53 protein-coding genes and 1 other RNA gene (1 of these 54 only partly in view) are annotated in these 54,297 nt (G+C 66.1%); 37 read left to right on the top strand and 17 right to left on the bottom strand.

Going from position 1 to position 54,297, the window contains the following annotated elements:
* Window positions 1–644, top strand: partial view of an aminoglycoside phosphotransferase family protein gene (locus ACOHX0_RS18275; RefSeq protein WP_420678593.1) — the 3' portion only. The gene continues 205 nt to the left of window position 1, outside the view; the window shows 644 of its 849 coding nt (coding positions 206–849); the start codon falls outside the window, past its left edge; it ends in the stop codon at window positions 642–644.
* A gap of 3 nt (window positions 645–647) precedes the next feature.
* A complete protein-coding gene (locus tag ACOHX0_RS18270) occupies window positions 648–1,271 on the top strand; it encodes a DNA-3-methyladenine glycosylase I (RefSeq protein WP_420678592.1) in 624 nt (207 codons plus the stop codon).
* Between the two features lie 113 nt (window positions 1,272–1,384).
* On the opposite strand, the gene ACOHX0_RS18265 is transcribed toward ACOHX0_RS18270, so the two are convergent.
* Window positions 1,385–2,077, bottom strand: coding sequence for a metal-dependent hydrolase (locus ACOHX0_RS18265; protein WP_420678591.1), 693 nt, complete (start codon window positions 2,075–2,077; stop codon window positions 1,385–1,387).
* A gap of 199 nt (window positions 2,078–2,276) precedes the next feature.
* Here ACOHX0_RS18265 and gatC point away from each other — a divergent pair, with 199 nt between their 5' ends.
* The 7 genes from gatC to ACOHX0_RS18230 all read left to right on the top strand — a co-directional run bounded on the left by gatC (window position 2,277) and on the right by ACOHX0_RS18230 (window position 7,284).
* The gene (gene gatC, locus ACOHX0_RS18260; protein ID WP_420678590.1) at window positions 2,277–2,564 is read left to right on the top strand and encodes an Asp-tRNA(Asn)/Glu-tRNA(Gln) amidotransferase subunit GatC; all 288 of its coding nucleotides are present in this window, start codon (window positions 2,277–2,279) and stop codon (window positions 2,562–2,564) included.
* Between the two features lie 84 nt (window positions 2,565–2,648).
* Window positions 2,649–4,136: an Asp-tRNA(Asn)/Glu-tRNA(Gln) amidotransferase subunit GatA gene (gatA, locus tag ACOHX0_RS18255; RefSeq protein WP_420678589.1), complete on the top strand. Its 1,488-nt coding sequence runs from the start codon at window positions 2,649–2,651 to the stop codon at window positions 4,134–4,136.
* Window positions 4,137–4,204: 68 nt separating this feature from the next.
* A complete protein-coding gene (locus ACOHX0_RS18250) occupies window positions 4,205–4,984 on the top strand; it encodes a hypothetical protein (protein WP_420678588.1) in 780 nt (259 codons plus the stop codon).
* A complete protein-coding gene (locus tag ACOHX0_RS18245) occupies window positions 4,977–5,654 on the top strand; it encodes an N-acetylmuramoyl-L-alanine amidase (RefSeq protein ID WP_420678586.1) in 678 nt (225 codons plus the stop codon). The genes ACOHX0_RS18250 and ACOHX0_RS18245 overlap by 8 nt, the downstream gene beginning before the upstream one ends.
* A gap of 181 nt (window positions 5,655–5,835) precedes the next feature.
* Window positions 5,836–6,266, top strand: an RNA gene (gene rnpB / locus ACOHX0_RS18240) — RNase P RNA component class A.
* A 185-nt stretch (window positions 6,267–6,451) separates the two neighbouring features.
* Window positions 6,452–6,619, top strand: a complete 168-nt coding sequence (rpmG, locus tag ACOHX0_RS18235) for a 50S ribosomal protein L33 (protein ID WP_008554190.1) — start codon at window positions 6,452–6,454, stop codon at window positions 6,617–6,619.
* 227 nt (window positions 6,620–6,846) lie between these two features.
* Window positions 6,847–7,284 (top strand): hypothetical protein, encoded by a 438-nt coding sequence (locus tag ACOHX0_RS18230; RefSeq protein WP_420678584.1) that lies wholly within the window; start codon window positions 6,847–6,849, stop codon window positions 7,282–7,284.
* A 103-nt stretch (window positions 7,285–7,387) separates the two neighbouring features.
* On the opposite strand, the gene ACOHX0_RS18225 is transcribed toward ACOHX0_RS18230, so the two are convergent.
* The 3 genes from ACOHX0_RS18225 to ACOHX0_RS18215 form a co-directional block, all read right to left on the bottom strand.
* A complete protein-coding gene (locus ACOHX0_RS18225; protein ID WP_420678583.1) occupies window positions 7,388–7,864 on the bottom strand; it encodes a GNAT family N-acetyltransferase in 477 nt (158 codons plus the stop codon).
* A gap of 99 nt (window positions 7,865–7,963) precedes the next feature.
* Entirely contained in the window at window positions 7,964–8,740 is a 777-nt protein-coding gene (locus ACOHX0_RS18220) for a Bax inhibitor-1/YccA family protein (protein WP_420678582.1), read from the bottom strand.
* Window positions 8,741–8,970: 230 nt separating this feature from the next.
* A complete protein-coding gene (locus ACOHX0_RS18215; protein WP_420678581.1) occupies window positions 8,971–9,195 on the bottom strand; it encodes a DUF1127 domain-containing protein in 225 nt (74 codons plus the stop codon).
* A 125-nt stretch (window positions 9,196–9,320) separates the two neighbouring features.
* Between ACOHX0_RS18215 and ACOHX0_RS18210 the strand changes: the two genes are divergently transcribed.
* Window positions 9,321–10,202 (top strand): LysR family transcriptional regulator, encoded by an 882-nt coding sequence (locus ACOHX0_RS18210; protein ID WP_420678580.1) that lies wholly within the window; start codon window positions 9,321–9,323, stop codon window positions 10,200–10,202.
* 168 nt (window positions 10,203–10,370) lie between these two features.
* Here the strand turns inward: ACOHX0_RS18210 and ACOHX0_RS18205 are convergent, their stop codons facing one another.
* Window positions 10,371–11,339 carry an NADPH:quinone oxidoreductase family protein gene (locus ACOHX0_RS18205; RefSeq protein WP_420678579.1) on the bottom strand — a complete coding sequence of 323 codons (969 nt, stop codon included), beginning with the start codon at window positions 11,337–11,339 and terminating at the stop codon, window positions 10,371–10,373.
* A gap of 354 nt (window positions 11,340–11,693) precedes the next feature.
* Here ACOHX0_RS18205 and ACOHX0_RS18200 point away from each other — a divergent pair, with 354 nt between their 5' ends.
* The 3 genes from ACOHX0_RS18200 to ACOHX0_RS18190 all read left to right on the top strand — a co-directional run bounded on the left by ACOHX0_RS18200 (window position 11,694) and on the right by ACOHX0_RS18190 (window position 14,567).
* A complete protein-coding gene (locus ACOHX0_RS18200) occupies window positions 11,694–12,065 on the top strand; it encodes a helix-turn-helix domain-containing protein (protein ID WP_420678578.1) in 372 nt (123 codons plus the stop codon).
* 253 nt (window positions 12,066–12,318) lie between these two features.
* The gene (gene hisN, locus ACOHX0_RS18195) at window positions 12,319–13,110 is read left to right on the top strand and encodes a histidinol-phosphatase (RefSeq protein ID WP_420678577.1); all 792 of its coding nucleotides are present in this window, start codon (window positions 12,319–12,321) and stop codon (window positions 13,108–13,110) included.
* A gap of 116 nt (window positions 13,111–13,226) precedes the next feature.
* A complete protein-coding gene (locus ACOHX0_RS18190) occupies window positions 13,227–14,567 on the top strand; it encodes an 8-oxoguanine deaminase (protein WP_420678576.1) in 1,341 nt (446 codons plus the stop codon).
* 40 nt (window positions 14,568–14,607) lie between these two features.
* Here the strand turns inward: ACOHX0_RS18190 and guaD are convergent, their stop codons facing one another.
* Entirely contained in the window at window positions 14,608–15,894 is a 1,287-nt protein-coding gene (gene guaD, locus ACOHX0_RS18185; protein WP_420678575.1) for a guanine deaminase, read from the bottom strand.
* Between the two features lie 141 nt (window positions 15,895–16,035).
* On the opposite strand from guaD, the gene mgtE reads away from it, so the two are divergent.
* Both mgtE and ACOHX0_RS18175 read left to right on the top strand, forming a co-directional pair.
* The gene (gene mgtE / locus ACOHX0_RS18180; protein WP_420678574.1) at window positions 16,036–17,427 is read left to right on the top strand and encodes a magnesium transporter; all 1,392 of its coding nucleotides are present in this window, start codon (window positions 16,036–16,038) and stop codon (window positions 17,425–17,427) included.
* Between the two features lie 50 nt (window positions 17,428–17,477).
* Complete coding sequence (locus ACOHX0_RS18175; RefSeq protein ID WP_420678572.1) at window positions 17,478–18,035, top strand: 5-formyltetrahydrofolate cyclo-ligase; 558 nt, start codon at window positions 17,478–17,480, stop codon at window positions 18,033–18,035.
* Between the two features lie 6 nt (window positions 18,036–18,041).
* On the opposite strand, the gene ACOHX0_RS18170 is transcribed toward ACOHX0_RS18175, so the two are convergent.
* The gene (locus ACOHX0_RS18170) at window positions 18,042–18,929 is read right to left on the bottom strand and encodes a LysR family transcriptional regulator (RefSeq protein ID WP_420678571.1); all 888 of its coding nucleotides are present in this window, start codon (window positions 18,927–18,929) and stop codon (window positions 18,042–18,044) included.
* Window positions 18,930–19,040: 111 nt separating this feature from the next.
* Here ACOHX0_RS18170 and ACOHX0_RS18165 point away from each other — a divergent pair, with 111 nt between their 5' ends.
* The 3 genes from ACOHX0_RS18165 (at window position 19,041) to ACOHX0_RS18155 (ending at window position 22,382) form a co-directional block, all read left to right on the top strand.
* Window positions 19,041–19,538 carry a lactoylglutathione lyase family protein gene (locus ACOHX0_RS18165; protein WP_420678570.1) on the top strand — a complete coding sequence of 166 codons (498 nt, stop codon included), beginning with the start codon at window positions 19,041–19,043 and terminating at the stop codon, window positions 19,536–19,538.
* Window positions 19,539–19,612: 74 nt separating this feature from the next.
* Window positions 19,613–20,425 (top strand): TIGR00282 family metallophosphoesterase, encoded by an 813-nt coding sequence (locus ACOHX0_RS18160; RefSeq protein ID WP_420678569.1) that lies wholly within the window; start codon window positions 19,613–19,615, stop codon window positions 20,423–20,425.
* 178 nt (window positions 20,426–20,603) lie between these two features.
* Window positions 20,604–22,382: an SLC13 family permease gene (locus ACOHX0_RS18155; protein WP_420678568.1), complete on the top strand. Its 1,779-nt coding sequence runs from the start codon at window positions 20,604–20,606 to the stop codon at window positions 22,380–22,382.
* Between the two features lie 386 nt (window positions 22,383–22,768).
* On the opposite strand, the gene ACOHX0_RS18150 is transcribed toward ACOHX0_RS18155, so the two are convergent.
* Window positions 22,769–24,544: an SLC13 family permease gene (locus ACOHX0_RS18150; RefSeq protein WP_420678567.1), complete on the bottom strand. Its 1,776-nt coding sequence runs from the start codon at window positions 24,542–24,544 to the stop codon at window positions 22,769–22,771.
* Window positions 24,545–24,666: 122 nt separating this feature from the next.
* On the opposite strand from ACOHX0_RS18150, the gene ACOHX0_RS18145 reads away from it, so the two are divergent.
* Complete coding sequence (locus tag ACOHX0_RS18145) at window positions 24,667–25,407, top strand: YebC/PmpR family DNA-binding transcriptional regulator (RefSeq protein WP_420678566.1); 741 nt, start codon at window positions 24,667–24,669, stop codon at window positions 25,405–25,407.
* A 58-nt stretch (window positions 25,408–25,465) separates the two neighbouring features.
* On the opposite strand, the gene ACOHX0_RS18140 is transcribed toward ACOHX0_RS18145, so the two are convergent.
* Genes ACOHX0_RS18140 through ACOHX0_RS18130 form a run of 3 tightly spaced genes read right to left on the bottom strand, consistent with a single transcriptional unit; the run spans window position 25,466 to window position 27,940 of the window.
* Window positions 25,466–26,305 (bottom strand): COG3904 family protein, encoded by an 840-nt coding sequence (locus ACOHX0_RS18140; RefSeq protein ID WP_420678565.1) that lies wholly within the window; start codon window positions 26,303–26,305, stop codon window positions 25,466–25,468.
* Between the two features lie 16 nt (window positions 26,306–26,321).
* Complete coding sequence (locus tag ACOHX0_RS18135; RefSeq protein ID WP_420678564.1) at window positions 26,322–27,014, bottom strand: nitroreductase family protein; 693 nt, start codon at window positions 27,012–27,014, stop codon at window positions 26,322–26,324.
* A gap of 41 nt (window positions 27,015–27,055) precedes the next feature.
* Entirely contained in the window at window positions 27,056–27,940 is an 885-nt protein-coding gene (locus ACOHX0_RS18130) for a LysR family transcriptional regulator ArgP (RefSeq protein ID WP_420678563.1), read from the bottom strand.
* A gap of 89 nt (window positions 27,941–28,029) precedes the next feature.
* Here ACOHX0_RS18130 and ACOHX0_RS18125 point away from each other — a divergent pair, with 89 nt between their 5' ends.
* The 3 genes from ACOHX0_RS18125 (at window position 28,030) to ACOHX0_RS18115 (ending at window position 30,670) form a co-directional block, all read left to right on the top strand.
* Window positions 28,030–28,632, top strand: coding sequence for a LysE/ArgO family amino acid transporter (locus ACOHX0_RS18125; protein WP_420678562.1), 603 nt, complete (start codon window positions 28,030–28,032; stop codon window positions 28,630–28,632).
* Between the two features lie 97 nt (window positions 28,633–28,729).
* On the top strand, window positions 28,730–29,662 hold the full coding sequence (locus tag ACOHX0_RS18120; RefSeq protein WP_420678560.1) for a pirin family protein: 933 nt from the start codon (window positions 28,730–28,732) through the stop codon (window positions 29,660–29,662).
* A gap of 87 nt (window positions 29,663–29,749) precedes the next feature.
* Entirely contained in the window at window positions 29,750–30,670 is a 921-nt protein-coding gene (locus ACOHX0_RS18115) for a DMT family transporter (protein WP_420678559.1), read from the top strand.
* A 115-nt stretch (window positions 30,671–30,785) separates the two neighbouring features.
* On the opposite strand, the gene betI is transcribed toward ACOHX0_RS18115, so the two are convergent.
* On the bottom strand, window positions 30,786–31,361 hold the full coding sequence (betI, locus tag ACOHX0_RS18110) for a choline-binding transcriptional repressor BetI (protein ID WP_420678558.1): 576 nt from the start codon (window positions 31,359–31,361) through the stop codon (window positions 30,786–30,788).
* A 159-nt stretch (window positions 31,362–31,520) separates the two neighbouring features.
* Between betI and ACOHX0_RS18105 the strand changes: the two genes are divergently transcribed.
* The 5 genes from ACOHX0_RS18105 (at window position 31,521) to ACOHX0_RS18085 (ending at window position 38,145) form a co-directional block, all read left to right on the top strand.
* Window positions 31,521–32,729, top strand: coding sequence for a BCCT family transporter (locus tag ACOHX0_RS18105; RefSeq protein WP_420678557.1), 1,209 nt, complete (start codon window positions 31,521–31,523; stop codon window positions 32,727–32,729).
* Window positions 32,730–32,849: 120 nt separating this feature from the next.
* On the top strand, window positions 32,850–34,358 hold the full coding sequence (gene betC / locus ACOHX0_RS18100) for a choline-sulfatase (RefSeq protein ID WP_420678556.1): 1,509 nt from the start codon (window positions 32,850–32,852) through the stop codon (window positions 34,356–34,358).
* A 60-nt stretch (window positions 34,359–34,418) separates the two neighbouring features.
* On the top strand, window positions 34,419–35,876 hold the full coding sequence (gene betB / locus ACOHX0_RS18095) for a betaine-aldehyde dehydrogenase (RefSeq protein ID WP_420678555.1): 1,458 nt from the start codon (window positions 34,419–34,421) through the stop codon (window positions 35,874–35,876).
* Between the two features lie 214 nt (window positions 35,877–36,090).
* The gene (gene betA, locus ACOHX0_RS18090) at window positions 36,091–37,746 is read left to right on the top strand and encodes a choline dehydrogenase (protein ID WP_420678554.1); all 1,656 of its coding nucleotides are present in this window, start codon (window positions 36,091–36,093) and stop codon (window positions 37,744–37,746) included.
* 147 nt (window positions 37,747–37,893) lie between these two features.
* Window positions 37,894–38,145, top strand: a complete 252-nt coding sequence (locus tag ACOHX0_RS18085; protein ID WP_420678553.1) for an HP1242/YdcH family protein — start codon at window positions 37,894–37,896, stop codon at window positions 38,143–38,145.
* On the opposite strand, the gene ACOHX0_RS18080 is transcribed toward ACOHX0_RS18085, so the two are convergent.
* The 3 genes from ACOHX0_RS18080 to ACOHX0_RS18070 all read right to left on the bottom strand — a co-directional run bounded on the left by ACOHX0_RS18080 (window position 38,142) and on the right by ACOHX0_RS18070 (window position 41,716).
* On the bottom strand, window positions 38,142–38,714 hold the full coding sequence (locus ACOHX0_RS18080) for a hypothetical protein (protein ID WP_420678552.1): 573 nt from the start codon (window positions 38,712–38,714) through the stop codon (window positions 38,142–38,144). The genes ACOHX0_RS18085 and ACOHX0_RS18080 overlap by 4 nt on opposite strands.
* A 337-nt stretch (window positions 38,715–39,051) precedes the next feature.
* Entirely contained in the window at window positions 39,052–40,440 is a 1,389-nt protein-coding gene (locus ACOHX0_RS18075) for a helix-turn-helix domain-containing protein (RefSeq protein ID WP_420678551.1), read from the bottom strand.
* A gap of 64 nt (window positions 40,441–40,504) precedes the next feature.
* Complete coding sequence (locus ACOHX0_RS18070) at window positions 40,505–41,716, bottom strand: multidrug effflux MFS transporter (protein WP_420678550.1); 1,212 nt, start codon at window positions 41,714–41,716, stop codon at window positions 40,505–40,507.
* 193 nt (window positions 41,717–41,909) lie between these two features.
* On the opposite strand from ACOHX0_RS18070, the gene ACOHX0_RS18065 reads away from it, so the two are divergent.
* The 5 genes from ACOHX0_RS18065 (at window position 41,910) to ACOHX0_RS18045 (ending at window position 45,202) form a co-directional block, all read left to right on the top strand.
* Window positions 41,910–43,442, top strand: coding sequence for an acyl-CoA carboxylase subunit beta (locus ACOHX0_RS18065; RefSeq protein ID WP_420678549.1), 1,533 nt, complete (start codon window positions 41,910–41,912; stop codon window positions 43,440–43,442).
* An 84-nt stretch (window positions 43,443–43,526) separates the two neighbouring features.
* Complete coding sequence (locus tag ACOHX0_RS18060; protein WP_420678548.1) at window positions 43,527–43,790, top strand: DUF7218 family protein; 264 nt, start codon at window positions 43,527–43,529, stop codon at window positions 43,788–43,790.
* Between the two features lie 286 nt (window positions 43,791–44,076).
* Window positions 44,077–44,418 carry a DUF6497 family protein gene (locus tag ACOHX0_RS18055; protein ID WP_420678547.1) on the top strand — a complete coding sequence of 114 codons (342 nt, stop codon included), beginning with the start codon at window positions 44,077–44,079 and terminating at the stop codon, window positions 44,416–44,418.
* Between the two features lie 229 nt (window positions 44,419–44,647).
* The gene (locus tag ACOHX0_RS18050) at window positions 44,648–44,788 is read left to right on the top strand and encodes a hypothetical protein (protein WP_420664528.1); all 141 of its coding nucleotides are present in this window, start codon (window positions 44,648–44,650) and stop codon (window positions 44,786–44,788) included.
* Window positions 44,789–44,857: 69 nt separating this feature from the next.
* The gene (locus ACOHX0_RS18045; protein WP_420678546.1) at window positions 44,858–45,202 is read left to right on the top strand and encodes a hypothetical protein; all 345 of its coding nucleotides are present in this window, start codon (window positions 44,858–44,860) and stop codon (window positions 45,200–45,202) included.
* A 95-nt stretch (window positions 45,203–45,297) separates the two neighbouring features.
* Here the strand turns inward: ACOHX0_RS18045 and ACOHX0_RS18040 are convergent, their stop codons facing one another.
* Window positions 45,298–46,455, bottom strand: a complete 1,158-nt coding sequence (locus ACOHX0_RS18040; protein ID WP_420678545.1) for a DcaP family trimeric outer membrane transporter — start codon at window positions 46,453–46,455, stop codon at window positions 45,298–45,300.
* A gap of 650 nt (window positions 46,456–47,105) precedes the next feature.
* Here ACOHX0_RS18040 and ACOHX0_RS18035 point away from each other — a divergent pair.
* The 3 genes from ACOHX0_RS18035 to ACOHX0_RS18025 all read left to right on the top strand — a co-directional run bounded on the left by ACOHX0_RS18035 (window position 47,106) and on the right by ACOHX0_RS18025 (window position 50,155).
* Window positions 47,106–47,309, top strand: coding sequence for a hypothetical protein (locus tag ACOHX0_RS18035; RefSeq protein WP_420678544.1), 204 nt, complete (start codon window positions 47,106–47,108; stop codon window positions 47,307–47,309).
* A gap of 131 nt (window positions 47,310–47,440) precedes the next feature.
* Window positions 47,441–49,486 (top strand): acetyl-CoA carboxylase biotin carboxylase subunit, encoded by a 2,046-nt coding sequence (locus tag ACOHX0_RS18030; protein WP_420678543.1) that lies wholly within the window; start codon window positions 47,441–47,443, stop codon window positions 49,484–49,486.
* A gap of 162 nt (window positions 49,487–49,648) precedes the next feature.
* Window positions 49,649–50,155 (top strand): hypothetical protein, encoded by a 507-nt coding sequence (locus tag ACOHX0_RS18025; RefSeq protein WP_420678542.1) that lies wholly within the window; start codon window positions 49,649–49,651, stop codon window positions 50,153–50,155.
* 112 nt (window positions 50,156–50,267) lie between these two features.
* On the opposite strand, the gene ACOHX0_RS18020 is transcribed toward ACOHX0_RS18025, so the two are convergent.
* On the bottom strand, window positions 50,268–50,702 hold the full coding sequence (locus tag ACOHX0_RS18020) for a DUF4174 domain-containing protein (protein WP_420678541.1): 435 nt from the start codon (window positions 50,700–50,702) through the stop codon (window positions 50,268–50,270).
* 177 nt (window positions 50,703–50,879) lie between these two features.
* On the opposite strand from ACOHX0_RS18020, the gene ACOHX0_RS18015 reads away from it, so the two are divergent.
* Both ACOHX0_RS18015 and scpA read left to right on the top strand, forming a co-directional pair.
* Entirely contained in the window at window positions 50,880–51,812 is a 933-nt protein-coding gene (locus ACOHX0_RS18015; protein WP_420678539.1) for a hypothetical protein, read from the top strand.
* On the top strand, window positions 51,778–53,904 hold the full coding sequence (gene scpA / locus ACOHX0_RS18010; RefSeq protein ID WP_420678538.1) for a methylmalonyl-CoA mutase: 2,127 nt from the start codon (window positions 51,778–51,780) through the stop codon (window positions 53,902–53,904). The genes ACOHX0_RS18015 and scpA overlap by 35 nt, the downstream gene beginning before the upstream one ends.
* The last annotated feature ends 393 nt before the right edge of the window (window positions 53,905–54,297 follow it).

Raw genomic sequence — 54,297 nt, 5'->3', positions numbered from 1 at the left:
AGGCTGTCCGCATCTATGCCGTGAGCACCAATGCTGCGTTGATCGAGTGGCTGCCAGGCCCGTCCATTGGCGATACCGCGCGCAGCGGAGATCTGGCCGGGGCGGACCGTCTGCTGCTGCAAACCGCCCGCGCGCTGCATGCCGGTGCCAGCGGGGCAGAGGCGTCCTTCCTGCCGCTGGAGGAGCGCTTCAGCGCGTTGCGCGCCTTCCAGCCGCGCAGCCTGCCGGGGGGCCGCCTGCGCGATGGGCTGGAGCGCGGCCGCGGCCTGGCCCTTCACCTGCTGGCCACCCAGACAGACACTTGCGCCCTGCACGGCGACCTGCATCATGAAAACGTCCGGCTGGGTGCGCGCGGGTATTGCGCCTTCGATGCCAAGGGGCTGCGGGGCGAACGGGCGTATGAGCTGGCAAATGCCTTCCGTCACCCGCGTGGCTGCACCCGCGGGCTTCAGGATCCGGACGTGATCCGCCGCCGTGCCGATCAATGGTCCGCGGGGCTTGGCTGTTCGGCCAAGCGCCTGCTTGCCTGGGCCGCCGCCAAATGTGCATTGTCGGTTGTTTGGCGTCATTCGGAGCCGGCGGAAACAGATCCGGAGACGGATCTGCTCATGGCGCTTCTGCAAGCGCATTCAGAAAGGGAGTGATTATTGGCTGACCTCTACACCGCCCCGGACGGCCGTCCCCGCTGCGCCTGGAGCGCCTCGGCGCCGGATTTCCTGCGCTACCACGACGAGGAATGGGGCTACCCAGTAGGTGACGACATCCGGCTGTTCGAGAAGCTCTGCCTGGAAAGCTTCCAGTCCGGCCTCAGCTGGCGCACCATCCTGGACAAGCGGGAGAACTTCCGCGCCGCCTTTGCCGGGTTCAACTTCAACGAGATGGCGAAATTCGGTGAGGCGGATGTGGCGCGGCTCTTGCAGGACAAGGGCATCATCCGCCACCGCGGCAAGATCGAGGCGGTGATCAGCAACGCTGCCCGTGCGCAGGAACTGGTGGCGGAGGCAGGCTCGCTGGCCGCCTTCTTCTGGAGCTACGAGCCCCGGCCGGAAGATCTGCCGGAGCCGCAGACCGCCTCCACCAGCCCGGAGTCGGTGGCGCTCTCCAAAGCGCTGAAGAAGCGCGGCTGGAAGTTCGTGGGCCCCACCACCGTCTTTGCCTTCATGCAGGCGATGGGGCTGATCAACGACCACGCCTGCGGCTGCCTCTGCCGCGGGAAGGCCGCTGCGGCGCGGGCCGCCTTTACCGTGCCGAAGCTGGAATCCGGGGCCTGAAACGCAGCCGCGCCGGGCCGCGAGGCCCGGCGCCCGGCCCAACGGGAGCGGATCTGCGCCAGCCGATCCGGCGACGGGCGGGAGATCGCCGCCGCCGCCAGCCAGGGCGGTACTCAGAAGTCGATTGCCTGCATCACCTCCGGCTCGATCACCTCGACCTCCGGCAATCCCTCGATCAGATCCTGCGCGTCCTGCGCCAGCACCGGGAAGCTCTTGTAGTGGCAGGGGATCACCGTCTTGAAGTTGAAATAACGTTTTGCCGCATAGGCCGCCTGCTTCATGTCCATGGTAAAATGGCCGCCTGCCGACAGGATGCCCACGTCCGGCTTGTAGTAGTCGCCCATCCATTCCATGTCCGCCATCAGCGCGGTGTCGCCGGAAATATAGAAGGTCTTGCCCTCGGCCATCAGCATGTAGCCCACTTCCGAACCGCCGGTGCGCAGCCCGTCCTGGGTGCTGAAAGTGGAGCTGTGCGAGGCGGGCACCATGGCAAGCTGCACGCCGCCCAGATCTACCAAACCGCCCTTGTTGAAGCCGATGGTCTCCACCTCCTCGGTCTCGCCCCAGAAACCCATCAGGTCGTATTGGCCGATCACCGGCACCTCCAGCCGCTTGGCCAGCGGCAGCACGTCCACCACATGGTCGAAATGCACATGGGTCAGGATGATATGGGTCGCCCCCGCCACCGCCGCCTCGTGGCTCTCAGGCGGCAGCACCGGGTTGCCGCTCAGCCAGGGGTCGAGCAGCAGCACCTTGTCTCCGGTCTCGAAGCGGAAACTGCCGTGGCCCAGCCAGATCACTTTCATAGGTCTTCTCCCCGATTGCCGGCGCCGTGGCGCGCCGGACCCAGCCTAGCAGCCCGGCGCGGAAAGGAAATGCGCCGGCGCGCAAAATCCTCCCTGGCCGGTGCCTGCGGCGTTCCACGGCGGGGCAGAGGCGGCCAGCAGGCTTGCGGCCCGGGCGGTGCAGCGGTAAATGCCTCTGTAACACGAGATGAGGGTTTCCATGTCGATTGACCAAAGCACCGCCGCAAAGGTGGCCAAACTGGCCCGGATCAAGGTCGAGGATGACGCGCTGCCGGCGCTGGCCGCCGAGTTCAACACCATCCTGGGCTTCATCGAGCAGCTGAACGAGGTCGATGTCGAGGGCGTCGAGCCGATGACCTCGGTCACCCCGCAGCGCCTGAAGCGCCGCAAGGACGAGGTCACCGACGGCGGCCAGCAGGACAAGGTGCTGTCGAACGCGCCCGACGCCCGCGAGGGCTTCTTCGCGGTGCCGAAGGTGGTGGAATAAGCAGCGCCCGCAGGCTGCCTGCCGGGCGGCCGACGCTGCAGACGGGCAAGGCCCCGAGACAATTTGCCCAAGAGAGGCGATGATATGACCGAACTCAACAAACTCACCCTGGCAGAGGCCCGCGACGCGCTGCGCAAGGGCGACACCACCTCGGTGGAGCTGACCGAAGCCTGCCTGAAGGCGATCGACGGCGCCGCGGCACTCAACGCCTTCGTGCACAAGACGCCGGAGATCGCGCTGGAGCGCGCCAAGGCTGCGGACGCGCGGATCAAGGCGGGCGATGCACCTTCGATGTGCGGCCTGCCGGTCGGCATCAAGGACCTGTTCTGCACCAAGGGCGTGCCGTCGCAGGCGGCTTCCGGTATCCTCGAAGGTTTCAAGCCCGAGTATGAATCCACCGTCTCCCAGCAGCTCGCCGACGCCGGTGCGGTGATGCTTGGCAAGCTGAACATGGACGAATTTGCCATGGGCAGCAGCAACGAGACCTCGGTCTACGGCAACGCGGTGAACCCCTGGCGGCGCGGCAATGACGATGCGCAGCTGACCCCGGGCGGCTCCTCCGGCGGTTCAGCGGCGGCCGTGGCGGCCGACCTCTGCCTCGCGGCCACCGGCACCGACACCGGCGGCTCGATCCGCCAGCCCGCGGCCTTCACCGGCACCGTCGGCATCAAGCCCACTTACGGCCGCTGCTCGCGCTGGGGCATCGTCGCCTTCGCCTCCTCGCTGGACCAGGCCGGCCCGATGACCAAGACGGTGCGCGACGCCGCGATCATGCTGGAAGCCATGTGCGGCCACGACGCCAAGGATTCCACCAGCGCCGACATTGCAGTGCCAGATTTCGAGGCGATGCTGACCGGCGACATCAAGGGCAAGAAGATCGGTATCCCCAAGGAATACCGCATGGAAGGCATGCTCGCCGGGATCGCCAAGCTCTGGGCCGATGGCGCCGAGATGCTGAAGGCCGCCGGTGCTGAGATCGTCGACATCTCGCTGCCGCACACCAAATATGCGCTGCCCGCCTACTACGTGATTGCGCCCGCCGAGGCGTCCTCCAACCTCGCGCGCTATGACGGCGTGCGCTACGGCCACCGCGCCGCGCTGGAAGCCGGTGACGGCATCACTGAAATGTACGAGAAGACACGCGCCGAAGGCTTTGGCCACGAGGTGCAGCGCCGCGTGATGGTCGGCACCTATGTGCTCTCGGCGGGCTTCTACGACGCCTACTACAACCGCGCCCGCAAGGTGCGGACGCTGATCAAGAAGGACTTCGAGAATGTCTTTGCCGCAGGCGTCGACGCGATCCTGACCCCGGCGACCCCTTCGGCCGCATTTGGCCTCGGCGAGATGACCGAAGCCGATCCGGTGCAGATGTATTTGAACGACGTCTTCACCGTGACCGTGAACCTGGCGGGCCTGCCAGGTGTGGCGGTGCCGGCCGGTCTTAGCGGCCAGGGCCTGCCGCTGGGGCTGCAGCTGATCGGCAAACCTTGGGAAGAGGGCGATCTGCTGAACACCGCCTATGCGCTGGAGCAGGCAGCAGGATTTGTGGCCAAGCCGCAGCAATGGTGGTAAACCGCCGTCCGTCCTAGTCCAGGGCCTGACAGAGGCCTGACACAGAGCAGAACTGACAGGTGATATCGATGCGAGCATTCTTCTCCCTTGCCGCCGCAGGCAGCCTCCTGGCCGTGGCGGCCTGCGCGCCCGCAGTGCCGGACAGTGCCGCAGGCGCCGGTCTGGACGGCGATCCCTTCGCCGCGCCCCCGGCAGCTGGCACCACCATCACCGGCGCGCCGCTGGCGGCGCCCGCGCAGATCTCCAGCGAGCCGCTGGCGGCAGAGGGCGAGGCGGAAGCCGCCGCAGCCCCCGGCCGCTACGCGTCCTCCGCTTCGGCCAGCAGCGACGACATCGCCCGCGAAGCCGCCGCGGCGCTGGCGGCCTCGGGTGCCAATTCCGGCGAGGCGCCGCTGCAGGCGGGGCCCTCCAACCCGGCACCGCCGCTGGCCGGCAACCGCGCCATTTCGGATGAAAACGACTTCGAGGCGGTCTCGGCCCGGCAGTCGATCGAAAGCGACGCCGCCCGGCTGGAACGCCAGCGTGCGCAATACGAGATGGTCCCGCCCGAAGCCGTGCCGGTGCCGGAGCGCGACAGCGGCGCCGCGCCGAACATCGTGAAATTCGCGCTGAGCACCAGCAATCCCAAGGGCGTGCGCCTCTACAGCCGCACCGGCTTCAACCTTCAGGCGCGCCACACCCGCAACTGCGCCGGGTTCGCTTCTGCTGACCGCGCCCAGGAAGCTTTCCTTGCGGCGGGCGGCCCCGAGCGCGACCGCAAGGCGCTGGACCCCGATGGCGATGGATTTGCCTGCGGCTGGGATCCGGCCCCCTACCGGCGCGCGGTGCAAACCGCCGGCAATGGCTGACCAGCCCGGGGCCCGCTGGCACCCAAGCCCGAACCGCGGGCCCCGCAGGGACGGCCTGATGCCGTCCCTGATCGTTTTGCACTACACCGCGATGGAAAGCGCTGCGGCCGCCCTGGAGCGGCTCTGCGATCCGCTGGCCGAGGTTTCGGCCCATTACCTGATCGGCGGGGACGGGACGCTCTGGCAGATGGTCCGGGAGGATGCCCGGGCGTGGCACGCGGGCGCAGGCGAGTGGCGCGGGCAGGACGACATCAACTCCCGCTCCATCGGCATCGAGCTCGACAACACCGGCAGCCACCCATTCAGTGCTCCGCAATTGGAGGCGCTGGAGGCGCTGCTCGCAGACATCATGGCCCGTTGGGATATCGCGTCGGCGGGGGTGATCGGCCACTCCTGCATGGCGCCGGGGCGCAAGTCCGACCCGGGCCCGCGATTCGACTGGCTGCGCCTGGAACGCCAGGGCTTGGCCGCGCGGCCCGCCCTGCAGCAGCCGGTTGCCCCCGGAGACGCTGCCGCCTTCCGCAAGGCCGCCCATGCGGCAGGTTTCACCGCTTCCGCGGATGATGGCGCCTTGCTGGCCGCCGTCCGCCTGCGCTGCCGGCCCTGGGGCAGGGGGCCGCTTGTTGCCGCCGATTTCGCCTCTTTGCACTGTCCGGCCCAGCACAGCTGACAGGATGCGAGGCTCTGCCTCGCGCTCCGGGATATTTCCAGCCAGAAGAAGTCTTCCTCGGCTCCTTCTTCTGGCTTGCAAATATCCTGGGGTGAATTGGCCGCAGGCCAAGAGGGGCAAAGCCCCTGATCCGCACGCCAAAGCTTGACGCCGCCGGTGCTTGCGCGTAGGCGGCGGGGGCGCAGAAGGCTGGACGGCCGCGGGGAGCGCAAGTTCCGCGAGGAAAGTCCGGACTCCATGAAGCAACGGTGCCGGGTAACGCCCGGGCGGGGAAACCCGACGGAAAGCGCCACAGAAAACAGACCGCCCGCCGGACCGGAGGTCCGCCGAAGGAGCATCCGCGCGGGTAAGGGTGAAACGGTGGGGTAAGAGCCCACCGCGCCCCTGGCAACAGGGGCGGCACGGCAAGCCCCACCGGGAGCAATGCCAAATAGGGCCCCCGCGCGGGCAGGTCCCGGGCAACCGGGAAACCGCCGCTAGGCGCGCTTCAGCCGAGAGGGGCCGGGTTGGCAGCTTGAGCGGTGCAGCGATGCACCGCCTAGATGAATGGCCGTCGAACCCGGGATTACGGTCCCGGGGGGACAGGATCCGGCTTACAGGCCTTCTGCGCGTTTGCCTCAACTGCTGCCCTGTGGCGGCTGGAAGCCAGTCCCGGGCCGGATCCGGCCGAATGTTGGCCCAAGTGCGGCTTTTCCCGCCCGCAGCCTATTGACACAGGCGCCGGGCACGGTAAAAGCCGACGCTCAGATAGGAATTTACCGAAAGGCCCCTGCCTTTCCGGACGCAGGAGAACCACCATGGCGAAGCCGACGACCATCAAGATCCGCCTGAACTCGAGCGCGGGCACGGGCCACTTCTACGTGACCAAGAAGAACGCGCGCACCATGACCGAAAAAATGGTCGTGCGCAAATATGACCCGGTTGTGCGCAAGCACGTCGAGTACAAGGAAGGCAAGATCAAGTAAGCCTTGATTGTCTGACCAATTTTGGAAAAAGGTCCCGCCGCCGCGGGACCTTTTTTCGTTTCCGGGCCGCGGTGAAAGTTGCTTTGCCCGCCGGGATGACCGGGCCGGATTTGTCTCAAATGCCAGATGCGTTGGGCCCTGTGCCGGAGGGCTTCGGCACAGTCTTGCCGCAATTCGCCGTTAGGTTGAAACCGGTTGTTAAAGGGTTTGTCAAAGGCGGGTTTGCCATGCGGTTCTTGTCGATCAGTGCAGTATTGGCCGGGGTTGCGGTGCCGGCGTCCGGGGCGCGGGAGACCGTCGCGGTACCGCCGCCGCCCCTGGTGCTCGAGCAGCCGCTGGGCGGGGGCCTCGACGGCGCTGCGTACCCCGTGCTCCTGCCGCAGGGCGGGCAAGCGGGCCCTGCCTCCGGCGGCCAGGCGCGGGTCTGGCAGTTCCGCCATGACGGGCATTTGCTGGAGCTGTCCGTAGTGCAGGCACATGGCTCCGGCATTGCGGTGCTCAGGGTGCCGGAGGGTGAAGCCGGGGCGCTGCTGCCAGAGGTGTCTGAGGCGGATTTCCGGCAGGCGGCGTCTGCGGCTTCGGGCTGCCGTGCCGAGGGGCCGGTGCGGCCGCTGGCAAGCCGCCCCGGCACGGTCGCGCTGTCGGCCGGGCTGAATTGCCGGTAACGGGCAGATAATCGTCCAGGCAGGCGCCGGGGGGACCAGCGCCAGTAAGGGGCCGCCAGCGGGGATGGGGCGGCCCCTTTTCTGTGCGCTGCCGGCGCTGTGTTCAGCCAGCCCGCATCTCTGCCACCGTCAGTACCGGTTCCAGCCCCATGCGCTGCATCAGCGCGGCCGAGGCGGTATTGAATGGCGCATAGGTGGTTGCAATCACTGTGACGCCGCGCGCTGCCGCCCGCGCCTTCATTTCCGCCATCAGGGCCCGGGCGACGCCCTGGCGGCGATGGGCCTCCGCGACCGCGATGTGCTGCAGCATGACCCGGGTCTCAGCCGCGCGCACGGGCAGAGCGGGGCGCACCTCCAACGTGAAGATCAGATAGCCCAGGAGTGCGCCTTGCGGGTCCTCGGCGGCGAGGGCAAAGGCATCCGCGCTGCTCAACCAATCCTGCAGCCAGGCGGCCAATGCACCGTCCTCCGGGTCTGCCACGTGGCGCGCAGGCTGATGCGCCACATGCAGCGCGTGCAACTCCTTCAAGAGCGGCAGCAGGCGCGGGGCCTCGGCGGGCGGAACGTCAATGATCTTCATGGGTCAATCCTTGTTGCGAAACGTTTACGGGGTCTGAAATGCAAAAGGGGCGGGTCCCTCGGACCCGCCCCTTGAAAATTGATGTTGCCGGATGCGCGCTTATTCGCGGTTGCCGAGCAGCTGGAGCAGGAACATGAACATGTTGATGAAGTCCAGATAGAGGCTCAGCGCGCCCATGATCGCGGCCTTCCCCAGCCACTCCTGGTCGCCCGAATGGGCCATCTGCAGGTAAGTGTTCTTGATATTCTGGGTGTCATAGGCGGTGAGCCCCGCAAAGATCAGAACACCCAGCACCGAGATGGCAAAAGCCATGGCCGACGACGCCAGGAAGATGTTGACGACCGAGGCCACCAGAAGGCCGATCACCCCCATGATCAGGAAGGTGCCCATGCCGGACAAGTCCTTCTTGGTGGTGTAGCCGTAAAGCGACAGGCCGGCAAAGGCGATCGAGGTCACCAGGAACACCTGCACGATGGATTCGCCGGTGAAGACCAGGAAAATCGAGCTGATCGACAGGCCCATGACCGCAGCGAAAGTGTAGAACACCAGCTGCGCGGCGGAAGCCGACAGGCGGTTCACCGCGGCGCCAAAGCCGAAGACGAAGGCGAGCGGCGCGAACATGACCACCCACTTCAGCGGCGAAGCATAGATCGCATGGCCAAAGCTGGTGAGGTACTTGTCCGCGCTCAGCTGTGCCACCGCGTTGCCGGGATCGGTGGTGACGGCCAGGCCGGCGATGGCCCAGGCGGCCAGGAAGGTGATGAAAGTGCCCACGGACATGGTGCCGTAGACTTTGTTCATGTGGGCGCGCAGGCCCTCGTCGATCTGTGCGGCGCGTGCGCCGGTGGCAGACCGGATGGTGTCGAATTGTGCCATACCGATGGTCTCCGTGAATGTCTCCCTCGCTGCTTGGCCCTGCGTTGCCGCAGGCCGGTGGCAGCGTTCCCGCTAAATATCGGGTGAAGCGCCCGGCTGTTCAAGTATTTAAGCGCAGATTGACGCGGATAATTGGAGCCATTCCGGAACCTTTTCGGGGCGGGGAGTCCCCCGGGCTGGCAAGGCGCCGCCGTCCGGGGGCTGGCGGCGCCTTGAAAGTTCGCGGCGGATCAGCGCAGCCAGTGGTCCGGCGCGCTCCAGAAGGGGCGGCGCGCTTCTGCCTCGGCCTCGGAGCGGGTGATGCCGATATCTTCCAGCGCGCGGGCATCCAGTCTGTCCAGCTGACGCCGCTGACGCCAGGCGGCGAAGTGCAGCTTCAGCCGCTGGAACAATGCCGGGCGGAGGGCGGCAACGGGCGGGCAAGGCAGCGGGCGGGTCTGCGGAGCTGTAGTCATGGTATCTCTCCTTCAGCGGTGGTTGTGATGTTTCCCTGATGGGCGATCAATTGTGTTGATGAATATGCGCGCTCATGGCATATTTTGAAAACGAATGTTTTTGATTCAAGGCATCAGGAGCTGTGATGGCACGCAATCTGGATATCACGACGCTGCGGTCCTTTGTGGCTGTCGCTGACTACGGCGGCGTGACCCGCGCCGCAGGCTTCCTGCATCTGACCCAGTCGGCGGTCTCGATGCAGCTGAAACGGCTGGAGGAGCTTTTGGGCCTGGCGCTGCTGGACCGGTCCGGCCGCGGCATCGCGCTCACCGGCGCGGGCGAGCAGCTCCTGGGCTATGCCCGCCGCATGGTGGCGCTCAACGACGAGGTGATCGGCCGGCTCACCGACCAGGCCTTCGAGGGCGAGGTGGTGCTGGGGGTGCCGCATGACGTGGTGCACCCGGTCATTCCGCAGGTGCTGAAGCGCTTCAACCTCAGCTTCCCGCGGGTGAACGTCAATCTGGTCACTTCCAACACCCGCGACCTGAAGGCCGGGTTTGCCAAGGGCAGCTACGATCTGGTGCTGACGACCGAGACTGGCTCGGGCGAGGGAAGCGAGCCTATCCACACCCTGCCGCTGTGCTGGGTCGGGGCGCCGGATGGCTCGGTCTGGCGGCAGCGGCCGCTGCGGCTCGGTTTCTGCCGCAACTGCAGCTTCCGGCCGGTGGCCACCGCGGCGCTGGATGCGGCCGGAATCAAGTGGGAAATGGCGCTCGACAGCGAGTCCGACCGCACTGTCGAGGCAACGATCAGCGCCGATCTGGCGGTGGGGGTGCTGCTCGAGGGCACCCAGCCCGCCTATCAGGAGCTGATCGAGCACGGCGGCGCGCTGCCGCCGCTGCCGGTGCAGCATATCAATCTCTATGGCTCGGACCGGGTGCGGGCGCCCTATGTTGAAGAACTCGCCCAGGTGATCCGCCAGGGCTTTGACAATTTGCGCCGCGTGCCCCTCAGGGCCGCCAGCTGAGGCGCCGTCCGGGAGTGCGGGCGGCCCGAGGCCCTTCCGGCCAAGAGCGCTCCGCCGCCCGGCGCGTGAGCGCCGGGCCCGGCCCAACGGGAGCGGCGCATCTTGGATGCGCCAGGGACGGGCGGGAGTGCCCGCAGAGGCCGCCCCTTCCATCGCCGGGTGCGGCGTTCAGCCGCCGTTATGCATGGTGATCACAACCTTGCCCGTCGACTTGCGGCTGCGCAGCAGCTCCAGCCCTTCGCCCGCCCGCTCCAGCGGCAGGAGGTGGCTGATATGCGGCTTGATGCGGCCCGCGCCATGCCAGGCAAACAGCGTATCCAGCGAGCCGCGCACTACCTCGGGACGGAACTTCATGTAGCCGCCGAGATAGAAGCCGATCACCGTCAGGTTCTTCACCAGGAGGTGATTGGCCGGGATCTGCGGCACCTCGCCGCTGGCAAAGCCCACCGGCAGCAGCCGCGCGCCCGGGTTGGCGGCGCGGAAGGCGGAATTCCAAACCTCGCCGCCCACCGCGTCGTAAATCACATCGGCGCCGCCCAGGCCCTTCACCGCCGCGCGCAGATCCTCGCTGGCGTCGATCAGGTGGCTGGCGCCCGCGGCCTCGGCCACCTTAAGCTTCTCTGCGCCGCGCGCATGGGCGATCACCTTTGCCCCCATCATCGCGCCGATCTCAACCGCGGTCAGCCCGATGCCGCCAGCGGCTCCGGTGACCAGCAGCGTCTCGCCCTTCTGAAGCCGCGCGCAATGGTCCAGCGCAACATGGCTGGTGCCATAGGCGATTTGCAGCGCCGCGGCATGCTCGAAACTCATCGCATCCGGGATCTTCACCAGCCGTGCGGCCTCGAATACCGCCTCCTCGGCCAGCCCGCCGTGGCCGCTGAAGGCGGCCACCCGGTCGCCGGGCGCAAACCCGGTGACGCCCTCGCCAATTGCGGTGACGATACCCGCCGCCTCCAGCCCCAGGGTAAAGGGCGGCTTGGGGGTGTCCTGGTAGCTGCCTTTCACCATCAGCAGATCGGCAAAGTTCAGCCCGCAGGCCCGGACTTCCACCGCCACTTCGCCGGGGCCGGGCGGCGGGCAGCGGATTTCCGCCAGCTCCGGCGGCGCTCCGAAGGCGGTCATCTGATAAGCGCGCATATTCTCTCCTCACCTATTGCGGGAATCAGGGCGATTCGCCGGGTCACTCTGACGGGGCCCTGAAACCGGAAACACCTCGCTATTTCTGGGGAGGTAGGGGATCGGCAGGCGCTTGGCAATAAAACGTTTAAAAAAATGATACATGAAATCATGCGGTTGACCCCGCGGCGGCGGGCCCGGGCGACGGCAGCCTTGAATTCAATCGCAAGGGTTGTACTATTTTCACAGGGGTTGACCCCGGAACGCTCAGATGGGGAAGCTTGCTCGTGGCACATGATGGGATGCGCCTGGTCAAGGTGTTGGATTTAGGGGCGCTTCGGGCTGCAGCCTGAATTTCAGACTTAGGAGAAACGCATGGCTCATCCCGTAGACGTGCACGTGGGAAAGCGCATTCGTCACCGCCGCTGGCTCATCGGCATGACACAACAACAGCTTGCTGAGCAGGTTGGCATCAAATTTCAACAAATCCAGAAGTATGAAACTGGCGCAAACCGCGTCAGCGCGTCCCGGCTTTGGGACATTTCCGACGCCCTCGACGTGCCGGTGAGCTTCTTCTTCGAAGGCTTGCAGGACGAGGCCAAGGCGCCCGCCGACAAGGCCGCCGTGCCTGAGGATCTGATGGGCGACAAGGAAGCACTGGACCTGGTGCGCTCCTACTACGCGATCCCGGAAAACCAGCGCCGCCGCCTGTTCGAACTGGCCCGCGTGCTGAGCGACGCCGCCTGAAACCAGGACTAATTTTGGCCATGCCCCGGCTGGCCTGTCCTACAGCCCGCATCGCGGGTTGAAAAGCGGGATTGAAACCCAGCCGCTGAACCGGCTGGCCGGCACCACGCCCGCGACATCCGCAAAACAAGGATCTGCCCGGACCGTGTGAAGGCGGCCGGGCATTTTCGCGTCCAATTGGCAGCCCCCCGGCACGGGCTGCCAAACCGCTGCCCTCTTGAAAACCCCGCCCCGCGGTGGCACCCGTTGCAGCATGACAGATTCCGCATTCTCCGATCTCGAGGTCGCCCACCGGATGGCCGATGCCGCCCGCGCGGCCATCCTGCCGTACTTCCGCGCCGAAGGCCTGGAGGCCGAGAACAAGCTGAGCAGCGGCTTTGATCCGGTCACCGCCGCCGACCGCGCCGCCGAACAGGCGATGCGCGCGGTGCTGGCGGAGCTGCGCCCGCGGGACGGTATCCTGGGCGAGGAATTCGGCGCTGCCAAGGGCAGCAGCGGCCGCACCTGGGTGCTGGATCCGATCGACGGCACCCGCGCCTTCCTCAGCGGCACTCCGACCTGGGGCGTGCTGATTGCGCTCTCCGATCACAGCGGGCCGGTTCTGGGCGTGATCGACCAGCCCTACACGGGCGAGCGCTTCACCGGCGCGCCCGGTGTGGCCGCGATGACCGGGCCGCTGGGCGAGCGGCGCCTGCGTGCCCGCCCGCCGCGCCCGCTGGAAGAGGCGATCCTCTTCACCACATTCCCGGAAGTCGGCACCCCGGCAGAGCGCGCCGCCTTCGAGCGCGTCGCGGCAGAGGCGCGGCTCACCCGCTATGGCACCGATTGCTACGCCTATGCGCTGCTCGCAGCCGGGCAGATCGACCTGGTGATCGAAGCCGGACTCAACGCCTACGACATCCAGGCCCCGATTGCGGTGATCGAGGCCGCGGGCGGCCTCGTCACCAGCTGGCAGGGCGGCCCGGCCCATGACGGCGGTCAGGTTCTCGCCGCCGCCAATCCCGAAATTCACGCCGCTGCGTTGAAACTGCTTCAAGAAGACTGAGGCTTGCCGCGGCGGCGCGCGGCCGTTAATTTGTCCTCAAGCCGGTTCTTGTGCCCGTTTTCCGCTGGCTTTCCACACATTCCAATGAAGCGGGCTGGTCCTTGGAGTGTGTGAACATGACCGAATTCCTGATTCAGAACGCCGATACCATCCTCACCATGGATGACGCCCGCCGGGTGCTGCACAATGCCGACGTGCTGATCCGCGGCGGCCGGATCGTCGAGGTGGGGCAGGGGCTGCAGACCGCGGGCGAGGTGGTCTCTGGCCGCGGCTGCGTGGTGACGCCGGGCCTGGTGAACACTCACCACCATCTTTACCAGAACCTCACCCGCGCGGTGCCGGGCGCGCAGGACGCGCTGCTGTTTGGCTGGCTGCAGCGGCTCTACCCGATCTGGGCGCGCTTCGGACCGGAGGAGATGTTCGTCTCTGCCCAGCTCGGCCTTGCGGAGCTGGCGCTGTCGGGCTGCACGCTCAGCTCCGATCACCTCTATCTCTACCCCAATGGCGCGCGGCTGGAGGACACCATTGAGGCGGCGCTCGAGGTTGGTCTGCGCTTCCAACCGACCCGCGGCGCGATGAGCATTGGCGAAAGCGATGGCGGCCTGCCGCCGGACAGCCTGGTCGAGGACGAGCGCGCCATTCTTGACGACATGATCCGGGTGGTGGATGCCTTCCACGATCCTGCCGAAGGCTCGATGTGCCGCGTCGGCCTTGCGCCTTGTTCGCCCTTCTCGGTCAGCCGCGAGCTGATGCGCGATGCCGCGCTGCTGGCCCGCGACAAGGGGGTGATGCTGCACACGCACCTGGCCGAGAGCGATGAGGACATCGCCTATTCCGAGGCGCAATTCGGCTGCCGCCCCGGTCAATACGCCGAGGGCCTGGGCTGGACCGGCGATGACGTCTGGCACGCGCATTGCGTGAAGCTGAACCCGCAGGAGATTGATCTCTTTGCCAGAACCCGCACCGGCGTGGCGCATTGCCCGTGCTCGAACTGCCGCCTTGGCAGCGGCATCGCACCGGTGCGCGAGATGCGGGATGCCGGCGTGCCGGTGGGGCTGGGAGTGGATGGCTCCGCCAGCAATGACATGGCCAGCCTCAGCGGTGAGGCGCGCCAGGCGCTGCTGCTGCAGCGGGTGGCCAATGGGGCTGACGCGATGAGCGCCTATGAGGCGCTGGAGATGGCCACCCGCGGCGGCGCCGATGTGCTGGGCCGTCCTGACTGCGGGCGGCTGGAAGCCGGCAAACGCGCCGATATCGCGGTCTGGGACGTGCGGGGCGTCGCCTCCAGCGGCAGCTGGGATGCGGCGGCGCTGCTGCTCGCGGGGCCCGCGCAGGTGAAGCACTTGTTTGTCGAAGGCCGCCAGATCATCCGCGGCGGCGAGGTCACCACACTGGACCTCCCGCGGCTGATCGAGCGCCACGGCGGGATGGCAAGGGCGCTCGCATCATCTTGCTGAAAATACTCCCGCCGGAGGCAGAGGCGCGCGAGCGCCTCTCCTAAACCCGCTGGCCGTTGATCCAGACTTCGGCAATGGCGCGGTCATCCCCCATCATGATGGTCGGGAAGACCGCTTCCCACAGGTCTTCAGCCCGGGCGGAGCGCTGCGCGATCGCCGGGGTGGAGGCCAGGTCCAGCACCACCAGATCCGCCTCCATGCCTTGTGCAATATTGCCGACCATCCCGTCCAGCCGCAGCGCTGCGGCGGAGCCTTGCGTCGCCAGCCAAAGGAGCTGCGCCGCGTGCAGCGGTGTGCCGCGCAGCTGGCCGACCTCGTAGGCTGCGGCCATGGTGCGCAGCATCGAAAAACTCGACCCGCCGCCGGTGTCGGTGGCGAGCCCGATGCGCTGGCCTTCGGCAATCAGCCCGGCCATGTTGAACAGCCCCGAGCCGATGAAAGTGTTCGAGGTCGGGCAATGCACCAGGGCAGCGCCGTATTCGCGCAGGCGGTGGCGCTCGCGCTCCTCCAGGTGGATGGCGTGGCCATAGACGCCGCGGGCGCCGAGCAGGCCGTATTCCTCATAAGTGTCCAGATAATCGCGGGCCTGCGGGAAGAGGGATTTCACCCAGGCGATTTCATCGGTCTGCTCGCTCAGATGGGTCTGCATCAGGCACCCGGGGTGCTGGCCCCAGAGCGCCCCCAGCGCCTCCAGCTGTTCGGGCGTGGAGGTGGGAGAAAACCGCGGCGTGATCGCATATTGCAGCCGGTCCACCCCGTGCCAGCGCCGGATCAGCGCTTCCGAGGCGTCATAAGCCGACTGCGCCGTGTCGCGCAAACCCTCGGGCGCGTTGCGGTCCATGCACGTCTTGCCCGCCACCACGCGCTGCCCGCGCGCCTCAGCGGCCGAGAAGAATGCATCCACGCTTTCGGGGTGAATGGTGCAGTAGCTGCACACCGTGGTGGTGCCATGGGCGGCGGCGAGGTCCAGGTAGCGGGCGGCGATCTCTCCGGCATAGGCGCGGTTGCCAAAGCGCATCTCCTCCGGGAACGTGTAGCTGTTCAGCCAGTCGATCAGCCGCTTGCCCCAGCTCGCGATGATGGCCGTCTGGGGGTAGTGCACATGGGCATCGACGAAACCTGCGAGGATCAGCTTGCGGCCGTGATCCGTCACTTGCGCGCCGGGCAGCAGCGCCTGCATCTGCGCTTTGCTGCCAGTGCCGGCAATACGGCCGCCGGAAATCGCCACTGCCTCTGCCAGCACCGCGGCCGCGTCCGGATCTTCGCCCGTGAAGGGGGAATGGCGAAAGCTCAGAACCTGCCCCGCCAGTATGAAATCGCCGTTCATCTGTGCTCCCCGCTGCTTGCCAAACCGCTGCACCCGGGATAGGCGCGCGCTCAGGGTCCGGTAAATTATGCCATCCCCATTGTTTTCCGGAAACAGCTTCTTCTATTTTGCAGGCAAAGACACAAGGGGGCGCGAGATCGCATGAGCAGCGGCGACAATATCACCGGCACCGAGCCGGGCCAGGACGACGCCTACGAGCTGGACCGCAAACGCGCCAGCGCCATCCTTGCCGCGGTGGAGGCGGGCGATCAGGCCGGGCTGACCGAACTGATGGAGCCGCTCCACGCGGCCGATATCGCCGACTTCCTGGAACAGATCAGCGCTTATGACCGGGCCCGGCTGATCCAGCTTTATGGCCGCGAGTTCGACGGCGAAATCCTGTCGGAATTGGACGAAAGCATCCGCGAGGAAGTGATTTCGCTGCTGTCGCCCGCGGTGCTGGCCGACGCGGTGCGGGAGCTGGAAAGCGACGATGTTGTTGATCTTCTGGAGGACCTGGAAGAGCCGCAGCAGGAAGCCATCCTCGATGTTCTGGAGGATTCCGACCGGGTCGCGGTCGAACAATCGCTAAGCTACCCGGAAAACTCCGCCGGCCGCCTGATGCAGCGCGAAGTGGTGATGGCGCCGGAGCATTGGAACGTCGGCCAGGCCATCGACTTCATGCGCGAGTCCGAGAACCTGCCGGAGCAGTTCTACCACGTGATCCTGATCGACCCGCGCACCCATCCGGTCGGCAACGTGACCCTCGGCCGGATCATGGCCACCAGGCGCGAGGTGCCGCTCACCGAATTGGTGGAGGACACCTTCCAGGTGATCCCGGCCGACCAGGACGAGGAAGACGTGGCCTATGCCTTCAATCAGTACCACCTGATCTCCGCCCCCGTGGTTGACGGCGAGGGGCGGCTGGTCGGCGTCATCACCATCGACGACGCGATGATCGTGCTGGACGAGGAACACGAGGAGGACATCCTGCGCCTGGCCGGTGTGGGCGAGGAAAGCTCGCTGTCGGACAAGGTGATCGACACCACCAAGCGCCGCTTTCCCTGGCTGGCGGTGAACCTGGTGACGGCGGTGCTGGCGTCCCTGGTGATTGCCCAGTTCGAGGCGACCATTGCCCAGTTCGTGGCGCTCGCGGTGCTGATGCCGATTGTTGCCTCGATGGGCGGCAACGCGGGCACCCAGTCGCTCACCGTGGCGGTGCGGGCGATGGCAACCCGCGACCTCACCGGCTCCAACGTCTGGCGGGTGATCCGCCGCGAGGTGCTGGTGGGGCTGATCAACGGGGTGATCTTTGCGGTGCTCATGGGCATCGTGGGGCTGGCCTGGTTCGGCTCGCCGATGCTGGGCGTGGTGATTGCCGTCGCGATGGTGGTCAATCTGGTCGTTGCCGGGCTCGCAGGGACGGTGATCCCGGTCCTACTGGAGAAGATGGGCATCGACCCCGCCCTGGCGTCCGGCGCCTTTGTCACCACGGTGACAGATGTGGTCGGATTCTTTGCGTTCTTGGGGCTGGCCGCGGTGGTGCTGTTGTGATGGTGCTGCTGTAACGGGCTGACCCCGGAGCGAGTTGGAGGAGAGCAGGAATGACGGATCTGAGTGCCATCAAAGCCGCAGCGCGCAAGGCGGCCTTTGCCCGCCGCAAGGAGGCCCACGCGCGGGGCCTGCCGGGCGCAGCCGGGCACCTGTCGGAGGTGCTGGCGGGCTACCGCGGGGTGCCGCTGTCCGGCTTCCTGCCGATCCGCACCGAGATCGACCCGGTGCCCGCCATGGCCGAGGCCGCAGCGCATGGACCCGTTGGCGTGCCGGTGATCATCGGCAAGGGCCAGCCGCTGAAGTTCAGCCGCTGGCAGCCGGACGCTCCATTGCGCGAAGGGCCTTTCGGCGCGCAGGTGCCGGCCGCGGATGATTTTTTCGAGCCGGAAATCCTGATCGTGCCGCTTGTTGCCTTCGACAGCCGCGGCGGGCGGCTGGGCTATGGCGGCGGCTTCTACGACCGCACGCTGGAGATGCTGCGGGGCAAGCGGGCGACGCTGGCGATTGGTTTTGCCTTCGACGCCCAAGAGGACGAAAACCTGCCCCTGGAGCCGACCGACCAGCCGCTCGACATGGTGGTGACCGAAAGCCGCGTCCTGCAATTCTGACCGCCGCTAGCGGGCGAGCCCGGCGCAAACCTCGCGGATCGCCTCCACGAAGAACGTGAGCCGCGCCGGCGGGCGGGTGCTGTGCTGGCTGAGCAGCCAGAGGTCGTCCTCCAAGGGGGCCGCAAGCTCAGCGATGCGGAACTCCCGCCGGGCGGACTGCGCCAGCACCGCGCTTTGCGGCAGGATGGTGTAGCCGGCCCCCGCCGCCACCGGGTCGAGGATCTGCCCGATCTGGTTCAGGAAAGCGCGCTGGCGCAGCCCGGCGGCGCCGCGGTAGCCGGGGTAATTCGCGCCCAGCAGCCGGTCCGCCAGCGCCGCGCCGTCCGGGTGGCCGATCATCCCCAGCGCCTGCAGCGTGTCGAACGCTGGCTTGGCCTCGCTCCCCGGCGGCAGGATCAGGTTCAGCCGGTCGCGGCCCAGGGGTTCTGCCGTCAGCCGCGGCGCCTCCAGCTTGCGGTGCAGGATGCCGAGGTCCAGCTCCCCGGCCAGCAGCTGCGCCTCGATCGCCGCTTGCGGTGCCGCTTGCAGCGAGAGCATCAGCCCGGGCGCCTGCGCCAGATGCGCCTCCGCCGCGCGGTAGATCAGCACCGCAAGGCCGCCGGGGCAGGCGATGCGCACCCGCCCGCGGGCGGGATCGTCCTGGCCCAGCTCCTGGCGCAGCGCCTCCTCCTCGGCCTGGCGGCGGCGGCCCAGGGCGGCGAGCGCGGCACCTGCCCCGGTCAAGCTGAAGCTCTTGCCATGGCGCAGGAGGAGGGGCTGGCCCACCTGCTGCTCCAGCTTTTTCACGTGCTGCGACACCCCCGGCTGGGTCATGTTCAGCCGCGCCGCGGTGCGGGTGAAACTGTCCAGCTCGCTCAGCGCGGTGAAGGTTTCCAGCCAGCTTGCGTTCAGCACATGCAATCCGTTTTGTTATGATTTTCATTAGGTATGATAATTTTGCTTTTGCTTGGGTCAAGCGTATCTCCGGTCACGAGAAACGGCCCCAACATGAAAAAGGAGACAATCATGCTTCCGGCCCCCAAGAGCTTTTCCCACATCGGCCTGTCGGTTCCGGACCTGGACGCGGCGGTGAAATTCTACTCCGAAGTCATGGGGTTCTACACCATCATGCAGCCCGCCGAAGTGGTCGAGGATGACAGCGACATCGGCCGTATGTGCACGGACGTGTTCGGCCCCGGCTGGTCGAAGCTGCGCATCGCGCATATGTCCACTTCGGATCGCGTCGGCATCGAGCTCTTCGAGTTTGAGGGCAACTACGCGCCCAAGGACAACCTCGACTTCCGCCGCCACGGCGTCTTCCACTTTTGTGTGCAGGACCCGGACGTCGAAGGCCTGGCCCGGAAGATCGTCGAGGCCGGCGGCAAGCAGCGGATGCCGGTGCGGGAATACTTCCCGGGCGAAAAGCCCTACCGCATGGTCTATGTCGAAGACCCCTTCGGCAACGTCTTCGAGATCTACTCGCACGGCTACGAGCTCACCTATTCGGCTGGCGCCTACAGCTGACCGCGGCGCCACAGCTGCGTGAATTGACGATGCGGGGCCTTGCTCTTTGGCCCCGCGTTGCCTACCAGCCGCGCATGCGTATTCTTTTCCTAGGCGATGTGATGGGCCGCGCCGGGCGCCGTGCCGTCACCGAAAACCTGCCGCAGCTGCGGCAGGAGTGGCGGCTCGACTTCGTGGTTGTGAACGGCGAGAACGCCTCCAACGGCATGGGGCTGAGCGGCGAGCACGCCAAGCTTCTGCTGGATGCGGGGGTCGACTGCCTGACGCTGGGCGACCACGCCTTCGACCAGAAGGACATGCTGCAGTTCATCGAAAAGGAGCCGCGCGTCATCCGGCCCCTGAACTTTGCCAAGGGCGCGCCGGGGCGGGGATTCCGCCTGTTCGACGCGCCGGGCGGCCGCAAGGTTCTGGTCACCCAGGCGCTGGGCCAGGTGTTCATGAAGCGCGCCTTCGACGACCCGTTCGGCGCGGTTGAGGCGGTGCTGAAGTCGCATCCGCGCGGCGGGCTGGCGCAGGCGGTGATTGTCGACATGCATTGCGAGGCCACCTCCGAGAAGATGGCGATGGGCCATTTCTGCAACGGCCGCGCTTCGCTGGTTGTGGGCACCCATACCCATGTGCCGACGGCTGACGCTCAGGTGCTGTCCAAGGGCACCGCCTATATCACCGATGCCGGCATGTGCGGCGATTACGACTCGGTGATCGGCATGGAAAAGACCGAGCCGATGCGCCGCTTCGTGACCGGAATGCCGAAAAGCCGCTTCACCCCGGCCAATGGCGAAGCCTCGCTGTCGGGGGTGTTCATCGAGACCGACGACCGCACCGGTGCCGCCAAACAGGTGCGCATGGTGCGCCAGGGCGGGCTGCTGGAGCCTGCCGCGCCCTGAGCGCGCAGGCGGCATGCCCGGTGCAGCCGCCTGTTGTAATAATCGCCCGGTGCAGTAAGAGGGCAGGGAAGGCGCGGAATTTCTTGCGCTGCTAAAGGTCCTCGGGGAGACTGCGCGATGGCGGCGGATCACGCGGCGCCCGGGCGGTTGGGCACGAATACGGGTTTAGTCACGGCATATGCAGTTTTTCCAGATTGGTGACACCGGCAACGCGATCCTGGCTCTTGTGATCGTCCTGGCCATGTTCCTGGCCTTCCTGAAGGAAACCTACCCAACCGAAGTTGTGGCGATCACCGGCGTCTCGGTGATGCTTGCAACCGGCGTCTTGCCCTACAGCGAGGCGCTGCCTGTGCTGTCGAACCCGGCGCCCTGGACCATTGCCGCGATGTTCATCATCATGGGCGCGCTGGTGCGTACCGGGTCGCTGGATGCCTTCACCCAGGCCGCCAAGACCCAGGCCGGCGTGCGGCCGAGGCTGGCCATCGCATTGCTGATGGCATTTGTCGTTGCGGCTTCGGCTGTGGTTTCCAACACGCCGGTGGTGGTGGTGATGATCCCGGTCTTCATCCAGATTTCCCGCACGCTGGATGTAGCGCCCTCCAAGATGCTGATCCCGCTCAGCTATGCGGCGATTCTCGGCGGCACGCTGACGCTGATCGGCACCTCCACTAACCTCCTGGTCGACGGTGTCGCCCGTGCTCAAGGGCTTCGACCCTTCACCATCTTCGAGGTGACGCCGCTGGGGCTGTTTCTCGTGGCTTATGGCATGGTCTATCTGCGCTTCATCGCGCCGCGTCTGCTGCCCGCCCGCGACAGCATGGCGTCGATGCTGAGCGACAAGTCCAGGATGAAGTTTTTCACCGAAGCGGTAATCCCGCCCGACAGCAACCTGATCGGCCGCGAGGTGACCGGTGTGCAGCTGTTTAAGCGCCCCGGTGTGCGGCTGATCGACGTGATCCGCGGCGACGAGTCGCTGCGCCGCAATCTCGAAGGGGTGGAGCTGCAGGTGGGCGACCGCGTGGTGCTCCGCACGAGGATGACCGAGCTGTTGAGCCTGCAGACCAACAAGGAGCTGAAGCGGGTCGATCAGGTCTCGGCGGTGGAGACCCAAACCGTCGAAGTGCTGATCACCCCGGGCTGCCGCATGGTGGGCCGCTCGCTCGGCGCGCTGCGCCTGCGCCGCCGCTATGGCGTCTACACGCTGGCGGTGCACCGGCGGAATCAGAACATCGGGGTGCAGCTGGAGGACCTGGTGGTGCGGATCGGCGATACCCTGCTGCTCGAAGGCGCCCCGGAAGACATCCAGCGGCTGGCCTCCGAGATGGACCTGGCCGATGTCTCCCAGCCCACCCAGCGCGCCTACCGCCGCAGCCACGCGCCAATAGCAATCATCTCGCTGTTTTCCATCGTGATCCTCGCAGCACTCGGGGTGGCACCGATCCTGATGCTGTCGGTGCTGTCGGTGGCGCTGGTGCTGGTCACACGCTGCATCGACGCGGACGAGGCATTCTCCTTCGTTGACGGCCGCCTGCTGGCGCTGATCTTTTCCATGCTTGCCATTGGCGCGGCGCTGGAAAGCTCGGGTGCGGTGCGGCTGATCGTGCACAGTCTCGCGCCCTCGCTTTCGGTGCTGCCGCCGTTCCTGCTGGTCTGGGCGGTTTATCTGCTGACCTCGGTGCTGACCGAGCTGGTCTCCAACAACGCCGTGGCCGTGGTGGTGACGCCGATTGCGATTGGCCTCGCGCAGGCCATGGGCGTGGATCCGCGGCCGCTGGTGGTGGCGGTGATGGTGGCGGCCTCGGCCTCTTTCGCGACCCCGATTGGCTACCAGACCAACATGCTGGTCTATGGCCCCGGCGGCTACAAATTCACCGATTTCCTGCGCGTGGGCATCCCGCTCAACCTCACCGTCGGGCTTCTGGCCTCGGTTCTCATCCCCTTCATCTGGCCGCTCTGAAGCCGCATCGTGATATTGTTTCGTCGGCGGATTTTCGCCGGCCTTCGATGTGTTCACATGCAGTTAACAGAACAAAGCCTATCTAAAGGAGGGGAGAAGACAGGGTGAGGTTATGACTTTCAGGAATGGTTTCCTTTTTGCGATACTGGCAGCGTCCACGGCGATTGCTTTGATTTCGCAGGCTTTGGCCGGGTAGGCCGCGGCCGGGCCGCAACATCTGGCGGCCTGAGGCCGTTGAAGGGCGGTCTGTCAAGGAATTTGTGACAGGTTGACGCTTTCCCGCCGGTGGCAGGAGGTGCGCGGCCGTCAGCGAAGCCGCGCCAATGATGCGGGCGCGCAGCGCTGCTTTGACCGAACACCGGCGGCAGCTTCGAAATCCCCAGGGCTTACAAGGGCCAGAACACCAGGATCGCCGGCACCGATACCGCGATCACCAGGATCTCCAGCGGCAACCCCATGCGCCAGTAGTCGCCAAAGTGATATCCGCCCGGCCCCAGCACCAGCGTATTGTTCTTGTGCCCGATCGGGGTGAGGAAGGCGGCCGAGGCCGCAACCGCCACCGCCATCAGGAACGGGTCCGGCGAGACGCCCAGGGTCTCCGCCATCTGGATCGCCACGGGAGCGGCAACAATGGCGGTGGCGGTGTTGTTCAGCACATCCGACAGCGTCATCGTGACCACCATCAGCACCGTCAGCACCGCCCAGGCGGGCAGGCCCGCAGTCAGCGTGCTGAGCGTGCCGGCAATCAGCGCGGTTCCGCCCGAGGACTCCAGCGCCGCGCCGAGCGGGATCATCGACCCCAGAAGCACCACCACAGGCCATTCCACATGGTCGTAAAGCGTGTTGACCGGCAGGATCTTGAACAGCACATAACCCACTGCCACCAGCCCCAGCGCCACCGGCAGGTAAAGCAGCCCGACCGAGGCCGCCAGCACCGCAGCGGCAAACAGGCCGATGGCGAGCCAGGTCTTGTCATTGGCGGTGACCGCCAGCCCGCGCTCGGCCAGCGGCAGGCAGCCCAGCCATTCCGCCACATCGGCGGTGCGGCCATGCGGGCAGAGGATCAGGAGGATGTCACCCGGCTCGATATCGGTCTGGCGGATGTGGCCGGTCAGGCGGCGGCCCTGGCGCGCCAGGCCCAGAAGCACCGCGTTCTGCCGCCAGGAAAGGCCAAGCGCCTGGGCGCTGCGGCCGTTGATGCGGGCGGTCTCGGGCACCACCAGCTCGACCAGTTCCAGCCCGTCGCCCGCCGCGGTCAGCTTGTCCTGCCGCGCGGCATCGGCGAAGTCCAGCTTCAGCGCGCTGCGGAATTCGTCCAGCGCCTCCGGCTCGGCCTCGATCACCAGGACGTCGCCCTCGCGCAGCAGCGACGCCGCGGCCCGCCCGTAGAGACGCCTGCCGCCGCGGATCAGCCCAAGGATGGCAACATCTGCCTTCTCGGCCTCCCCATCCAGCTCGCCCAGGCGCTTGCCGATAAGCTCGGACTCGGCCGGCACGGTCAGCTCGGCCATATAGGGCTCCAGCTGCGCCTCGGCAGCGCCTGCCGCGTTCGAGCGGCCGGGGATCAGCCGCCAGCCGACCAGCGCGACAAACACCAGCCCCGCCAGCGCCGCGGTGGCGCCGACCGGGGCGAAATCGAACATCCGGAAAGGTTCGCCCAGCGTCTCCTCCCGGATTGCGGCGATGATGATATTGGGCGGGGTGCCGATCAGCGTCGCCATGCCGCCGAGGATGGTGGCAAAGGACAGCGGCATCAGGCTCATGCCCGGCGCGCGGCCCGCCTTGCGCGCAGTCTGGATGTCGACCGGCATCAGGAGCGCCAGCGCCGCCACGTTGTTCATGAAGGCCGACAGCACCGCGCCCACGCCGCCCATCAGCGCGATATGCGTGCCAAGCCCGCGCGCGGAATCCACCAGTGTGCGGGTGATCAGATGCACCGCGCCCGAGCGCACCAGCCCGGCCGAAACGATCAGCACCAGCGCCACCACCAGCGTCGCCGGGTGGCCGAAGCCGGAGAAAGCCTTCTCCGAGGGCACCACCCCCAGCACCACCCCCGCCATCAGCGCCCCGAAGGCGACAAGGTCATAGCGGTAGCGCCCCCAGAGCAGGAGAGCAAAGACGAGGGCGAAAAGGGCAAACAATACGCTTTGATCGAAAGTCATGCCGCCAGATTACCCCCGCCCCGCAGGCGCACAAGAGCCAAGTCGCGGGCCAGCGCTTGAAAGCAGGGGCGGGGCGGGGCTATATGAGCGCCAAATCAGACACACAGCAGCAAGGATGCACCATGGCAGGCCATTCAAAATGGGCTAACATTCAGCACCGCAAGGGCCGTCAGGATGCGGCGCGGTCGAAACTGTTTTCCAAGCTGGCCAAGGAGATCACCGTGGCCGCCAAGATGGGCGACCCCGATCCCGACAAGAATCCGCGCCTGCGCCTGGCGGTGAAAGAAGCCAAGAGCCAGTCCGTCCCCAAGGACGTGATCGAGCGCGCGATCAAGAAGGCCACCGGCGGCGACGCCGAGAATTACGACGAAATCCGCTATGAGGGCTATGGCCCCAATGGCGTCGCCGTCATCGTCGAGGCGATGACCGACAACAAGAACCGCACTGCGTCGAACGTGCGCTCCACCTTCGCCAAAAACGGCGGCAACCTGGGCGAGACCGGTTCGGTCGGCTTTATGTTCGAGCGCAAGGGCGAAGTCACCTTTCCGGCCGCCGTTGGCGATGCCGACACCGTGATGATGGCAGCGATCGAGGCGGGCGCCGAGGACGCGGAAAGCTCCGAGGACGGCCATATCATCTATTGCGCCGACACCGACCTCAACGACGTGTCCAGCGCGCTGGAGGCGGAGCTGGGCGAATCCGAGTCGACCAAGCTGGTCTGGAAGCCGACCACCACAACCGAGCTGGACCTCGACGGCATGCAAAAGCTGATGAAGCTGGTCGACGCGCTGGAGGATGACGACGACGTGCAGCGCGTCACCACCAACTTCGAGGCCACCGACGAGGTGATGGCGCAGCTCTGAGCCGCAGGGCCGCACAGACGTGAAAGCCCGCCGCAATCCGGCGGGCTTTTTCATCTTTTCAGGGGGTTATCATGCCGCCTGAAAGCAGTTCCGCGTGATCGGGCAGCCACAGGCCGCTGTTCGGCACCGCGAAGATCCGCCCGGCAAGCCCGGCGCTGACGCCTTGGGCCAGCAGGAAGGCGCGGTCTTTCTCCTGTTCCCTCAGAAGGTCCACCTGCGGCAGCCCGCCCTCGAACATCAGCGCATAGCCGTGGAACCCCAGCTGGCCGCCCGCATCCAGGCTGCGGCGGCTGCCACCCGCGAAAACCAGCGTGCAGGCGGAGGCACAAAGCCCGCCCGCGCGGGTTTCCAGCCCGCGGGCGCGCACCAGATTGGCCGCGCCGCGGGCCTCGTAGACCAGCCCGCCCGTGCCGCTCAGCTGCAACTGCGTTACGTCTGGGTTCTCGGCCAGGAGCTGGCGCAGGCGGCGGGTGAGGCCGTGGGTGATTTCGCCGTCGAAGACCAGCACCTCGCCGCCGGGGGCGAGGGCGAGGCTGTAGAGCGCCTCCCGCTCCCGCGCGCGCTGCACCGCGTAGGGGGTGCCGTCCTCATGACTGGAGATCAGCACCGCATCCCACCACAGGGTCGCGGCGGCAAATGCGGCGAACAGCACTGCCAGGTAGCCGCCCCAGACCGGCGCCAGGTTGCCGGTGTCGCGGGTATGCGCATCGGCGCTGCGCAGAAAGGCGCGGCATTGCCACAGGAAAAACAGGGCATCTGCCGCGATCAGCCCCCAGGCCAGCGGCAGCGGCAGTTTCACCAGCTGGTTGGCCGCTCCCCATCCCAGCAGCAGCCCACCCCGCGGCAGCGCCAGATGCAGCAGCAAGCTGCGGCGCAGGGAGGCCGGGCGGCCCGTCATGGCCGGGCGCGGGCGCTCATTCGTAGACCGTGCAGATTCCGCCCAGCGGTTTCTTCACCCGCGCCACCGACGGCACCGCGGCGTTCTCGGCGGGATGGCCGACGGCAATGATCATCGTCGGCTTCTCTGAATCCGGGCGGTCCAGCGCGCCGTTCAGGAACTTCATCGGGTTCGGCGTGTGGGTCAGCGTCGACAGCCCCGCGGTATGCAATGCGGCAAGCAGGAAGCCGGTGGCGATGTTCACGCTTTCCGGCACGTAGTAATTCTTGAACCGCGTGCCGTCATCGAACTCGCCCCAGCGCTGGCCAAAGACAACGATCAGCCAGGGCGCGATGGTCAGATGCGGTTTGTCGGCATCGGTGCCGATCGGCTCCAGCGCCTTGATCCACTCGTCGCTGGCGCCGCCTTCGTAGAATTTCTTTTCCTCCTCCTCGGCCTCGGCGCGGATGCGGGCCTTGAGCTCGGTGTTCGCGATCGCGGCAAAGAACCAGGGCTGGTGGTTGGCGCCCGAGGGGGCAGTGCCGGCAGTGCGAATGCAGTTCTCTATCACGTCGCGCGGCACCGGCCGGTCGGAGAAATCGCGGATCGAGCAGCGGTTCTTCATATGGGCGAGGAACTCCGTCGCCTTGGCCTGCATTTCCGCGTCCGTGTAATCCGCGCGGTGCGGCAGCGGGATTGGGTCGTAGCTGAGTTCGGATTTGGAAAACATGCGGGGCCTTTCGGGATGTCCTGTCGGAGTGGTCTTGCGTGTTAGTCGTGGCGCAGATGAGCGCGCGCAGACTTCAGCACGGCTTGGGTCACATCCGCAAGGGCCGGCGCCATCACCCGCGCCACCTGCCAGGTGAGCGGCACCGGCAGCGCGGTGCCTCCCATCAGCGGCACCAGCCGTCCGCTGCGCAGGTGCGGTGCCACCAGCGCCTCCGGATTCATGCCCCAGCCGAGGCCTGCGAGGGCGGCATCCACGAAGGCCTGGCTGGAGGGCAGAAAATGCGCAGGCGGGGCAAGTTGCGGGGCGATGTTCACCTCCAGCCAGCGCCGTTGCAGCATGTCCTTGGCGTTGAAGATCAGGCAGGGTGCACGGGCGGCGGTTTCGGCGGTGACGCCTTTTGGGAAGTGGCGCGCCATGAAGGCGGGGCTGGCGGTTGCCACATAAGGCAGCGTGCCCAGCGGGTGCGCATCAAAGCCGGTGACCGCGCGGCTGCTGGCGGTGACCGCGGCCGAGACCTCGCCGCGTTTCAGCCATTCGGCGCTGTGGTCCTGATCGTCGATCACCAGGTCGAAGAGCACGCCGGGCGCGGAAGTCATGGCTTCGATGAACCAGGTCGCCAAGCTGTCGGCGTTGACTGCAACCCGCAGCCGGGCCGGGCCTGCGCCTGCCTCCAGCGAGAGCTCGCGCGCGAGCTGCGCTTCCAGAAGGCCAATGTCCTCGGCATGTTTGGCGAGCCGCCGCCCGGCGGCGGTGCCGGTGCAGGGCGCACCGCGCAGCACCAGAGCGGTGCCGGTCCGGTCCTCCAGCGCCTTGATCCGCTGGGACACCGCCGAGGGCGTCACCGATAGCGCATGCGCCGCCGACTCGAATGTGCCGAGCCGCAGAACGGCGGCGAGGGCGGCGAGCTGGCTGGGGTCTAGATGCATTAGCGACTCTAATCTGAGGTTAATCTCTTTAACTGGATAAATCTGACCGCCGGGGCTAGTCAAACCGCAGAACACGACAGGAGACACCCATGCCCCCCAGCCTGACTGCCGGATTTGCCCTTGGCCTGAGCCTGATCATGGCCATCGGCGCGCAGAACGCTTTTGTCCTGCGGCAAGGACTGCGGCGCCAGCATGTGTTCTGGATCTGCCTCACCTGCGCGGGTTCGGATGCTGTGCTGATCACCGCCGGCGTCTTCGGCTTCGGCGCGCTGGCGCTGGCGGTGCCGTGGTTCGAACAGGCGATGCGCTTTGGCGGCGCGGCCTTCCTGATCTGGTACGGCGCCCGCAGCCTGCGCGCCGCCTGGCGTGGCGGCGGGGCGCTGGAGGCCGAGGGCGGCGCCGGGACAAAGGCGCTGCTGCCGGTGCTTGCCACCGTTCTGGCCCTCACCTGGCTGAACCCGCATGTCTACCTGGACACGGTGGTGCTCCTGGGCTCGATCTCTGCCCAGTATCCGCAGCCGGTGGTCTTTGCCGCCGGGGCGAGCCTGGCGAGCTTCACCTTCTTCTTCACGCTGGGCTATGGCGCGAGCCTTCTGGCGCCGGTTTTTGCCCGCCCGCGGGCCTGGCAGGTGCTGGATGCGCTGGTCGGCCTCACCATGTGGGCGATTGCGGTGAAGCTGCTGACCATGTGACAGCCCGCCTGCACAGCCCCTGTGCCGCGCGAGGCCCTGCCCGGGCTGGAAAAACGCGCTATCTCTGGCCTGAACGCAAGGCCACAGGAGGTGCGCGATGAGCTGGAATCCGGCACTGGAGCCGCAATGCCCCGACGCGGGCGGCGTGGATGCGATTGAAACCGTGGTGATACCGCGTGCTCGCGACATCGGCGGCTTCGAGGTGCGCCGCGCGCTGCCCGCGCCGCGCCGCCAGATGGTGGGGCCTTTCATCTTCTTCGACCAGATGGGCCCGGCAGAGTTCCTGACCGGGCAGGGCATCGACGTGCGCCCGCATCCGCATATCGGCCTGGGCACCGTCACTTACCTTTACGAGGGCGAATTCGAGCACCGCGACTCCCTCGGCACGCAGCAGATGATCTATCCGGGCGAGGTGAACTGGATGGTGGCGGGCAAGGGCGTCACCCACTCCGAGCGCACATCGGCGGCGACCCGGAGGGGGCAGAGCAAGCTGTTCGGCATCCAGACCTGGATTGCGCTGCCTGAAAGCCACGAAGACGCGCCTGCCAGTTTCGAGCACCACGGAAAGGAGAAACTGCCGCTTTTGCAGGGCAGGGGCAAGGCGGTGCGGCTGATCCTGGGCAACGCCTGGGGCGAACGCGCGCCGGCGTCCCTGTTCTCCGAAGCCTTCTATGCCGACGCGGTGCTGCAGGCAGGTGCCATGCTGCCGATGCCTTCGGAGCACGAGGACCGGGGCATCTACGTGACCGAAGGCGGGGTGGAGATCGCGGACGAGAGTTTCCCGGCCGGGCAGATGATGGTGTTCCGCCCCGGCGACGAGATCACGGTGACGGCCGGCCCCGATGGCGCGCGGCTGATGGTGCTGGGCGGCGAGACGCTGAACGGGCCGCGCTACATCTGGTGGAACTTCGTTGCCTCCTCCCGCGACCGGATAGAGGCGGCCAAATCCGCCTGGGCCGCGAGCGATTGGCAGAACGGCCCGTTCCAGCTGCCTGCGGGCGATACCGAGGAATTCATTCCGCTGCCGTGAGCGGCCAAGGGCGGCCGTCCGCCTCAGGTGAAATGATTTACATGTGAAGGGTTGTGCCGTGCCGCATTTGGGTGTTCTGTCACCGCCATGAGCCAGACCGCAGAGTTTTCAAAGCCTGCCCCTAGCCCGCTCAGGGGGATCATCTGGATGGCGGTGACCGGGCTGATGTTCGTCGCCGTGACAGCACTTGTCAAATACCTGGGCGACCGGGTGCCGCCCGCGGAATCCGCTTTCCTGCGCTACCTCCTGGGGCTGGTGTTTCTGCTGCCGATGGCGGGCGCGCTGCGCCGTGCACGGATCACCCCGCGGCTGTGGCTGCTGTTTGCGGGCCGCGGCGCGGTGCACAGCATTGCGGTGATCCTGTGGTTCTTCGCCATGACCCGCATCCCTCTGGCCGAGGTGACGGCGATGAACTACCTCTCGCCAGTCTATGTGACGCTGGGGGCGGCGCTGTTCCTGGGAGAGCGGCTGGCGGTGCGGCGGATCGCGGCGATTGGCGTCGCGCTGGTCGGCGCGGTGATCATCCTGCGCCCCGGCTTCCGGGAGGTCTCGCCCGGCCATATCGCGATGCTGGTCACCGCGATCTGCTTCGGTGCGTCCTACCTGATTGCCAAGCGCACCGTGGATGGCACCAGCCCGGCGGTGGTGGTGGCGATGCTGTCGGTCTTCGTGACCATCGGGCTTGCGCCTTTTGCTGCCGCGGTCTGGGTGACGCCGACGCTGGCGGAACTGGGGATCCTGTTCCTGGTCGCCTGTTTTGCCACCGCGGGCCATTACACCATGTCGATGGCCTTTGCCGCGGCGCCGGTCACGGTGACCCAGCCGGTCACCTTCCTGCAGCTGGTCTGGGCCACGGCGCTGGGCGCGGTGGCCTTTGGCGAGCCGGTGGATGCCTGGGTGGTGGCGGGCGGCAGTCTGATCCTGGCTGCGATCAGCTTCATTTCCTGGCGCGAGGCGGTGCTGAAGCGCCGCCAGATCACGCCGCCGAACAGCGCCACCAGCCTCTAGCCGGCCGGAGGGGGTGCGGCTGGCGGGATCGGGAGAGGCGCTGGCGCGCCTCTGCCTCCGGCGGGGATATTTTCAGCAAGAGGAAGCCAGGGTGCGGCCGCGGCGGCGGGCGTGATCAGGACAGGGCCAGGTCCACCACCAGATGCGCCGCTTCCCGGGCCTCTGCCGGGTCCAGCGGCGCGTCGGACTGGGCCGCCTGCAGCCAGACGCCGTCCATGTAGCATTGCAGCGCCTGCCGGGCGGTCTCCACCCGCTCCGGCGGCAGCAGCCGGCCAAGTTCTGCCAGGAAATGGCTGCGCACCCGGGCGCGGTTGATTCGGTGCAGCCGCGACAGGCGCGGCGAATAGGGGGCATTGGCCCAGAATTGCATCCAGATGCTGCACTGCGGAACGGTAAAAAGCGCATCCGAGAAGTTGGCATCCATCACCGCATAAAGCCGCTCGCGCGGGGTGCTGGCGGTTGCATAGCCCTCGGTCATCGCCCGCCTCAGCTTGCGCAGAAGATGCCGCATCGTGGCTTCCATCAGCCCTTCCTTGGAGCCGAAATAGTAGTTGATCGAGGCCGCCGAAGCCCCCGCTTCCTGCGCGATTTCCGCCATCGTAACAACCGAGTAGCCGGATTTGTGCACCGCGGTGATGGTGGCTTCGATTAATTCTTCGTTGCGGATGTCGCGAATGCGTTTTCTGCCCATGTTAAAGTTGTGCGTCACTTGCCCGCCAGATTCAACTGTTGTTATTGCCAACCCGAAACTTGAATGACCATTCAGAAAACTGTTTGGAAGCTCAGTTCACTGTGTTATGTAACCGGACCATGTCTGAAAGGGTGTCAAACCCGCACATGGGAGGGATCTATGACTTCAATCATCTCATTCGGAATTCTGCTGGCCTTTGCGCTGGTGGCCTTCTGCGTGATCAAGTGGTGGAACGTGCGCAACGTCGGCGTGACGCCGGTGCATCTGTTCACCTTCATCGCAATCCTGTTCACTTCCGGCCTGGACGTGGGGCTGATCATGTTCCCGCTGGCCTGGGACTTCCCGCTCTACGCCGATACCGCGGCCGAGCCCGCCTATGGGTTCACCAACCCGCTGGCGCTGGAATTCGGCTTCTGGGGCTTTCTGATCTGGGGCTTCTACTTCCTCACCACCTTCTACTTCTGCGTGGTCGAGCCGCGGGTGAAGTTCTTCGAGATCCCGCTGGTCAAGCTGGTCAACAACATCGTCATCATCGGCACCTGCGCCTTCACCGGCGCGCTGTTCCTGATCTACCTGCCGTATTACGCCACCTTCATGGGCGACGGCGAGACGGTGATCCCGGCCTTCTACGTCATCACTTTCCTGGTGATCCTGTTTGCTGCCTTCTCCTCCACCGACATCAAATACGTGCGCATCCTGTCGGTCGGCTCGACCCTGCTGTTTGCGGCGCTGATTGCGGGCATGTGGGCTTATGCCGGCATGGGCTTCGGCGCCTTCACCGAGACCGCAAGCAACATCGGCGGCTATTTCTCCAACATCCACAAGTTCGTGCTGCCGCTGACCGACTACCACGAGTTCTACCTTTTCTGGTGGTTCGCCTGGTCGATTATGATCGGCCAGTTCACCTCGCGCTTTGTCGGCGGGCTGAAGACCTGGCAGGTGCTGGCAGCGCTGCTGATCTTCCCGTCGATCCCGCTCGGTGTGTGGTTCTCGGTGCTCTACTACTACCACCTGAACAGCATCGAGACGACGCTGCTGATCAACGTCTCGATGGTCGCCGTGGGCATCATCTTCGTGGTCAACTCGTTTGACTCGCTGATCCGCCTCTATACCGACAACCTGAATCTGTCGGCCAAGCGCTTCGGCACCATTCCTTACGTGCTCGGCAACGCGGTGGTGCTGTTCGGCCTGACCCTGGCCTTCCAGAGCCAGTGGCTGAAGATCGAGTGGATCGGCACCGTTGTGATCGGTCTCTACGTCAGCTGCCTCGGCTACATCGCGCTGAAGAAGCGCAGCGAGGTGATGAGCATCACTGCGTCGCCCGAAGAGAACCTGCTCGACTTCGACAAGATCAAGACCGCCCACTAAGGGCCGCGCCGTTGCCGGGCCCCTGTTTCCCCGAACAGATGGCCCGGCGTCAACTGCCTGGCGGTGCCACCCGGCCCGCTAGGCGCCTTTGCCAGCAAGACGCGCCTTGGGAGGTTTGCGATGAGTGCCCCGAATATCCTGATCCTGATGGTGGACCAGCTGAATGGGACCCTTTTCCCGGACGGTCCCGCCGATTGGCTGCATGCGCCGAACCTGAAGAAACTGGCCGCGCGCTCCACCCGCTTTGCCAATGCCTATACCGCCTCGCCCCTGTGCGCGCCGGGGCGGGCGAGCTTCATGTCGGGGCAGCTGCCCTCGCGCACCGGCGTCTATGACAATGCGGCCGAGTTCCGCTCCGACATTCCCACCTACGCGCATCACCTGCGCCGCGCGGGCTACTACACCTGCCTCTCGGGCAAGATGCATTTCGTCGGCCCCGACCAGCTGCACGGGTTCGAGGACCGGCTCACCACCGACATCTACCCGGCCGACTTCGGCTGGACGCCCGACTACCGCAAACCGGGCGAGCGCATCGACTGGTGGTATCACAACATGGGAAGCGTCACCGGGGCAGGGGTGGCGGAGACCTCCAACCAGATGGAATACGACGATGAGGTCGCCTACAACGCCAAGACCAAGCTCTACGAGCTGTCGCGCGGGCTGGACGACCGCTCCTGGGCGCTGACCGTCAGCTTCACTCACCCGCATGACCCTTACGTGGCGCGCAAGAAATACTGGGACCTTTACGAGGATTGCGAGCATCTGCTGCCGCAGGTCCCGGCGATGGACTACGAGAACCACGACGCTCATTCCAAGCGCATCTTCGACGCCAACGACTGGCGCAGTTTCGACATCACCGAGGAGCACATCAAACGCGCCCGCCGTGCGTACTTCGCCAATATCTCCTACCTCGACGACAAGATCGGCGAGATCCTGGAGGTGCTGGAGACCACGCGGCAGGAAGCGATCATCCTGTTTGTCTCCGACCATGGCGACATGCTGGGCGAGCGCGGATTGTGGTTCAAGATGAGCTTCTACGAGGGCTCCTCCCGCGTGCCGCTGATGATCTCGGGGCCGGACCTGCCCGCGGGCCTGATCGAAACGCCGGTCTCCACCATCGACGTGACCCCGACGCTGGGCGCGCTGGCAGGCGTGGACATGGAGGAGATCGCGCCCTGGAGCGACGGCCACAACCTTGTGCCGCTGGCGCAAGGGGAGGAGCGCAGCGCGCCGGTGGCGATCGAATATGCGGCCGAAGCCTCTTACGCGCCGCTGGTCTCGCTGCGCTACGGCAAGTGGAAGTACAACCGCTGCGCGCTCGACCCCGACCAGCTCTTCGACCTGGAGGCCGACCCGCATGAGCTCACCAACCTGGCGGACGATCCGGCCCATGCCGGCACCCTGCAGACCCTGCGCGCCAAGTCCGAGGCCCGCTGGGACCTTGCCCGCTTCGACGCCGACGTGCGCGCCAGCCAGGCCCGCCGCTGGATCGTCTACGAGGCCCTGCGCCAGGGCGGCTACTACCCCTGGGATTACCAGCCGCTGCAAAAGGCCTCGGAGCGCTACATGCGCAACCACATGGACCTCAACACCCTCGAGGAAAGCAAACGCTTTCCCCGCGGCGAATGACCCTTGCAACCGGCCAGCCCACTTTCTGGCCTTAAATACCCCCGCCGGAGGCATGAAATAATGACACACACCGCTCAACCCAAAGCCAGCCATTTCATAAATGGCGCCTATGTCGAGGACACCGCAGGCACGCCGATCCCGGTGATCTACGCCGCCACCGGCGAGGAGATCGCCACCGTCCACGCCGCCACGCCCGCCATCGTGGAGCAGGCGCTGGCCACCGCCAAGGAAGCGCAGAAGACCTGGGCCAAGCTCAGCGGCACCGAGCGCGGCCGCATCCTGCGCCGCGCCGCCGACATCCTGCGCGAACGCAACCACGAGCTCTCGGTGCTGGAAACCTACGACACCGGTAAGCCGCTGCAGGAGACCCTGGTGGCCGACGCCACCTCCGGTGCCGATGCGCTGGAGTATTTCGGCGGCCTTGCCGCCAGCCTCACCGGCGAGCACATCGCGCTGGGCGAGGACTGGGTCTACACCAAGCGCGAGCCGCTTGGTCTGTGCGTCGGCATCGGCGCCTGGAACTACCCGACCCAGATCGCCTGCTGGAAAGGCGCCCCCGCACTGGCCTGCGGCAACGCGATGGTGTTCAAACCGTCGGAAACCACACCGCTCTGTGCGCTGAAAGTGGCCGAGATCCTGCATGAGGCCGGCCTGCCTGCCGGGCTTTACAACGTGGTGCAGGGCATGGGCGAGGTTGGCAGCGCGCTGGTCACCGATCCGCGCGTCAACAAGGTCTCGCTCACCGGCTCGGTGCCGACCGGCCGTAAAGTCTATGCCGCCGCCGCCGAGGGCATGAAGCACGTGACGATGGAGCTGGGCGGCAAGTCGCCGCTGCTGGTCTTTGACGACGCCGACATCGACAATGCCGTCGGCGGTGCGATCAACGGCAACTTCTACTCCTCCGGGCAGGTCTGTTCCAACGGCACCCGCGTCTTCGTGCAAAAGGGCATCAAGGAAAAGTTCCTCGCCCGCCTTGCCGAGCGGGTGAAAGGCGCAGTGCTGGGCGACCCGCAGGATGAAGCCACCAATTTTGGCCCGATGGTCAGCGAGAACCAGATGAACATCGTGCTGGGCTACATCGAGAAGGGCAAGGCAGAAGGGGCGCGGCTGATCTGCGGCGGCAACCGTGCCGACATGCCGGGTTTTTTCATCGAGCCCACCGTCTTTGCCGATGTGACCGACGATATGACGATCGCGCGGGAGGAAATCTTCGGCCCGGTGATGTCGGTCCTCGACTTCGAGACCGAGGAAGAGGCGATCGCGCGCGCCAATGCCACCGAGTTCGGCCTGTCGGCGGGCGTCTTCACCCGCGACTTCACCCGCGCGCACCGGGTGATCGATCAGCTCGAAGCGGGAAGCTGTTTCATCAACTCCTACAACGACGCGCCGGTGGAAGCGCCCTTTGGCGGCGTGAAGGCCTCCGGCGTGGGCCGCGAGAACTCGAAAGAGGCGATCAACCACTTCAGCCAGGTGAAGTCGGTCTACGTGCGCATGGGCGACGTCGAAGCGGCGTTCTGATTGCCCTTTCGGGCAATGCCCACCCGCCCTCCCCGTTGCCCGAAAGGGCAATAGGGAAGGGATTTGCTGAGAAGCAGGCTGAGGGCGCGATACGTCCTCAGCAAACCAGACCAAGTATGAGGCGGTTCCACAGATCCTCAAGGACACGCCGCGCCGAGGCGCGGTCGCTGCGGCATCCTTGACCCTCTGCGGCCCCTCCCGACGGAGAGACGCGATGAACGCAGATTACGTGATTGTTGGGGCAGGCTCGGCGGGCTGTGCCATGGCTTACCGGCTGAGCGAGGCGGGCAAGTCGGTTCTGGTGATCGAACACGGCGGCACCGATGCGGGCCCCTTCATCCAGATGCCGGCAGCGCTGAGCTACCCGATGAACATGAGCCTCTATGACTGGGGCTACAAGACCGAGCCGGAGCCGCATCTGGACGGCCGCCGCCTGGTCTGCCCGCGCGGCAAGGTGGTGGGGGGCTCTTCTTCCATCAACGGCATGGTCTACGTGCGCGGCCATGCGGGCGACTACAACCACTGGGCCGAGGCCGGCGCGCAGGGCTGGTCCTACGCCGACGTTCTGCCTTACTTCAAACGCATGGAGACCTGGCACGACAGCGGCCAGGGCGGTGACCCCGACTGGCGCGGCAGCGACGGCCCGCTGCACATCTCGCGCGGCCCGCGCGACAACCCCCTGCACGACGCCTTTGTCGAGGCCGGGCGGCAGGCGGGCTATCCCGTCACCTCCGATTACAACGGCGAACAGCAGGAGGGCTTCGGCCCGATGGAGATGACGGTCCACAAGGGCCGCCGCTGGTCCGCCGCCAACGCCTATCTGAAACCCGCCCTGAAACGGGAGAACTGCGACCTGATCCGCGCCTTTGCCCGCAAGATCGTGATTGAGGACGGCCGCGCCGTGGGCGTTGAGGTCGAGCGCGGCGGCAAGGTCGAAGTGATCCGGGCGGGCGCCGAGGTGATCGTCTCGGCCTCCTCGCTGAACTCTCCGAAACTGCTGATGCTCTCCGGCATTGGCCCGGCCGCGCATCTTGCCGAACACGGCATCGAAGTGGTGGCCGACCGGCCCGGCGTGGGGCAGAACCTGCAGGACCACCTGGAGCTTTACCTGCAGATGGCCTGTTCGCAGCCGATCACGCTGTTCAAGTACTGGAACCTGTTCGGCAAGGGGCTGATCGGCGCGCAGTGGCTGTTCACCAAGACCGGGCTGGGCGCCTCCAACCAGTTCGAAAGCGCGGCCTTCATCCGTTCGAAGCCCGGGGTGGACTACCCGGACATCCAGTATCACTTCCTGCCCATCGCGGTGCGTTACGACGGCCAGGCCGCGGCCGAGGGCCATGGCTTCCAGGCCCATGTCGGCCCGATGCGCTCACCCTCGCGCGGGGAGGTCACGCTGCGCTCGGCCGATCCCAAGGCCGATCCGCGCATCCTGTTCAATTACATGAGCAGCGAAAAGGACTGGGAAGACTTCCGCACCTGCATCCGCCTCACGCGCGAGATTTTTGACCAGGACGCCTTCAAGCCCTTCGTCAAGCACGAGATCCAGCCGGGCATGAACATGCAGAGCGACGATGAGCTCGACAGTTTCATCAAGGAACACGTGGAAAGTGCCTATCACCCCTGCGGCACCTGCAAGATGGGCGCAGCCGAAGATCCTATGAGCGTGGTCGATTCCGAATGCCGGGTGATCGGAGTGGAGGGGCTGCGGGTGGCCGACAGCTCAATCTTCCCGCGCATCACCAATGGCAACCTGAACGGCCCCTCGATCATGACCGGCGAGAAGGCTGCCGACCACATCCTCGGCCGTCGCCTGCCGTCCTCGAATGCCGAACCGTGGTTCCACCCGGAATGGCGCGCCGCGCAGCGCTAAGTCCCTGGAACGCAACCGGAACTGCCCGCCGCATACTGTGTGCGGGCGGTTTTTTTACAGGCCGGGGCCAGGTTTGACCCCTGTCAAAGTGCGGCCCTGCAAGGCGGCGTTAGGGTGCCTCTGATCTCAACGAATAGGAGCAGACAGGTGTCCAACACGTCCCATGAACTGGCCGAGGAATTCCCGGAAAAGGCCGCGCTGATGAGCCGGCTGAAACAGGCAGATGCGCATTTCTCCAAGCTGGCGGATGAATACCACGAGGTGAACCGCGCCGTGCACCGGGCGGAAACCAACGTGGAGCCGGTCAGCGCCGAGGCCGAGACCGGCATGCGCAAGAAACGCGCGGCCCTGAAGGACGAGATCTGGGGGATCCTGTCCCAGGCGCAGCCGGAGAGCTAGTCGGCCGACTCGAACCCGAGGGCGCGTTCCAATTGCCGTTTCTCGAGTGGCAGTTGCACGGTCTCGTGGAATTTCTTCCATTCCTCGTACTTGCGTTCGAAATCACGTTCCGCCTCTACCGAGGCCATGCGGAGCGTTGCTCCGACATTCGTCGCCGCGACGGAGGCGGTGACAAGCGACATCACCGCGGCAATTACAAAGACACGAATGAAAGCGGGGTCCTGACTCTCGCTTTCACTCTTTGAAAACAGAGACAAAAAATGCTGCTGCTTGGGAATGGCGTAGATCACCAGCCCGCCGAGAAGGGTGATGATCGCGGGCAGATACGCGGCCACTGCCGGTTCCCGGCTATTGCCCAGGAGGAGGCCCAGGCTCGCGCCCACGAGGCCGAACAGGAAGGAAATCACCGCGACCTCTTTCTTGTTCCAGGCAAACGGCAGCGTGGCCAAACCGCAGAGCAGGGCGATGGCGGCAAGGGGCAGAACCCCGAATATCAAAGCGGCTCCGAAGGCGCGGACAAGAAGCTCTATACTATCCATCGACACCACGATGATCGAAGTAGTTGTCAATCAGCCTCTCGCGGCCTTGAAGGCCCAAGGGGTCATTATCGATGGTCGCGACCGGTGGAGCCGGGCCAAAGCCGGGGGAGAATTCAGGGGCCATTTCGCAGACAAATCCGCCATCGATGACGCAGCAATACCCGGCGCAAACGCGGCTCTTGGGCGGAGCCTCCGCGGCCGGGGGTTTGTCTGCGCCGTTTCCGGGGGTGGCTGCGCTTTGCCCCATTGCTCCAATCGGAAAGGCCGCACAGAAAAACGCCAGCAATAGTCGGCCAGTCATGGGATCCCTCCTTGCAGCCGAAGACGGGAATACATCCGATAATGGCATAAAATGGCGATTCGCGCTTCAGCTCACCTCGTAAGGCAGCACGCCGCGCTGGTCGGTGTTGATGGTAAGCCGCCGCTCGAGCGGCGGGACCGAGCGCTGGTGGCAATCCTTGCGCTCGCAGATGCGGCAGGAGATGCCGATCGGCTCGTAGGCGCTGTCGTTTTTCACGTCGAGCCCGTCGGCGTAGACCAGCGCGTCGGCGTGGCGCACCTCGCACCCCAGCGCAATGGCATAGCGGCGCACCGGCGAGCCGAAGGAGCCGCCGGATTTCGAGACATCTCGCGCGAGCGAGATGTAACGCACCCCGTCCGGCGTCTCGGCCAGCTGGCGCAGGAAGCGGCCAGGTGTTTCAAACGCGCGGTGCACGTTCCACAGCGGACAGGCGCCGCCAAAGCGGGCAAATTGCAACCGTGTGGCCGAGTGCCGCTTGGTGATCGTGCCGGCCTGATCGACCCGCACGAAAAAGAACGGCACCCCCTTGGCGCCGGGCCGCTGCAGGGTGGAGAGCCGGTGCGCCACCTGCTCGATCGAGGCGGTGAAGCGGGTTGCCAGCAGTTCGAGATCGTGGCGGCATTCCTGTGCGGCCTCCAGGAAGCGGCGGTAGGGCATCAGGGCGGCGCCCGCAAAATAGTTGGCAAGGCCGATCTTGGCGATGGCGCGGGCCTCATCGCTCTGGAAACGCGCAAAGTCGAGCGTTGCCTCCAAAAGCTTGTTCTGCCGCAAGAGCGCCACCTGCAGCAGCATTTGGAACAGCTGCGTCTGCGGCGCCGCGCGGTTGGAGAGGTGCAGCGTGCGGCTCTCCGCGTGATAGCGGCGCAGGCCGGTCATCTCGCTCTGCTGCAGGGTGACGCCGCTCTGCTCCAATGCGGCAATGGCGGCGGCGCGGATGTCGGGCGCATCGGCGAAATGCTCGGCCGCGCGGTCCACCGCGTCGATGTAGTTGTCGCAGTAGTGGAAGAAGTCGCGCACCTCCTCCCAGGGGCTGGCCTGGATGCGGGCATCCTCGCGCCCCAGCGCCTCGTCCAGCGAGGCGAGCCGTTCGTGCGTCTGCCGGTAGGCGCGGTGCAGGGTCAGGAAGGCGCGTGCGAGCGCAGGCGCATTAGACGCGGTGAGCCGCAGGTCCGCCAGCGGCGGGGCATCGTCGGCAAAGACCGGATCGGCCATCGCCTCGCGCATGTCGCTGACCAGCCGCTCGCTGTCGCCCGCGCTGAGCTCGGTCACGTCCATGCCGAACTCCTGCGCCAGCGCCAGCACCACCGTGGTCGAGACCGGGCGGTTGTTGTTCTCCATCTGGTTCAGATAGGGCAGGGAGACGCCGAGCTTGGCGGCGAAATCCTTCTGCGTCAGCGCCAGCCGGGTGCGCATCTCGCGCAGCTTGGCGCCGGCATAAAGTTTCTGGGTGGCCATGGGGCGCGCCTTTGCAAATATCTGTCGCGGGGAAGGTATAGTTGCAAACCCGCGCCCGCAAGGCTCATTGGCTAAGCTGCCGCTCGCGCCGGATCACCAGCATGATCGAGGCGAGCCCCAGAATGGCCGTGCCCAGCATGATCAGCAGGAGCGGCACCGCGGTCGAGCCCTCCACCAGGAGCCAGCCGGCAAAGGCGCTGAGCCCCGCGCCCGCGCCGATCATGATAGCGCCGCTGAGGCCGGAAGCGGTGCCCGCGAGATGCGGGCGGACCGAGATCGCCCCCGCGGTGGCATTGGGGATCGCCATGCCGTTGCCCAGCCCGACAAAGCACATCAGGCCAAAGAAGGTGAGCACGCTATCGGCGCCCGCCATCGCGATTCCCAGCGACAGCGCCACGCCCGCGCCGTTGATCACGCAGCCCCAGAGCACCATCCAGTTGACGCCCATGCGGGTGGAGTAGCGGCCGGAGATGAAGTTGCCTGCGAAATAGCCCACCGCAGGCGCCGAGAAATAGATGCCGAGCTCGGCCGTGCTGAGGCCATAGACTTCGCTGCCGACAAAGGGCGCGCCGCCCAGGTAGGCGAAGAAGGCGCCCGAGGCGAGGCCGGAGGCCAGCGAATAGCCCCAGAACCGCGGCGAGCGGAACAGTTCGGGGTATTCGCGGAACTGCGCGGCGAGCGTCTTGCCGCTCTTGTGCGCGGTCTCGCCGAAATCGGTGTAGGTGATCGCGAGCGTGGCCGCCCCCACCGCAAACAGCATCCAGAAGTTTGCGGTCCAGCCCAGCCACTGGTCGAGCACGCCGCCGATCGCCGGACCAATCATCGGCACCACCGCCATGCCCATGGTGACATAGCCGATCATGCTGGCGGCGCGGTCGGTGTCATACATGTCGCGCACCGCAGCGCGGCTGAGCACCATGGTGGCGGCCACCACCGCCTGGCCCATGCGGAACAGCAGGAATATCTCGGCGCTGGGGGCGTAGATGCAGCCGAGCGTCGCCAGCAGGAACAGCACCATGCTGGCCAGAAGCACCGGGCGGCGGCCCATCTGGTCGGAGACCGGCCCGACCAGGATCTGCACCACGGCGTTTACTGCGAGGTAAAGCGCGACCGAGAGCTGCATCAGCCTGTAGTCGGCCTGGAAATACTCCGCCATCCCCGGCAGCGAGGGCAGGAAGATGTTCATGCCTAGCGCCGACAGGCCCGCAAGCAGGATCAGCGTGAAGATGCGCGGCGGGCTGCGGTGGCCGGTCAGGCGGGCATTATATGTGGACATACCATCCGCTTAGAGCAGGCTCGCGCCCTTGTCCATCGCCGGTTGCATGGCGGCTGGGGAAGGCGGGTATAGTTTGCCGGTTTTCATGTTTGCACAGGTTATATGCATAGAATTTGCAAATTTGCGAATATTGCCTTTGGCTTTCTGCACCCGCAAGATATGGTCGCCCCGAAATCTACAGGGGACATGTGCCATGAAAGATATCCTTTCCGAGCTGGAAGACCGCCGCGAGGACGCGCGGCTGGGCGGCGGACAGCGCCGCATCGACGCGCAGCACGGGCGCGGCAAGCTGACAGCGCGCGAACGGATCGAGCTTCTGCTGGACGAGGACAGCTTCGAGGAGTTCGACATGTTCGTCTCCCACCGCTGCACCGATTTCTCGATGCAGGAGCAGCGCCCGGCGGGCGACGGTGTGGTCACCGGCTGGGGCACCATCAACGGCCGCATGGTCTATGTGTTCTCCCAGGACTTCACCGTGTTCGGCGGCTCGCTCTCTGAGACCCACGCCCAGAAGATCTGCAAGATCATGGATATGGCGGTGCAGAACGGCGCGCCGGTGATCGGGATCAACGATTCCGGCGGGGCGCGCATTCAGGAAGGCGTCGCCTCGCTTGCGGGCTATGCCGAAGTGTTCCAGCGCAACATTATGGCCTCGGGCGTGGTGCCGCAGATCTCAGTCATCATGGGTCCTTGTGCGGGCGGGGCGGTCTATTCGCCTGCGATGACCGATTTCATCTTCATGGTGAAAGACACCTCCTACATGTTCGTGACCGGCCCCGATGTGGTGAAGACGGTGACCAACGAGGTGGTGACGGCTGAGGAACTGGGCGGTGCCTCCACCCACACCCGGAAGTCCTCCGTTGCCGATGGCGCCTTCGAAAACGACGTCGAAGCGCTGGCCGAGGTGCGCCGGCTGGTCGACTTCCTGCCGCTCAACAACCGCGAGAAGCCGCCGGTGCGGCCCTTCTTCGACCAGCCCGGCCGCCTGGAGGACAGCCTCGACACGCTGATCCCGGAAAACCCGAACACGCCCTACGACATGAAGGAACTCATCACCAAAGTGGCGGATGAGGGCGATTTCTACGAGATCCAGGAGGATTTCGCGAAGAACATCATCACCGGCTTCATTCGTCTTGAAGGCCAGACCGTGGGCGTGGTCGCCAACCAGCCGATGGTGCTGGCGGGATGTCTCGACATCGACTCGTCGCGCAAGGCCGCGCGTTTCGTGCGTTTCTGCGACTGTTTCGAGATCCCGATCCTGACCTTCGTCGACGTGCCGGGATTCCTGCCGGGCACCTCCCAGGAGTACGGCGGCGTCATTAAGCATGGGGCGAAGCTGCTGTTTGCCTATGGCGAAGCCACCGTGCCCAAGGTCACCGTGATCACCCGCAAGGCTTATGGCGGCGCCTATGACGTGATGGCCTCCAAGCACCTGCGCGGCGACTTCAACTACGCCTGGCCGACAGCCGAAATCGCGGTGATGGGCGCCAAGGGGGCGACTGAAATCATCCACCGCGCCGATCTGAACGATGCCGACAAGATCGCCGCCAAGACCAAGGAATACGAGGACCGCTTCGCCAATCCCTTCGTCGCGGCCGAGCGCGGCTTCATCGACGAGGTGATCATGCCGCATTCCACCCGCAAGCGGGTCAGCCGGGCTTTTGCTTCCTTGCGCAACAAAAAGCTGAAGAACCCGTGGAAGAAACACGACAACATTCCGCTGTGACGGGCCGGTTGGGGAGGCTGGCAGCGATGGCAAACTCGGGAACCGCAGCAGGCCGCTTGGGGTTGTCCTCCAAAGGAGGACACCATGACCAAGAACCACGGCCCGTCCATCAAGGACGACGAGACCTACGAAAAGCTGCGCGAGCAGGGGGCTTCCAAGCAGAAGGCCGCCCGTATCGCCAATGCTCAGGCCAGCGGCAGCCAGTCTCCCTCCAAGAAGGGCGGCAAGCAGCCGCCCTACGAGGAATGGACCAAGGAGGACTTGTACGAGCGTGCCCGGGAACTGGAGATCGAGGGGCGCTCGTACATGAGCAAGGACGAGCTGATCGAGGCGCTCAGGAACAGTTGATTGCAGCCGGGCAGGGGGCTTCGGCCTGCCCGGAATTTGAGCGGGTGCAGGCGATTCTGCCCGCAACCGAATCAATGTTTGACTTGATGAGCGAATCGGCCCCATGATCCGCCGCAGCCGGATATGGACAGCGCGCGCCTTGAGCGCAGCGCCAGCAGCCCCGGCCGGAGGAGCCCGCCACGGCGGGGGCTGGGGCTGCGGATATCCGTCGATTTCCCGTGCCGTTCTGTCTGCCGTTGCCGGCTGTGTTGCCGCTATTCTTCCCCCACTGGCCGCCGCGCAGGAGGTGCAGCCCGCGCTTGCGGTGCCCTCGGGGCAGGCGGTGACCCTGTCCGAGGTGCTGCTGGACGATACGCCGGGCGAGGTCTGGGCCCGCTTCCGCTTTGTCGCCCCGGCGATCGCCCGGCATGGCGGCGGCTTGGGTCACGGGGACGCGGCGCCGGATATGGACCACCTCTGCCGCACCCTGGCCCTGCCCTACCTGCGGGAGCAGGGGCTCACCGCGGCGCGGGTGGTGATCTCGCTGGCGGACCGGGCGCTGCCCTTCGGCACCCGCGACAGCGCTGCCACCCAGTTCTTCGAGGCTTACCGCCCTGAAGGTGCCGATTGTGTCTGGGAGGGGCTGTGATGGCGCTGCCGGCTCACCCCGCTCCGAAATTGTTTGCCGCAGTGCGGCATGCGCGGTTTCTTGCGTCTTCGCAGCCACATCGCGGCCATTTGGCGCGATTAGCATGTGCAATACCCGTTTTCCCCAGTATTCTTGCAACGGACGGCGTTTGCGCCGTCTTTAACATGAGACTGAGGCACGTGAGGGGACACCCCCTTGCAGGTTTCACAATCAAATTCAGGAGACAGGAATGTCCAAAAGCATCAAGCTCATCGCCATGGCCGGCCTGCTGGCCGCCGTTGCCGCCTGCGCCCAGCAGGAAGAAGAATTCGTCGTTGTCGAGCCCGAGCCGGTTTCGCAAGAGCCCGTCTTCACCGGCAAGTACAAGTAAAAACTACAGGGGTCCGGCCCTGCGGCCGGCCCCCGCCGCCCCGCGGGGTGCCGGACCGGAGGCACCCAGATGCTGAAACACCGCGGGTTCCCCGGCCGTATGCCGGGGTCAGATTATCAATTCACTATCCGCCGCCCGAACCCCAAGGGGGTGACACCGCTGACCCGGCGCGAGCGTTTCCGCGACCGCAAACCGGTGGACCGGCGCGCCGACGCCCTGTTCATGCAGGCGCTGTGGGAGCAGTTCGGCCCCGAGCCCTTCGAGCGCGGCAACCTTGACGCCGGGCGGCTCAGCTGGCTGTTCGGCCGCGAAGTGCTGCCCGCGGAAGACCCCTTTGATCCGGAAAGCTATGAAGCGCTGCTGGTGATCGACGAAAGCGCCGCGCGCGCAGCCTTTCCGGAGGCCTTTGGCTGATGCAAGAGGCCCGGGCGCATATTCCGGCGGCGGCCGCGCAAGATGCCTTGCGCGGCGCGCCCCTGCGCCTGGAGGCCTGCGGGTTGCGCCCCGGCTCAGAAGTCGAGCTGAAGCGCCACCTGCACACGGTCGCCGTCGAAGCTGCGGCCGGTGGGGGCATCGTCGCGCTCGCCCCTGAAGTATTCCGCGCTCAGGGTCAGATTGTCGGTCAGCTTGTAGAAGGCGTTGACGTGCACTGTCTCCTGCTCGGTGAAGGAGAGCGTGCCAGTCGAGGTCGGCAGATCGTATTCCTCCTTGCCGTAGGCGATGCCCACATTCCAGCGCGGCCCGATGTCCTGGCGGTACTCGACGGTGTAGCCGTCGACGTCATTGGCGACCCCGCCGACGATCGCATCGCCGCCGCCGATCAGCAGCGGCCCGATCGCCTCGCCGGTGACATAGGTCACATTGAACAGCCCGCCCTCCCAGGGGCGCACCGCGCCGGAGAGGGTGATGCCGGTCTGGTCGACCTCCACCGTGCCGTCGTCGGTCGTGCCGTAAAGCCCGGCGATCCGCGCCGTGTACTGGTCGTTGCTGAACTGCGCGGCCGCGGTGACGATGGGATCGTCCGAGGCGACCGCGCTTTCCTCGATCGAGACACTGTATTGGAAGCCGTTGCCGAAGCTGTTGGTGAAGCGTACCTGCGGCTTGCGGGCAAAGGTGATGCCGACAGGGCCGTCGAACTCGACCGAGACCGGGTATTCGTTGATCGGCATGAAGTTGGTCCAGGTCTGGCCGATCAGCCAGTTCTCTCCGATCTCCACATTGGCGTGGCGCACCCGCAGTTCCGGCGTATCGCTGGAGCCGCCGAACAGGTCCAGTTCCAGCTGGCCGCGGATCTCGCCGATGGCGCTTGGCGTGACGGTGCGAATGCCGATCCGGGACTGGCGGATGGTGCCGTCGAACCGGCCGTTGGTGGCATTGGCCGGCTCGCCGATGTTCGGAACGAACGCGCTGTCGCCCTGTTCGAAGTCAAAGTCATAAAAGAAATCGGCCTTCACGTAGCCGTAGATATCCAGCGTCGTGCCCCCCAGTTGGAAATCGCCGGGCTGCGCGGCCGAGGCTGCGCCTGCCTCCAGCGCCTCGACCCGGGCGCGCAGCGCGTCCAGCTCGGAGCGCTGATCGCTTTGCGCCCCGGCAGCTCCGGCGGTCAGCGCCCCGGCGGTCATTGCGGCGGCGGCACAGATCGTCCGTCCCCTGTTCAGTGCTGTCATGGGAATTGCCCTCCTCGTTCTCTCCCCGGGAAAAAGGCTGCTACGCGCCGCGGGGGCGGGGAAGTCACATCAATGCGAGCCGCCGTGAGAATCCGGTCGCGCAGATGTGAAAATTTCTCACGCCCGGATCACGGCGGCGTGAATTGCTTCGCCAAGCCTTTGCAAGCCCTCACCGGTTTGCCGCGCCTGCGGCTTCCCAGATCACGCGGATTGTCCGCCGGGCGAACACGCCGTCACGAGGAAGTGACACAGGCTTCCCCTTCCCGCGGCCTGCAAAACACGGCGCATGTCGGCGTGATCCTGCACGGGGCTGTTCAGATTGAGCGGGAACCTGCCCAAAACAGGGGCTGTCCGATTCCGGTGCTTACAGGCGGGCTCCGCAAAGGCATCGTGAACGTGGCAGCGCAGCCTCGCTGCAGTGCCGAGCATCTGTTCCGGCCAAATCGCCTGAACGGGCAGGCCTGCGCCCCCAATCGCGGTCTGCCCGCCTTTTCCCCCCCTGATGCAGCGGCAAAGGCTTGCCACATTCCCCCCCGGATGTGGCAAGCCTCCGCCGATCCGGCTGCGGTCCTGCGCCGCGGCTTGCAAGCCCTTGCACCGCTTACCAAATCCCATGGGAACAATATTCCCCCCGAAGAAGGATTTCAGGCATGCGGGCAAAACCTCTCTATGCGGCAGCGGCGCTCTGCGCCTTCCTGGCCGCCTGTGGCGACACCACCGGCGAACGGCTCATCTACGGCGCAGGCGCCGGCGCGGCCGGCTCGGCGCTGCTCAACGGCAACCTGGTCACCGGCGCCGCGGTTGGCGCTGCTGCGAACCTCGTCTACTGCCAGGAAAACCCGCATCGCTGCTGAGGCGCCTGCCGCCAGCCCGCTGATCCGCCGGCCGCTGCCGGCCGCACCCGCATCACCGCAGACGCCGCGCCCGGAGAGCCTCCGGGGGCGGCGTTTTGCGTTTCGGAACATCAAGAAACAAGGGACTGCCTATGTTTGAAAAGATCCTGATCGCCAACCGGGGAGAGATCGCCTGCCGCGTCATTAAGACGGCGCGCAAGATGGGCATCAAGACCGTGGCCATCTATTCCGACGCCGACAAGCACGCGCTGCATGTGAAGATGGCCGATGAGGCCGTCCGCATCGGCCCGGCGCCCGCCAACCAATCCTATATCGTGATCGACAAGGTGATGGAGGCGATCCGCGCAACCGGCGCGCAGGCGGTGCATCCAGGCTATGGTTTCCTTTCGGAAAACAGCCGGTTCGCAGAGGCTCTTGAAGCCGAAGGGGTGGCCTTTGTCGGCCCGCCGAAGGGCGCGATTGAGGCGATGGGCGACAAGATCACCTCCAAGAAGATCGCCCAGGAGGCGGGTGTGAGCACCGTGCCCGGCTACATGGGGCTGATCGCGGACGCCGAAGAAGCGGTGAAGATTTCGAACGAGGTCGGCTACCCGGTGATGATCAAAGCCTCCGCCGGCGGCGGCGGCAAGGGCATGCGTATCGCCTGGAACGACGATGAGGCGCGCGAAGGCTTCCAGTCCTCCAAGAACGAGGCCGCGAATTCCTTTGGCGATGACCGGATCTTCATCGAGAAATTTGTGACCCAGCCGCGCCACATCGAAATCCAGGTGCTCTGCGACAAGCACGGCAACGGCATCTATCTGGGCGAGCGCGAATGCTCGATCCAGCGCCGCAACCAGAAAGTGGTGGAAGAGGCCCCGTCGCCGTTCCTCGATGAAGAAACCCGCCGCGCCATGGGCGAGCAGGCCGTCGCACTGGCCAAGGCCGTGGGCTATACAAGCGCAGGCACCGTAGAGTTCATCGTCGATGGCGAGAAGAACTTTTACTTCCTGGAAATGAACACCCGCTTGCAGGTGGAGCACCCGGTGACCGAACTGATCACTGGCGTTGATCTGGTGGAGCAGATGATCCGCGTAGCCGATGGCGGCGAGCTGCCGCTGCGCCAGGAGGACGTGAAGCTCACCGGCTGGGCGATCGAGAACCGCCTTTATGCCGAAGATCCTTACCGCAACTTCCTGCCCTCCATCGGCCGCCTGACCCGCTACCGCCCGCCGCAGGAAACCGCCGCTGGCCCAATGTTGGAAAACGGCAGGTGGCAGGGCGATGCGCCCGCGGGCGAGGCCGCCGTGCGCAACGACACCGGCGTTCTCGAGGGCGGCGAGATCTCGATGTACTATGACCCGATGATCGCCAAGCTCTGCACCTGGGCGCCGACCCGGGAGGAGGCGATCGAGGCGATGCGCATCGCGCTCGACAGTTTCGAGGTTGAGGGCATCGGCCACAACCTGCCATTCCTGTCGGCGGTGATGGATCATCCGAAATTTGTCTCTGGCGACATGACCACGGCCTTCATCGCCGAGGAGTTTCCGGACGGTTTCAATGGTGCGGCGCTGCCTGAGGAAGACCTGCGCAAGATCGCGGCAGCCTGCGCGGCGATGCACCGGGTGGCCGAAATCCGCCGCACGCGTGTTTCGGGCCGGATGGACAACCACGAGCGCAAGGTGGGCACCGATTGGGTCGTCTCGCTGCAGGACCAGTCCTTCAAAGTGGTGGTCGACGCCGACCGCGAGGGCGCTACCGTGCGCTTTGACGGCGGCGCGGCGCTGCGCGTCACTTCGGACTGGACCCCGGGCGACCAGCTGGCGACGCTGGATGTGGCGGGCGAGACGCTGGTGCTGAAGACCGGCAAGATCACCCAGGGCTTCCGCATCCGCTCCCGCGGGGCTGACATGAAGGTGCATGTGCGCACCCCGCGCCAGGCCGAACTGGCGGCGCTGATGCCGGAGAAACAGGCGCCCGACACCTCCAAGATGCTGCTCTGCCCGATGCCCGGCCTGATCGTGAAGGTCGATGTCGAAGTGGGGCAGGAGATCCAGGAAGGCCAGGCGCTTTGCACCGTCGAGGCGATGAAGATGGAGAACATCCTGCGGGCCGAACGGCAGGGGGTGGTGGCCAAGATCAATGCAGGCCCCGGCGACAGCCTGGCAGTCGACGACGTGATCATGGAATTCGAGTGATGTATCACGGGGCGGGCATAGGTGTGCGGCGGGCGGGGCCTTCGGTCCGGCCTGCCGGCACTTTCCTCCGGGGCGGCCCCGCCGCGCCGGGGCCTGCCCCGTGCACCGAATCTTCAGGATTTTCCGGCACCCTTGCGGCGTCCGACGTTGTGAAGGTGCCGAATGCTGCTCCGTGCCCTCTTTTGCCTGCTGGCTCCCCTGGCCGCCCTCTCCGGCTGCTCGCTGGACGAGGAGACGGCGCTGCGCGCCCGGCTGGCCGGCTGGGTGGAGCTGGGGGAGACCTATTTCTTCCAATCCTCGATGAGCTGCACCGCAGCCGTCTTCCACACCGGCGAAAGCCCGCGGGTCACCTCGCTGGTGGAGCGGGCGCGCTCGCTGGAGACCGGCATGAAGTTGCTGGGACAGGGGCAGCCGGTGGTCTTTGCCGTGGCCGGGAAATCCCCCAATGCGCTGACCGAGGCGATCATGTCGCGCGATCTGCCGCAGGGGCTCGGGGTGCTGAATTCCGGGCTGGCCGGCCTCAGCTGCATGAGCGACCTGGTCAAGGCGATCTACTACCAGGCCATCCGCAACCCGGAGTCCAAACTGGTCTTTGTGCCGGAAACCCGGGCAATGCTGGTGCTGGACCGGCAGGCAATGGCGCTGATCTACGTGCGCAGCAACGGTTAGGCCGGCTTTTCACGACAGGGCTGCAGCGGCGGGGAAGGCGTTTGCAAACGCCTTCACGCGGTTCTCCTGCCGCGTTCAAGCCGCTTGCAAGCGGCTTGGGCCGGGGGGCCGGTCAGCTGCCGCGCCGCTCTTCCACCTCGCGCAGGCGCTCGGGGAACTTGTCGATGGTGCGGGTGATCTCGCGCACGGTCCAGGGGTGCGGTTTCCTGAGCTTCACCCCGCCGTCCTTGCCCACCAGCACCAGCATGAAGCCGCGCGGGCGCAGCTTCTTGCGCAGGGCCGAGCGGGCCGAAGGGTCGGTATCGGTCAGCACGACCACATCGCGCTCCAAGAGCATCTGCGCACCCTGCGTCAGCCGCTCCATCTGTTCGTGGAAGCGCGGGTCTTCGGGGCTGTCGGCAAACACCACAACGGGGCGGTGCTTCCAGCGGAATTCCTCCAGCGCCACGTCCTGCCCAGGCTGCACCAGCGCCGGCGCGCCCTCGTCCTGGGCCCAGGCGGCGAATGGAAGAAAGCCTGCCAAAACAAAGGTTAGGATGGGTCTCATGATCTCTCCTGTCCCGTTGAATATATGCGCAGCGGCGGCGAATGCGACCGGGAAACCAAAGACCAGCGCAAAAAATATCATCGTTAACGGCTTCGAGAGGGCTTGCCTGCCATGATCCAGCAGTTCCCCTTGACCGGGCTGCGGTCCGCGGCCCCCCAGCAGAGGCCCCGTCGCACGATGAAGCTCATACTCCACACCGGCGCCCACCGCTGCGCCACCAGCTCCTTCCAGGAATACCTGCGCCAGAACACCCCGGTGCTGGCGCCGCAGGGGCTGGCTATCTGGGGGCCCCAGCGCACCCGAAACGGGCTGTTCCACGGCATCCAGCCGGGGCCCGCGGCCGCAACCGGGCGCGATTTCGCGCAGCGCGCGGGCGGGCGGCTGCGGCTGCATCTGGAGGCCTGCCGCGGCGAAGGTGTGCAGCAGCTCCTGATCAGCGACGAGAACATGCTCGGCACCCTGCGCGAGAACCTGCGGCTTGGTGCGCTTTACTGCGGTGCAGGGGAGCGGATGGCCCGGTTTGCCGAGGCCTTTGGCGGCGCAGTCACGGACTTGGCGCTGAACATCCGCAGCCTGGAGAGCTACTGGACCTCGGCGCTGGCCTATGCGGTGGCGCGCGGCCACCAGGCAGCGCCCGCGGCGCAGCTTGCGAGGCTGGCAGCGGCGCAGCGCAGCTGGCGCGATGTGATCACCGACATCGCCTGCGCCATGCCCGGCGTGCGCCTGCATGTGCTGCCGTTCGAGACCTTCGGCCCGCGGCCGGAGGCGCAGCTGGCGGCGCTCACCGGACTTGCCGCGCCGCGCACCCACGCGCGGGTGCGGCTCAACGCGGCGCTCTGCTTGCAGGACCTGCGTGCCAGCCTGCCACCCGCCGCCGCCGCCCGCCTGCCCGAGGGCAGCGGCCGCTGGCGCCCCTTCAGCGAAGCCCAGGCAGCAGCGCTGCGCGAGGCTTACGCGGATGACATCCTGTGGCTGGCAGGCGGCGCCGATGGCACCGCCACGCTGGTGCAGGATCCGGATAAACAGGCGGCGGGCATGAACCCGCCCCGCACAGACCTGACAAGAGGAAGACCTGATGACGAAGAAAGACGAATGGCAGGCTCTGGCTGAAAAAGAGCTGCGCGGACGGGCGGTTGACGACCTCAATTGGCAGACGCTGGAAGGCATCGAGGTCAAGCCGCTCTACACCGAGGAAGATACGCGGGAACTGCCGCACATGGGCTCGCTGCCGGGCATTGGCCCCTTCACCCGGGGCGTCAAGGCGACCATGTACGCAGGCCGCCCCTGGACCATCCGCCAGTATGCGGGCTTTTCCACCGCCGAAGAATCCAACGCCTTCTACCGCCGCAACCTGGCCGCAGGCCAGCAGGGGGTTTCGGTCGCCTTCGATCTGGCCACCCACCGCGGCTATGACAGCGACCACCCGCGCGTGGTCGGCGATGTCGGCAAGGCTGGTGTCGCAATCGACTCTGTCGAGGACATGAAAATCCTGTTCGACGGCATCCCGCTCGATCAGGTCTCTGTCTCGATGACGATGAACGGCGCGGTGATCCCGGTGCTGGCTTCTTTCATCGTCGCAGGGGAGGAGCAGGGCCACGACAAATCCCTGCTGGCGGGCACCATCCAGAACGACATCCTGAAGGAGTTCATGGTCCGCAACACCTATATCTATCCGCCCAAGCCCTCGATGCGGATCATCTCGGACATCATCGAGTACACCTCGAACGAGATGCCCAAGTTCAACTCGATCTCGATCTCCGGCTACCACATGCAGGAGGCCGGCGCGAACCTGGTGCAGGAGCTGGCCTACACGCTGGCGGACGGGCGCGAATATGTGCGCGCTGCGATTGACGCGGGCATGGATGTGGATAAATTCGCAGGCCGGCTCAGCTTCTTCTTCGCCATCGGCATGAATTTCTTCATGGAAATCGCCAAGCTGCGCGCCGCGCGCACTCTTTGGCACCGGGTGATGACCGATTTCGGGGCCAAGAACGAGCGCTCCAAGATGCTGCGCACCCATTGCCAGACCTCGGGCGTGAGCCTGCAGGAGCAGGACCCCTACAACAACGTGATCCGCACCGCTTATGAGGCGATGAGCGCGGTGCTCGGCGGCACCCAATCGCTGCACACCAACGCGCTGGACGAGGCCATCGCGCTGCCGACGGATTTCTCCGCCCGCATCGCCCGCAACACCCAGCTGGTGCTGCAGGAGGAGACCGGAGTGACCAATGTGGTCGATCCGCTGGCGGGCTCCTACTACGTCGAAAGCCTGACGAATGAGCTGGTCGAGAAGGCCTGGGCGCTGATGGAGGAGGTCGAGGAGATGGGCGGCATGACCAAGGCGGTCGAGTCCGGCATGCCCAAGCTCCGCATCGAGGAGTCGGCGGCGCGCCGCCAGGCGATGATCGACCGCGGCGAGGAAGTCGTGGTCGGCGTCAACAAGTACCGCAAGGACAAGGAAGACCCGATCGACATCCTCGATGTCGACAACGTCAAGGTGCGCGAAGCGCAGATCGCCCGTCTGCAGAAGATGCGCGGCACCCGCGACGAGGCTGCCTGCCAGGCGGCGCTCGATGATCTCACCCGCCGCGCCAGGGACGGCGGCAACCTTCTGGAGGCCGCCGTGGAGGCGGCCCGGGCCCGGGCCTCTGTCGGAGAAATCAGCATGGCAATGGAAAAGGAATTCGGCCGTCACCGCGCCGAAGTCAAAACCCTGGCCGGCGTCTATGGCGCCGCTTACGAGGGCGACGAGGGCTTTGCCGCGATCCAGAAGTCGATCGAGGATTTTGCCGCCGAGGAAGGCCGCCGCCCGCGTCTGCTGGTGGTCAAGATGGGCCAGGATGGCCACGACCGCGGCGCCAAGGTGATTGCCACCGCCTTTGCCGACATCGGCTTTGACGTCGACGTGGGTCCGCTGTTCCAGACGCCCGCGGAAGCCGCCCAGGACGCCATCGACAATGACGTGCATGTGGTCGGCATCTCCAGTCAGGCCGCGGGCCACAAGACGCTGGCGCCGCAGCTGGTGGAGGCGCTGAAGGCGGAAGGCGCAGGCGACATTATCGTGATCTGCGGCGGCGTGATCCCGCAGCAGGATTACGACTTCCTCCACAAGGCCGGCGTGAAGGCCATCTTCGGCCCCGGAACCAACATCCCGGAAGCGGCGCAGGACATCCTGAAACTGATCCGCGAAGCGCGCAGCTGAGCGCCTTGGCGGCCGGCGGGGCAGGGGCTCCCGCGGCCGCAGAAGCCTTGCCCTTCGGGCAAGATCCTTTGGCGGCCTTGGGCCGCGCAGCGGGCCCCACGGGGCCGCTGCCGCCGCGCGCGCCAGAGGCGCGCGCGGCCCCGCCCAACCGGAGCGGATGCGGCTTTGACGCATCGGGCGACGGGCGGGAGCGCGCGATCCCAGTTGGACACCTCCGGAAACCTCTGGCTGATCGGCGGATAACGTGATTCACTTCCCGCGTAACCGGGAGGCGGCCATGTCGAGGCAAGCAGGCTTCTGGAGCGTTGATGACCGGCTGGCGGAGATCTCGGCGGGTGGCGATCCGCTGGAGACATTGAATGCCACGGTGGATTTCGAGCGCTTTCGGCCAAT

This window comes from Cribrihabitans pelagius, assembly GCF_048820915.1.
In the GTDB taxonomy this organism is placed as follows: domain Bacteria; phylum Pseudomonadota; class Alphaproteobacteria; order Rhodobacterales; family Rhodobacteraceae; genus Cribrihabitans_A; species Cribrihabitans_A pelagius.
Note: the sequence above shows the minus strand (reverse complement) of the source record. Positions and strands in the feature narration are given on the sequence as shown.

Bases quoted from the DNA above. Each gene is read 5' to 3' on its own strand.
- ACOHX0_RS18225 (WP_420678583.1), bottom strand. From the start codon at position 7,864: ATGAAGATCATTGACGTTCCGCCCGCCGAGGCCCCGCGCCTGCTGCCG.
- rpmG (WP_008554190.1), top strand. From the start codon at position 6,452: ATGGCGAAGCCGACGACCATCAAGATCCGCCTGAACTCGAGCGCGGGC.
- hisN (WP_420678577.1), top strand. From the start codon at position 12,319: ATGACAGATTCCGCATTCTCCGATCTCGAGGTCGCCCACCGGATGGCC.
- ACOHX0_RS18045 (WP_420678546.1), top strand. From the start codon at position 44,858: ATGCTGAAACACCGCGGGTTCCCCGGCCGTATGCCGGGGTCAGATTAT.
- ACOHX0_RS18040 (WP_420678545.1), bottom strand. From the start codon at position 46,455: ATGACAGCACTGAACAGGGGACGGACGATCTGTGCCGCCGCCGCAATG.
- ACOHX0_RS18030 (WP_420678543.1), top strand. From the start codon at position 47,441: ATGTTTGAAAAGATCCTGATCGCCAACCGGGGAGAGATCGCCTGCCGC.
- ACOHX0_RS18050 (WP_420664528.1), top strand. From the start codon at position 44,648: ATGTCCAAAAGCATCAAGCTCATCGCCATGGCCGGCCTGCTGGCCGCC.
- ACOHX0_RS18230 (WP_420678584.1), top strand. From the start codon at position 6,847: ATGCGGTTCTTGTCGATCAGTGCAGTATTGGCCGGGGTTGCGGTGCCG.
- ACOHX0_RS18265 (WP_420678591.1), bottom strand. From the start codon at position 2,077: ATGAAAGTGATCTGGCTGGGCCACGGCAGTTTCCGCTTCGAGACCGGA.
- ACOHX0_RS18150 (WP_420678567.1), bottom strand. From the start codon at position 24,544: ATGACTTTCGATCAAAGCGTATTGTTTGCCCTTTTCGCCCTCGTCTTT.
- betB (WP_420678555.1), top strand. From the start codon at position 34,419: ATGACACACACCGCTCAACCCAAAGCCAGCCATTTCATAAATGGCGCC.
- ACOHX0_RS18165 (WP_420678570.1), top strand. From the start codon at position 19,041: ATGCTTCCGGCCCCCAAGAGCTTTTCCCACATCGGCCTGTCGGTTCCG.
- ACOHX0_RS18075 (WP_420678551.1), bottom strand. From the start codon at position 40,440: ATGGCCACCCAGAAACTTTATGCCGGCGCCAAGCTGCGCGAGATGCGC.
- ACOHX0_RS18175 (WP_420678572.1), top strand. From the start codon at position 17,478: ATGACGGATCTGAGTGCCATCAAAGCCGCAGCGCGCAAGGCGGCCTTT.
- ACOHX0_RS18020 (WP_420678541.1), bottom strand. From the start codon at position 50,702: ATGAGACCCATCCTAACCTTTGTTTTGGCAGGCTTTCTTCCATTCGCC.
- guaD (WP_420678575.1), bottom strand. From the start codon at position 15,894: ATGAACGGCGATTTCATACTGGCGGGGCAGGTTCTGAGCTTTCGCCAT.
- ACOHX0_RS18250 (WP_420678588.1), top strand. From the start codon at position 4,205: ATGCGAGCATTCTTCTCCCTTGCCGCCGCAGGCAGCCTCCTGGCCGTG.
- ACOHX0_RS18200 (WP_420678578.1), top strand. From the start codon at position 11,694: ATGGCTCATCCCGTAGACGTGCACGTGGGAAAGCGCATTCGTCACCGC.
- ACOHX0_RS18070 (WP_420678550.1), bottom strand. From the start codon at position 41,716: ATGTCCACATATAATGCCCGCCTGACCGGCCACCGCAGCCCGCCGCGC.
- ACOHX0_RS18215 (WP_420678581.1), bottom strand. From the start codon at position 9,195: ATGACTACAGCTCCGCAGACCCGCCCGCTGCCTTGCCCGCCCGTTGCC.
- ACOHX0_RS18115 (WP_420678559.1), top strand. From the start codon at position 29,750: ATGAGCCAGACCGCAGAGTTTTCAAAGCCTGCCCCTAGCCCGCTCAGG.
- ACOHX0_RS18220 (WP_420678582.1), bottom strand. From the start codon at position 8,740: ATGGCACAATTCGACACCATCCGGTCTGCCACCGGCGCACGCGCCGCA.
- ACOHX0_RS18035 (WP_420678544.1), top strand. From the start codon at position 47,106: ATGCGGGCAAAACCTCTCTATGCGGCAGCGGCGCTCTGCGCCTTCCTG.
- ACOHX0_RS18135 (WP_420678564.1), bottom strand. From the start codon at position 27,014: ATGTTTTCCAAATCCGAACTCAGCTACGACCCAATCCCGCTGCCGCAC.
- betC (WP_420678556.1), top strand. From the start codon at position 32,850: ATGAGTGCCCCGAATATCCTGATCCTGATGGTGGACCAGCTGAATGGG.
- ACOHX0_RS18210 (WP_420678580.1), top strand. From the start codon at position 9,321: ATGGCACGCAATCTGGATATCACGACGCTGCGGTCCTTTGTGGCTGTC.
- mgtE (WP_420678574.1), top strand. From the start codon at position 16,036: ATGAGCAGCGGCGACAATATCACCGGCACCGAGCCGGGCCAGGACGAC.
- ACOHX0_RS18060 (WP_420678548.1), top strand. From the start codon at position 43,527: ATGACCAAGAACCACGGCCCGTCCATCAAGGACGACGAGACCTACGAA.
- scpA (WP_420678538.1), top strand. From the start codon at position 51,778: ATGACGAAGAAAGACGAATGGCAGGCTCTGGCTGAAAAAGAGCTGCGC.
- ACOHX0_RS18145 (WP_420678566.1), top strand. From the start codon at position 24,667: ATGGCAGGCCATTCAAAATGGGCTAACATTCAGCACCGCAAGGGCCGT.
- gatA (WP_420678589.1), top strand. From the start codon at position 2,649: ATGACCGAACTCAACAAACTCACCCTGGCAGAGGCCCGCGACGCGCTG.
- ACOHX0_RS18025 (WP_420678542.1), top strand. From the start codon at position 49,649: ATGCTGCTCCGTGCCCTCTTTTGCCTGCTGGCTCCCCTGGCCGCCCTC.
- ACOHX0_RS18105 (WP_420678557.1), top strand. From the start codon at position 31,521: ATGACTTCAATCATCTCATTCGGAATTCTGCTGGCCTTTGCGCTGGTG.
- ACOHX0_RS18015 (WP_420678539.1), top strand. From the start codon at position 50,880: ATGAAGCTCATACTCCACACCGGCGCCCACCGCTGCGCCACCAGCTCC.
- ACOHX0_RS18120 (WP_420678560.1), top strand. From the start codon at position 28,730: ATGAGCTGGAATCCGGCACTGGAGCCGCAATGCCCCGACGCGGGCGGC.
- ACOHX0_RS18155 (WP_420678568.1), top strand. From the start codon at position 20,604: ATGCAGTTTTTCCAGATTGGTGACACCGGCAACGCGATCCTGGCTCTT.
- ACOHX0_RS18205 (WP_420678579.1), bottom strand. From the start codon at position 11,339: ATGCGCGCTTATCAGATGACCGCCTTCGGAGCGCCGCCGGAGCTGGCG.
- ACOHX0_RS18130 (WP_420678563.1), bottom strand. From the start codon at position 27,940: ATGCATCTAGACCCCAGCCAGCTCGCCGCCCTCGCCGCCGTTCTGCGG.
- ACOHX0_RS18245 (WP_420678586.1), top strand. From the start codon at position 4,977: ATGGCTGACCAGCCCGGGGCCCGCTGGCACCCAAGCCCGAACCGCGGG.
- ACOHX0_RS18125 (WP_420678562.1), top strand. From the start codon at position 28,030: ATGCCCCCCAGCCTGACTGCCGGATTTGCCCTTGGCCTGAGCCTGATC.
- betI (WP_420678558.1), bottom strand. From the start codon at position 31,361: ATGGGCAGAAAACGCATTCGCGACATCCGCAACGAAGAATTAATCGAA.
- ACOHX0_RS18190 (WP_420678576.1), top strand. From the start codon at position 13,227: ATGACCGAATTCCTGATTCAGAACGCCGATACCATCCTCACCATGGAT.
- ACOHX0_RS18065 (WP_420678549.1), top strand. From the start codon at position 41,910: ATGAAAGATATCCTTTCCGAGCTGGAAGACCGCCGCGAGGACGCGCGG.
- ACOHX0_RS18140 (WP_420678565.1), bottom strand. From the start codon at position 26,305: ATGACGGGCCGCCCGGCCTCCCTGCGCCGCAGCTTGCTGCTGCATCTG.
- ACOHX0_RS18160 (WP_420678569.1), top strand. From the start codon at position 19,613: ATGCGTATTCTTTTCCTAGGCGATGTGATGGGCCGCGCCGGGCGCCGT.
- gatC (WP_420678590.1), top strand. From the start codon at position 2,277: ATGTCGATTGACCAAAGCACCGCCGCAAAGGTGGCCAAACTGGCCCGG.
- betA (WP_420678554.1), top strand. From the start codon at position 36,091: ATGAACGCAGATTACGTGATTGTTGGGGCAGGCTCGGCGGGCTGTGCC.